Consider the following 55,706-nt stretch of genomic DNA (forward strand, 5'->3'; position numbering starts at 1 on the left):
ACAACACTGAACGCATCCACACCGGCATCGGAGCAATACCCATCAGCCGAGTGTCACCAACGTCATGACCCAGTACAACTAGCCCCGAGCGCCGAGCGCCGGGCGCCGAGCCCGCCGAGCCCCGCCCTGCTGCCCTTGCCCTGCGGCCGAATTCGGGTGTCTAGTGGTGGCATCGGGTGCAGGCGGAGACGACGACGTCGGGAGCGGTCATGACGGGCAAGGGAACACAGGACAGAAGCCGCAGCGGCGTGGATCTGCGCCGGGCGGCCACATCGGCCCAGAGCCCCACGGCCGACCCGGCGCAAATCCGCAATGTCGCCCTCGTCGGCCGCTCCGGCGCCGGCAAGACGATGCTCGCCGAGGCCCTGCTGGCCGCCACCGGCGCCATCACCCGGATGGGCTCGATCGAGGCCGGCACGACCGTGAGCGACTCCGACCCGTCCGAAATCCATCAGCACCGCTCGGTCAGCCTGTCGGTGCTGCCGCTCGCGGTGGGCGACGTCAAGATCAACCTGCTCGACACCCCGGGCTACGCCGACTTCATCGGCGACCTGCGCGCCGGCCTCCGGGCAGCGGATGCGGCGCTGTTCGTCGTCTCCGCCGTCGACGGCATCGACGCGGCCACCACCGCTCTCTGGGCGGAGTGCGAGCGCGTGGGGATGCCGCGCGCCGTGGTGATCAGCCGAGTCGACCATCCGCGGGCCACCTACGAGGCGGTGCTGGCGGCCTGCCGGGAGAACTTCGGCGCGGCGGTGCTGCCGCTGGTAGTGCCGATCCGCACCGATGGGGCCATCACCGGGCTGCTCGGGCTGCTCTCGGGCACCGTGTCCCACTACAGCGCGCACCCGGCCGAGCAGCCCGCCGCACACCCGGCCGAGCAGCCCGCCGCGCACCCGGCCGAGCGCCCGGCCACCGCGGCCGAACTCGCCGACGCGGAATCGGCCCGGGCGGCGCTGATCGAGGGCATCATCGCCGAGAGCGAGGACGAAACCCTGATGGACCGCTACCTCGCCGGCGCGGAGATCGGCGAGGACACCCTCCTCGTCGACCTCGAACTCGCCGTGGTGCGCGGGTCGTTCTACCCCGTGCTGGCCACCTCCGCCGAGACCGGGGTGGGCCTGACCGAACTGCTGGCGGTGCTCACCGGAGCGTTCCCGTCCCCGCTCGAGCGGGCGCTGCCACCGGTGACGCACCTGGACGGCAGCCCGGCCGGCCCGCTGACCTGCGATCCGGCCGGCCCACTGGTGGGCGAGGTGGTGCGCACCACCATCGACTCGTTCCTCGGCCGGGTCTGCCTGGTGCGGTTGTTCTCCGGCACGCTGCGGGAGGACTCGATCGTGCACATCGGCGGGCACGGGCTCACGGACCGCGGCCACCAGGACCACGACACCGACGAACGCCTCACCCACCTGCAAACCGCGCTCGGCGCCACCCTGCGGCCGGTGCCGTTCGGGGTGGCCGGCGACATCTGCGCCCTCACCCGGCTGACGGATGCCGAGACCGGCGACACCGTCTCCGACAAGGAGCATCCGCTGCTCGTTGCGGCCTGGGAGATGCCGGAGCCGCTGATGCCGGTGGCGGTGCAGGGCGAGGCGCACAGCGACGACGACGCGCTGGCCAAGAACCTCGGCAAGATCGTGGCCGTCGACCCGACCCTGCGGGTGGAACGCAACCCGGAAACCCATCAGCTGGTGCTCTGGTGCATGGGGGAGGCGCACGCCGAGGTGGTGCTCGATCGGCTGCGCGCCCAGGGCGTGAAGCTGCAGACCGTGGACGTGATCACCCCGCTGCGCGAGACCTTCGCCCGGCCGGCCGCCGCCCGTGGCCGGTACGTCAAGCAGTCGGGCGGGCACGGCCAGTTCGGCATCTGCGAGATCGAGGTCGACCCGCTCGAACGCGGCGCGGGGTTCGAGTTCGTCAACCGGGTCGTCGGCGGCGTGGTGCCCGGCCACTACATCTCCTCGGTGGAGAAGGGCGTGCGGGCGCAGATGCAGCGGGGCGTCGCCGCCGGATTCCCCGTCGTCGACATCCGGGTCAGCCTGGTCGGCGGCAAGGCGCACAGCGTCGACTCCTCGGATGCGGCGTTCCAGGCCGCCGGCGCACTCGCGCTGCGCGAGGCCGCCGCGGCCAGCCGCATCCAACTGCTCGAACCCGTCTCGATGGTCACCATCACCGTGCCAGACGCCTACGTGGGCCCGGTGATGACCGACCTCTCCACCCGCCGCGGCCATATGACCGGCACCACCTCGATCGGGGATGAGCACACCGAGATCAGCGCCGAGATTCCGGATGCCGAGCTGCTGCGCTACGCCATCGAGCTGCGGGCGCTCACCGCGGGAAGCGGCTCGTTCCGGCGCAGCTACCTGCGGCACGACCCGGTGCCGGCCAACCTGGTGCCGGCCGCGGTGGTCGGGTGACCCGCGCCCGTGGCGCTTCGGCGGCCGCGGGCGCTGTCGCTGTCGCTGTCGCTGCCGCGGGCAGGGGCGCTGGGGGGTGGCACCGAGGGCGCTTTTCGGCGGAGCGCGGGCACTGCGCCGGTTCGCGGGTGGCATGCCACCCGCGACCCGGCGCCTGACCCGCGCATCGCGTGAGAGGCCCGCCGCAGGAGCGGGCGGCGAGGTACAGTGCCCGTACCAACGAGTGCCCGTACCGAAGCCCGAGCGACCCACCCCACCACCATCCACCGAACCACCACCCACCCCACCACCACCCACCGAACACTCACCCACCCCACCGAGGAGCGGCAGCCCATGACCCACGTGACCTGCGACATCGCAGTCTCCACCGACGGCTTCGCGGCCGGCCCGAACCAGACCCTGGAGGATCCGATCGGCGAGGGCGGCCAGCAGCTACACCGCTGGATGCGTGAGACGCCAGACGAGAACGCCGCCGAGATCGCGGCCATCGTGGAGGCCGGCGCGTACATTATGGGCCGCAACATGTTCGGCCCCGGCCGGGGCGAGTGGGACCTCGACTGGACCGGCTGGTGGGGGGAGGATCCGCCGTATCACGCGCCGGTGTTCGTGCTCACGCACTACCCGCGGGCGCCGCTGACCATGCAGGGCGGCACGACCTTCACGTTCGTCACCGACGGCATCGAGTCGGCGTTCGAGCAGGCCAGGGCCGCCGCGGGGGAGAAGACGGTCTCCATCGCCGGCGGCGCCTCGACGGTGCGGCAGTACCTGGCGGCCGGACTGATCGACGAGCTGCGGTTGCACGTCGCGCCCGTGGCCCTGGGTGCCGGTGAGCCGCTGCTGACGGGAATGACCGACCTGAGGCTGGAGCAGGTGAGCTCGGTGGCGAAGGATCTGGTCACCCACGTCACCTACCGAGTGCCGCACTGACCTCTCGACCACGTGCGCCAGATCGTGCTGCCCGACGGCGGGGTCGAGGTGGTCACGACGCTGGAGGTGCTGGCGACCTCGTGACCGTGGGCGACGCGGGGCGCCGGGCGGCGACCTCGGCGCCGGAGCCGGCGGGCATCCGCCACGCCTCGATCGTGGGCACCAGCAGCAGCACCGCCAGCACCGGGAACGCCCACCGGTAGCCGAGCTCGCCCGCCGCCGGGTCGACCAGCGACGCGCCGGCCGTGGTGGCGCGCACGATCAGCGCGGCCACGGCGATGCCGAGTCCCACCGCCACCTGCTGCAGCGTGGAGGCCAGGGTGTTGGCGCCGGAAGTGAGCGGCGCGGGTACGTCGGCGAACTGCACCGAGTTGTAGCCGCTGAACCCGATCGAGCGGAACACCCCGCTGGCGGCCAGCAGTACCGCGATCACGGCGAGCGGCGTGGACGCGTCGATGAACGTGCACAGCACGAACACCACGGCGCCGCCGATATTGCTGCCCACGATCACGGTGCGAAAACCGAACCGGCGAATCAACGGGCTCGTGGCCGGTTTGATCAGCACGTTGCCGAGGAACACCGCCATCACCAGCAGCCCCGCCTGTGACGCGCTCCAGCCGAAGCCGGTCTGGAACAGCAGCACGAACAGGAACGGCGCGGCGCCGATCAGCAACCGGTAGACCCCACCGCCGACGTTGCCCACCCGGAAGGTGGGTATCGCCAGCGCCGACAGGTCGAGCAACGGATGCTTCGCGCGCCGCAGCCGCGACACGGCGGCCAGCCCGGCCACGACCGTCACCACCAGCAGGCCGCCGGCGAGCCACCAGTTCGTGCGGCTCAGCCCCACCTGCTCCATGCCGAGCACCAGCGCGCCGAGAGCGAGGCCCACCAGGGCGAACCCGGCCCAGTCCAGCCGGTGCCGGTGCACGGGGTCGCTGCGCGGCACCACCCGCAGCGCCAGCACGAAGGCGACAACACCGATCGGGATATTGACCAGGAAGATCCACTGCCAACCGACGGTGTCGGCGATCACCCCGCCGAGCACCGGAGCGAGCACCGGGGCCAACAGGGCCGGCCAGGTGAGGTAGGCCATCGCGTCCAGCAGGTCACGCTTGTCGACCGCGCGCAGCACGGCCAACCGGCCCACCGGCACCATCATCGCGCCGCCCACTCCCTGCAGCACCCGCATGGCCACGAGCATCGGCAGTGAGGTGCTCAGCGCGCACAGGGCCGACGCCACGGTGAAGATCACGATCGCCAGCGCGAAGATGCGCCGGGTGCCGAACCGGTCGGCCAGCCATCCGCTGACCGGCACCCCCACGGCCAGGGTGAGCAGGTAGGAGGTCATGGCCAGGTTGATGTCTACCGCGTTGACACCCAGATCGCGGGCCATGGCCGGGGCGGCGGTCTGGATGATGGTGCCGTCGAGCACCTCCATGAAGAAGGTGCCGGCGACGAGAAGGGCGAGGGGCCGGTTGAGGGTCGCCGATCGGGTCATCCAGCTATTCTCTCCTGCCGCCGGGCGCGTGGAGTGCCGCCGGCCGGAGGCGCGGGCGGCCGCGCGGGGGCGAACTGTTCCGCAACGGGCACAGTTGTGCCGGCGGCGGACTACTCGGGCTGCAGGGCCACGACCGCGGTGAGGAGCTCCGCGTAGCTCACGTAGTGGGTGGTGCCAGCCCGGTTGAGCATGGCCGGGATGTAATCCTTGCCGGTGTCGGTGGGTGCCTGGATGGCTCCGGCCATGATGCCGTCGATCCGGGTCCAGCCGTCGTCCAGAAGCTCCTCCTCGCGGTCCACCCACGAGGCGTCATCCTGGGCCGCCTGGGCGTACCAGACTCGCACGTCGCCGCCGCCGCGGTTCCAGAAACAGCCGAAGCCGTCGGTCATGACCGAGGTCATCACGTCATCCAGGGCGAAAACGTCCGGGTTCAGGGTGAAGCCATCCGCCTCCAGTTCGTTGACGGCGTCGTCGGTGAGCACCGTGGCGCAGGTGGCGGATGCGGCATCAACCGCAACCGCTGCGGCGGGCGTGGCCGTCGGCGTGGGGAACTCCGTCGGCAGGGCCGCCGCCGCGGTGGGCGATGGCGCGCTCGGCGTCGGCTGCGGCTCCGAAGCCTCGGCCGTGGCGCACCCGGACAGCACGATCGCCAGGACGGCCAGAACGGGGAGGACGGTTCGCTTCATCTAGCAAGTATGGCGGTGGGTGCCCTGCCGCCGTGCCGCCCGCGACCGGCGCGGCGCGGGGCTCAGTCGGGCCAGGGCGCTGGCCGGCCGAAGTAGTAGCCCTGGCCGTGCAACCAGCCCTGCTCCTGCAATTCCTCGGCCTGGGCCGCGGTCTCGATACCCTCCGCGACGCCGGTGAGGCCCAGGTGCGTCACCAGGCCGGCCAGGCCGGCGGAGAGGGCGCCCGCACCGCGGCCGCCGTCGGCTGCGCCGCTGGAGCCGCCGTCACCGAGGTCGGCGACGAAGCTGGCGTCGAGTTTGAGGCCGGTGACGGGCAGGTCGCGCAGCAGTGAGATCGACGAGAAGCCGGTGCCGAAGTCGTCCACGTGCAGCCCCACGCCCAGGCCGCGCAGGGCATCCAGCCCGCCCACGGTGTGCGGCCCGAGCGACAGCACGGCGGTTTCGGTGACCTCCACGATCAGCCGGCGGGGGTCCACCCCGTGCCGGTGCAGCACGGCGATGAACGTTTCGGCCCAGTCGTCCCTGGCCAGCTCCACCGCAGAGACGTTCACACTGATCGCGCCGGCATGCGGGTTCGCGGCGATGACCGCGCAGGCGTGCTCGAGCACGGCCCGGCCGATACCGGTGATCAACCCGGACTCTTCGGCGATGGCGAGGAAGTCTCCGGGCATCAGCAGACCGCGGCGCGGATGCTGCCACCGCACGAGCGCCTCGTACCCCACGACCCGGTGATCGGCCAGTGCGACAACGGGCTGGTAGTGCGCGACGAAGTCGCCCGCATCCAGAGAGGTGCGGATCTCGTCTTCGATCGTGAGCCGGGTCATCGCTTGGGAATGCATGGTGGCGTCGAAGAACTGCCAGCGTGCCCGGCCTTTCTTCTTGGCGCCGAAGAGCGCGGAGTCGGTGTCACGCAGCAGGCTGGCTGCGGTGGACTCCGGGGTCGACAACGCGATGCCCATCGACACCGTAGGAATGATGCGGTGGCCATGAATGGTGAGCACGGCGGCGAGGGCGCCGGCGATGCCGGTGGCCACCTGCTCGAGCTCGTGTGCGCTAGTCACCTGGGGAACCACGACCACGAATTCATCCCCGCCGAAGCGCCCCACCCGGTGTTCGGGGAGCAACGCGCTCGAGATGCGCCGGGCGATCTCGGCCAGTACCTCGTCGCCGGCAACGTGCCCGAGGGAATCGTTGACGAGCTTGAAATTGTCCAGATCGATGAACAGCACCCCCACCACATCCGCTGAACTGCGCGCCTCGGCAAGGTCGTGCTCCAGGGTGTTCAGAATCCAGGTGCGGTTGTGCATGCCGGTCAGCCGGTCGTTGAACGCCAGGAACAGCAGCTCCTGCCGGGCCTCATGCTCGGCCGTCACGTCTTCGAGCTGCACCAGGAGCCGTTCTGGAGCGTCGATCGAGGAGCTGATCAGAGACGACGACCGCCGGGCCCAAATCGTCTCCCCGTCGGCGCGCAGCAGGCGGGACTCCATCAGCAACGACCCGTCAGCGGTGGGCGTGGCGGTGTGGGGCAGTTCGAGGGGCGTTCGGTCCTCAGGATGCATCAGGTCCCCGAGATGCGTCCCCAGGAGTGACTCCTCGTCGCGCTGCAGCATCCGGCCGAGCGCGGCATTGGCCACCTCGATGTGTCCGCTCGCGTCGCACAGAATCATCCCGGTCGCCGACGACATGAGCACCGCGCGGAACATTTCCTCCGACGCTGTGAGCGCTCGGAGCGCCACCATCTGAGCCTGCACCTCGCGCACCGCCACGGTGCGCCCGATGTACTCTCCGTTGTCGTCGACGAGATCGCGAAGACCGGCGGAGACCCAGCGGTAGTCGCCGTCCTTGTGCAGGAGGCGGAACGGTTCGAGAACGACGGGGCCGTCGCCAGGATTACCTCGGCAGCTCAAGACGTCGGCCAGGTCGTCCGGGTGCACCAGCTCGGTCGACGGATGCAGCACGAGTTCGGCCGAGTTCCAACCGAGGGTGTCTTCGGAAGACGGCGACACCCAGGCGATGCGGTCGTCCGGGGTGACCATCAGCACGATGTCTGAGGCGTTCTCGGCCAACAACCGGTAGCGCTGCTCTGAGTCCAGCACCGCCTGGTCGGCCAGGTGCCGGCTGGTCACGTCACGCAGCAGGATGGAGACGCCGGCGCCGACGGGGGAGACCCGGAAGTCGTACCAGCGGTCGTGCCCCGACCCGTTGGAGTAGCTGTCCTCGAGGTCCTGCCCGACGCCGGTGGAGAGCACCTCGGTGCAGAGGGCGGCGAGTCGGTCCGACAGCCCGATGGGTGTGTGGTCCAGCAGGGGTTTGCCGACGACGAGTTCGCGCGGCAGGCCGAGAAACGTGCAGGCGGCCGGGTTGGCCTCCGTGACGGTGAACTGGCTCACGTCACCCTGCGCATCTCGAGTGGCGACGACGACGATGTACGGGTCGGCCAGGCTGTCGAGAGACGCGCGCAGAATGGCACGTTCGGCATTGGCGGCGGCCTCCGCCTCGACCAGGGCCGCGACGCTGGTGAAGCCGTGCACCCCGCCGCTGATCGAACCGTCGTGGGACAGGATGGGCCCGGAGGACCTGAAAAACCACTGGAAGGTCCCGTCGGCACACAGCACGCGGCACCGGCCGGTGTGCCGTTCGCCGGAGCGGAGCTGCCTGGCAGTCTCCGAGACCAGGTGGAGGTCGTCCGGATGCCAGAATTCCAGCGCTGAGTGCCCGGCCACGTCGTCCATCGACCAGCCCGTCGCGGCCTGCACCGAGGGCGACACCCACCTCACGGCTCCGCCGAGGTCGGTACGCATGACAAAGTCGGTGACGTTGTCGGCCAGGTCGAGGTACCCCGCGAACACCCTGCTGGTGGCCGCTTTGCCCCGCGGACTCTCGGTCAGGTCGTCGAACAGCCCGATCAGGGCGAGTCGGTTGCCGGCCTGGTCGAATAGCCAGTAGGAGTCCAGGCTCACCCAGGCGAGGCGGTCGGGAATGTCCCCGGTGCCCGGCAGGGCCAGGCCGACCAGCATCCCGTCGATCCGACGTCCGGTGCGCAGGGTCTCTGCCGCTGGCTGGCGCTCGGGCGAGATCGGCGCTCCCCACTCGTCAATGGGGCTCCAATGCGGGTCGCCGGGCGGACAGGCGAGCAGCTGCTCCCAGTCGAGGTGCAGCATCTGGCGGGCCGTCTCATTGCCGCCGAGCACGCGGCCGTCTGCGGCGCGTACGACAACCCCGATGCCCGGCGTGCGCGGCGGGAGTTGCGCCTGCAGATCAGCGGGCACGGGGCCGGCCCAGCGGATCTCCGTGCGCGGGTCCGTGTCCTCGGTCTCGTCCGCGGACGAGTCCGGGGCAGTCGTCGCCAATGCCATGCTGTTCCGCCTTCGAGCCAGACGGTCGGGCTGTTAGGCCAATTCTGGCATATGTCAAGTGACGAATGGCACCTATTCAGGGGTTGTGCCGGCCCGCTGGGCCCCGCCACGACTGGGCACGGTGCCCACGTTCGTCGGGCAGAGCAGAATGGCTGCAACCGACGAAGGGAACAGCACGTGGCCAAGACACCCGCTCCGAATTGGACCGACGAATCCAGCAACCAGCTCAAAGTGACCAGGGGGTTCGAGCTCAGCAGCGTCGACCCGTCCTCCACACCGGGTTTCAGCGGTGACAAGGCGGATGCCCAGGCCGCCGGGGCCGCCGCCGCCGAGGCGCTCTCGCATCAGCAGGAGATGCTCTTCGCCAACAGCAGGCAGGGCGACAACCGCAAGGTGTTGCTCATCCTGCAGGGCATGGACACCTCGGGTAAGGGCGGCATCGTGCGCCACGTCGTCGGCGCCGTCGACCCGCAGGGCGTGAGCCACGTGGCCTTCAAGGCGCCCACCAGGGCCGAGCTGCAGCACGACTTCCTCTGGCGTATCCGCCCGCACGCCCCGACGCCGGGCATGATCGGCGTCTTCGACCGGTCGCACTACGAAGATGTGCTGATCGCACGGGTGAAGGAGCTGGCGCCGGCGGCGGAGATCGAGGCGCGCTATGACCAGATCAACGCGTTCGAGCAGCAGCTCGTGGAGGACGACACCACGGTGATCAAGGTGATGCTGCACCTCAGCCCCGGTGAGCAGAAGAAGCGCCTGCTCGAACGGTTGGACCGGCCGGACAAGCACTGGAAGTTCAACCCCGGCGACATCGACGAACGGATGCTCTGGCCCGGCTACCAGTCCGCGTACCAGATCGCCCTCGGGCGCACCTCCACGGCTCTCGCCCCCTGGTACGTCGTGCCGGCCGACCGCAAGTGGTTCGCCCGGCTGGCCGTGCGGGAGCTGCTGCTGCAGGCGCTGGCCGGCATGGTGCTCACCTGGCCGCCCGCCGACTACGACGTGCAGGCTGAACGCGCCCGCCTCGCGGCCACCTGACCCGCCCGCCGCGGAAGTCCTCTTTTAGGGGGACATACAGGAACGAGGTCAACCCATAGCGTTGAGCCAGGTAATTCGTTTTGGGGAGACAAAAATGGGCAGAGTCGCTCGTCAGACAGGGGCACCACCGGGGAAACGTGCCAGGCGCCGCCGATCCGGGTGAGCGGCGCCACCGCGAGAAGCGCCGGTGAGGCGCACTTTCGCGAGCTTTGACGACGGCGTGCCCCACGGCATCCGTTGGATGTACAGCAGGCAAACGCGACGCGAACAGTCGCTCATTTCGTCGGGCACCGGTTTCGGGCCGACCTAACGTGAAGTGACGATTGCCAACACAGCAGAGATGGCCGGTGAGCGCCCACGGCGCCGCAGCGGCCTAGGAATAGGACGATCACAATTGCACAAGCGCACCATTAAAACGGCCTCGGTCGCCACCATCATCCTCAGCAGCATGGTCCTGGCGTCCTGCGCCTCGGCGGAGGCCGGCGGGGACGGGGGCGGCGACGCCGGCGGCACCCTGATCGTCTACACGAACTCCAACGGCGATGGCCGCGGCGAATGGGTCACCGCCCAGGCCGCCGAGGCCGGCATCGACATCGAGATCGTGGGTCTGGGTGGCGCCGACCTGGCCAACCGCATCGTGGCGGAGAAGAACAACCCGGTGGGCGACGTGGTCTTCGGCCTGAACAACATGTTCTTTGAAACCCTCAAGGACGAAGAGGCCGTCACCGCATACGAGCCCGCCTGGGCCGCCGAGGTCGACCAGGAGTCCGGCGACCCGGAAGACGGCGTGTTCTGGCCGCTCGTGGAGCAGGCCATCGTCACGGTCTACGACAGCAACACCGTCACCGACGCCCCCACCGAAATGTCCGACCTGTGGGAGGACGCCGCCTACGACGGTCGGTACGAAGTGAACACCGCCCTCGGTCAGGCCACCCCGCAGCTGGTGCTCGCCGGCCTGCTGGCTCCGTACCTCGACGAAGACGGTGACCTCGGCGTCTCCGACGAAGGCTGGGTGCAGGTGGAAGCGTACTTCGCCCACGGCTCACCCGCCGAAGAAGGCACCGACCTCTATGCCCGCATCACCCGCGGCGACGTCGACTTCGGCGTGCTGCCCTCCAGCGGCATCACCGCCCGCGACGCCGAGTACGGCACCGTCACCGGCGTGATCAGCCCCACGGATGGCGTGCCCTACGTCACCGAACAGGTCGCCATGATCACCGGCACCCCGCGCCAGGACGCCGCGGAGGAGTTCATCGACTGGTTCGGCAGCGCCGAGACCCAGGGGGCGTTCGCGGCCGAGTTCGCCTCGTACCCGGTGAACGAAGAGGCCCGCGCCGAGGCCCTGCCCGAGGTGGTGGAGCTGATCGAATCGCTGCCCAAGCAGGACATCGACTTCGCGCTCACCCGCGAGAACATCGGCGCCTGGGTGGAGAAGACCGAGCTGGAATACCTGCCGTAACCCCGGCTCACGCACACGCACGCCACAGTCGGCACCCGAAGCCGCCGTACCCGCCGCTCACCGCACGAGAAAGCACCATCATGATCAGGTTCGACGACATCGAAGTGACCTTCGGTGAGCACATTGCCATTCCGAAGCTGAACCTCGAGGTCGAGCAGGGGGAGTTCTTCACCCTGCTCGGCCCGTCGGGCTGCGGCAAGACCACGGCGCTGCGCACCCTGGCCGGGTTCATCGAGCCCAGCGCGGGTGAGATCTACATCGACGGCAAGGCGGCCACCCGGCTACCCAGCGAGAAGCGCAGCGTGGGCATGGTGTTCCAGAACTACGCCCTGTTTCCCAGCATGAGCGTGCGGGAGAACATCGGTTTCGGCCTCAAGGTGCGCAAGACGGGTCGCGCCGAGACCGGCCGGCTGGTCGACGAGATCGCCGCGCAGGTCGAGCTCACCCAGGAGCAACTGGCCAAGAACGTGTCCGAACTCTCCGGCGGGCAGCAGCAGCGGGTTGCGATCGCGCGGGCGCTGGTGCTGAAGCCCCGCATCCTGTTGCTGGATGAACCGCTCTCCAACCTCGACGCCAAGCTGCGGGTGCAGTTGCGGGAGCAACTCAAGAACCTGCAACGCGAGCTGGGCATCACCACGGTGTACGTCACCCACGACCAGGAGGAAGCGCTCACCATGAGCGACAGGATCGCCGTGTTCAACCACGGTGTGGTCGAGCAGGTGGGCACCCCAGAGCAGATCTACAACCGGTCGGCCACCGAGTTCGTCGCCACTTTCGTGGGCGCGATGAACCGGCTCACCGGCGAGTTCATGCAGCAGATGCGGCACGCCGGCGCCAGCACCCTGGCCCCGGACAAGAGTTCCTACCTGCGCCTGGAGAAGGTGGCGTTGGCGGAGCCGGCGTTCGGTGCATCCGTTCGTGTGGACGGCGTGGTCGCCGACCGGGTCTACCAGGGCTCGCACAGCACGTACACGATCGACAGCCACGGCAGCCGCATTCGTGCGCTGGTGCCGGAGGGCGGCGCGTTACCGCTGGCGCCGGGCAGTGCGGCGCAGCTGTACATCGACCCGTCCGCGATCCTGCAGTACTAGGGGCGACGGATGCGCACCTCTTCGTGGCGGACGATGTTCCGTTCCCCACTCGTCGTCATCGTGCTCGTCGTGCTGGTCTGGTTCGTGGCCACGTTCCTGGTGATGCCCAACGCCACCCTGCTGATCAGCACCTTCTTTCCCGACGGCCGGATCAGCTTTCGGGCGCTGGAGAAACTGGTCAGCTCCGAACGGGCGCTGAACAGCCTGTGGCACAGCTTCGCCCTGGCCGCCACCCTCGCCGTGACGGTGAACGTGGTGGGCATCTTCATCGTGCTGGTCACCGACTACTTCCAGATCCGCGGCTCCCGGGTGCTCTGGCTCGGCTACGCCACCACCCTGATCTACGGCGGCATCGTGCTCGCCGCCGGGTACAACTTCATCTACGGCCGCTACGGCTTCATCACCAATGCCGTGCGCAACGTGTTCCCCGACATCGACCCGAACTGGTTCTCCGGCTACTTCGCCGTGGTCTTGGTGATGACCCTGGCCACGACCACGAATCACATGCTGTTCCTGGGCTCGTCACTGGCGAAGATCGACTACCAGACCATCGAAGCGGCGCGCAATATGGGGGCGTCGACCTGGCGCATCCTCTGGCGCATCGTTTTGCCGGCACTGCGCCCGATGATCTTCGCCGTCACCGTGCTCACCTTCCTCACCGGCCTGGGCGCGCTGACCGCTCCGCTGGTGCTCGGCGGCACCGACTTCCAGACCATCGCCCCGATGATCCTCACCTTCTCCAAGAGCAGCGGCTCCCGCGATCTGGCGGCCCTGCTGGCGATCATCCTGGGCCTGGCCACGATCGTGCTGCTGGCGATGATGAACCGGGTGGAAAAGAGCGGCACCTACTTCTCGGTGGCCAAGGTGGCGACGCCGCTGCAGAAGCAACGCATCCGCAACCCGCTCGCCAACGCGATCGTGCACGTGGTCGCCTACGTTCTGTTCGTGGTCTACGCGCTGCCGGTGCTGCTGATCGTACTGTTCTCGTTCCTCGAGGCCACCGCGATCAGTACCGGCACGATCACCTGGGATGCGTTCACCCTGGCCAACTACGCCACCGTGTTCGGCACCCCGTCGGTGCTGAAACCGTTTGTGGTGAGCGTGGTCTACAGCGCGCTGGCATCACTGATCGTCGTGCTCGGCATGTTGTTTGTGGCCCGGGTGTTCCAGAAGCACCGCAACCCGGTCACGTCGCTGCTGGAATACCTGCTGCACATCCCGTGGATCCTGCCGACGATCCTGATCGCGCTGGCGCTGGTGATGACCTTCGACCGGCCCAACCCGCTCATCGGCGGGCAGGTGCTCACCGGCACCACCGTGCTACTGCTGGTGGCGTACGTGATCATCAAGATCCCGTTCACCCTGCGGCTGCTCAAGGCCGCATTCGCGTCGGTGCCCGAATCGCTCGAGGATGCCGCACGCATCCTGGGCGCAGGCCCGCTGTTCACCCTGCGCACCGTGCTGGTGCCGCTGGTGCTGCCCACCGCGGCGGCGATCACCGCGTTGAACTTCAACAGCCTGCTGGATGACTACGACACCGCGGTCTTCCTCTACCACCCGCTGTACGAACCGCTGGGTCTGGCGATCCGGGCCAGCACCGAGGGGGAGAACAACCTCGACGCCATGTCGATCACGTTCGTATACACGGTGCTGCTGATGATCATCATGGGCTTCACGATGTGGCTGGTCTACGGCCGCGGGGGAGCGCAGGGGCGGCGGCGCGGGCTGCGGCGCGGCGGGCGACGTGGTTCGGCGGGGCCGGTTGCGGCGGTGCCGGTCGTTGCGGTGCCGGTTGCGGCCGCCGCTGCCGCTCCGGTGCCGCCCGAGCGCGCCACTCCGGCGCCCTGACCGGCGCTCTGCGCGCATAGCTCCTGCAATTCGCGAGGTGCGCGGGCGGCCGGGGGATGCGTCAGGTGGCGTCGGGGGTGAGCCGCGCGGCATCCTGCAGCAGGGCGCGGAACTCGTCGAGGTCGAGCGCGTTGATCGACGCGAAGGTGAGCGCGGCGGAGCCGACCTTCACCGCTCCGAGTCGGCCCGTGTAGCGCTGCACAAGGTAACCGCCGTCGTCGGCGGCGTTGACGTACACGCTGATGTGCTTCTTCTGCCTGGCCAGGCCCACGGCGAACCACTCCACGGTGGGCTTGCCCGGCCGGGCCTGCACGGTGTGGCCGTAGCCGATGATCGACTGCTCGGTGCCGCCCCAGAACACGCCCTCCCAGAGTTCCCGGGCCTTGCCGGCGAAGACCTCGGCGATGATGGCGTCGAGTGCCCGGATCGAGTCGGCAGCGGGGCCGTCCAGGGCCGCCAGAAACTCGTCGACGTTGCGACCGGTCAGCTCCATGGTGATCTCCTTCGATGGGTGCGATCTCGATCGTAGCCGCGAGCGGGCCGACCGGGGCGGATGCGCCGGTGACAGGCCCAGAGACCCGGCGCGCGTCGGGCGGGTGCGTTAGCCTTTTATCTCACGCGTACTGGGGGGATCACGCTGTGACGAGCGGTGCAGACCGCTCTCGGCTCCCTGGGGTGCACAACCGACAGGAGTCCGATGTTCCAGCCCCGCACCATCAGCCGCACCAGCCGCCTCCGTCTCCCCGCCGGCCGCGCTGCCGCCCGAACCGCCGTCGGCGTCGCCGCCGCGGCGTTGCTCCTGGCCGGCTGTTCGTCGGCACCGGCGTCGGCACCCCAGACGGATGCCGCGTCGCCAACGCCCACCGCAACGGCCGAGGCCTCAGCAGCCCCCGAGGCCACCGCCACCGAGGCGCCGGCCGACGGATCCCCGCAGAGCGAAGCCGAGGCAACCGCGGCCGCCACGGCGGCGATCACCGACTTCTACCAGACCATGAGCGCCGTGCAGGCGACCGGCGGAGCCGACCTGGCCCCGCTGAGCACCGTGGCGACCTGCCCCACCCTCGACACCGTCACCTCGGACACGACCTGGCTGGCCGACGGCGGGTACACCGTGAGCGGCGCGATGACCTTCAGCCCGAGCGCCGTGACCGTCAGCGCCCGCACCGCCGACGACGGCACGGTGTACCCCTTCGGCAGCGTGCTCGCCACCGGCTGCCAGGACTCCACCGACTACGTGGTCTCCCAGGGCGGCAGTGCGATCACGCTGGGCGTTGAACCCCGCACGGTGTTCGATCTGACCGTGGTCTTCGAACCGACCGCCCAGGCCTGGCTGGTGGAGAACATCAGCGAGAACACGGCCAGCTGCTAGCGGCCACGGGTGCGTCGACGGACCGGCCGGGTCAGCGCGTCAGCTGACCCACGGGGCGGGGCGGCCGAAGAGGTAGCCCTGGCCGTGCAACCAGCCCTGCGCGCGGAGCGCCTCGGCCTGCTCCCTGGTTTCGACGCCCTCGGCGACGCCGGTGAGGCCGAGATGCGCCACCAGGCCGGCCAGGCCCGCCGCGAGCGCCTCGCCAGCGTCGCCCACGGCGCGACCGCCGCCGAGACCGCCGACGAAACTGGCGTCGAGCTTGAGCCCGGTGACGGGCAGGTCGCGCAGCACCGCGATGGAGGAGAAACCGGTGCCGAAGTCGTCCACGTGCAGACCGATGCCCCGGTCCCGCAACGCCATCACGCTGCCCACGGTGTGCGGCCGCAGTGACATCACCGCGGTCTCGGTGACTTCCACGACCAGGCGGGCGGGGTCGACCCCGTGCCGGTCGACGGTGGCCAGGAACTCCTCGGCCCACTCGTCGTGAGCCAGCTCAACGGCCGACACGTTCACGCTGATCGTGCCGACGGCATCCGGATGCGCCGCCAACACCGCGCAGACCCGCTCGAGCATGGCCCGGCCGATGCCGACAATCAGACCGGACTCCTCTGCGATGGCCAGGAACTCCCGCGGCGACAGCAGCCCCCGACGCGGATGCTGCCAACGCACGAGTGCCTCGTGAGCCACCACTGCGTGCGTGGCCAGGGCTACGACCGGCTGGTAGTGCACCACAAAATCCCCGGCCAGCAGCGAGGTGCGGATCTCGTCTTCGATGGTGAGCCGGGTCATGGCCTGGGCGTGCATGGTGGCGTCGAAGAACTGCCAGCGGGCCCGGCCGCTGCGCTTGGCGCGAAACAGTGCGGAGTCGGTGTCGCGCAGCAGGCTGGCCGCGGTGGAATCCGGCATCGACAGGGCAATGCCGATCGAGACCGTGGGCATGATGCGGTGCCCCTCGATGGTGAGTTCGGTGCCCAGAACGGTGGCGATGTGCTCGGCCACCCGTTCCACCTCGGTGGGGTCGTGCACATCGGGCACCACCACCACGAACTCGTCACCGCCGAAGCGGCCGACCCGGTCTTGCGGCCGCATCGCGGTCATCATCCGGCTGGCGATCTCGGCCAGAACCTCGTCGCCGGCCGCGTGACCGAGCGAATCGTTGACGAGTTTGAAGTTGTCCAGGTCGATGAACAGCACACCGACGACACCCTGCGCGGTGTGCGCGTGCGCGAGATCCGACTCGAGGGCGTTGAGGATCCAGGCCCGGTTGTGCAGGCCGGTCAGCTTGTCGGTGAACGCGTGGAACCGCAGCTCCTCGCGGGCGTCGTGCTCGGCGGTGACGTCTTCGAGCTGCACCACGAGACGCTCCGGCCGGCCGGCCGCATCCCGGATCACGGACGCCGACCGGCGTGCCCAGATCAGCGCCCCGTCGGCGCGAACCAGACGCATCTCCACCACCTGCGGTACGCCCGTGCCCGCGAGCGTCGCCGTGCGTGCCTCCTGCAGGGCGGCCAGGTCGTCGGGGTGCACCAGGTCGTCGGTGCGGTGGGCGAGCAGCCAGGCTTCATCCCGTTGCAGCAGCCGAGACAGGGCCTGATTGGCCACCTGGATGCGTCCGGTCAGGTCGCAGAGGATCATGCCCGCCGAGGACGAGGTCAGCACCGCCCGGAACATCTGCTCCGATGCCTCGAGCGCGCGGCGGGCGACGGTCTCTTCGTGCACGTCCCGCAGGGAGACGATTCGGCCGATCAGGCTGCCGTCGGCCTCGCGCATCTCCCGGATGGACGCCGAGATCCAGCGGTGCTCGCCGCTCTTGCGCTGCACCTGGAAGGGGGCGAGTTGCAGCATGCCGTCGGTGAAGGCATCCCGGGTGTTCAGCACCTCCGGAATGTCCTCGGGGTGGATCAGGTAGGTCGAGAGCTGGCCGACCAGGGCGGCCGGGCTCCAGCCGAGCAGCTCCAACGACGAGGGGGACACCCAGGCGATGCGGTCGTCCGGGTCGATCATCAGCACCACATCCGAGGCGTTCTCGGCCAGCAGACGGTAGCGCTCCTCTGAGTCCTGCACCGCCCGGTTGGCCAGGCGCTGCTCGGTCACCTCGCGCAGCAGCACGGCGACGCCGTCACCCACGGGAGAGACACGCACGTCGTACCAGCGGTCCTGCTCGGCGGTGCGGGACAGGAACCCCTCGAGGCCCTGCGGCGAGCCGCTGTCGAGCACGACCGTGCACAGCTGGGCCAGTTGTTCGGCGACCTCGGGGGCGAGCGGGTGCAGCAGCGAGCTGCCGAGCAGGTCGGTGCGGGGCATCCGTTGGAACTCGCAAGCGGCGGGATTGGCCTCGGTGACCACCAGGTCGAGCACGGTCCCTGCGTCGTCGCGCCGCACCGCGACCACCACGTACGGGTCGGCCAGGCTGTCGACGGATGCCCGCAGGATCGCCCGCTCCGCCTCTGCGGCTTGCTCGGCGTCGACGAGGGCGTCGATGCTGGTGAAACCGTGCACGCCGCCGGTGACGGTGCCGTCGCGGGCGAGGATGGGGCCGGAGGAGACGACGAACCAGCGGTAGCTGCCGTCGGCGCAGAGCAGCCGACAACGGCCCTGGTCGCGTTCACCGGCCAGGAGCCGCCGCATCTGCTCCCGGGCGGGCACGGCGTCGTCCGGGTGCTGAAACTCGGGGTAACCGCGTCCGATCACGGCGGCGATCGGCCAGCCGGTGGCGGCGGTGACGGACGGGGACGCCCACTCGATCACGTTGTGTTCCTGGGTTCTCAGGACGAAGTCGGTGACGTTGTCGCCGAGGTCGCGGTAGCTCGCGAACACCCGATCGGTGGCCGCCCGCCCGCGCGGTGTCTCGGTCACCTCGCTGAACAGCAGGATGTCGGCCAGCGCTGTCCCCTGCGCGGTCACCGCCTGCGTCCAGCGGATGCTGAGCCAGCCCAGGCGTTCGGGCCCGTCGTCGCCGGGCAGCGCGAGGCCCACGATGTGGTGGCCGAGGCCCAGGCCGCCGTGCATGGTGAGGTAGCCCGGTTGCTGATCCAGATTGATCGGCACCCCCTGCTCGTCAATGGGGCGCCAATGCGCATCCTGTCGGCTGCTGCTCAGCAGCTGCTCCCAGGTGAGATGCAGCAGGCCGGCCGCGGTGTGGTTGGCGCCGAGCACCCGTCCGTCCGGTGCGCGCACGACCGCGCCGCTGCCGGCGGGCACCGGGGGTAGCTGTTCGCGCAATCCGGCGGGGATGGCGCCCGGCCAGCGCAGCTCGTCCTCCGCGGGGGAAGCGGTGCTCGTCGGGGCGTTGGGCGTGTGGTCGAGGGCCGCGGGGCTGGGCGCTGCGGGGCCGTGCAGTTGGGTGCCGTCGACGGTGGATCCCCGAGCCATCGTGCCCCTGCCTGCGAGCCGGGTGGGTCGCGAATCTGTGATCAGTAGTCAGATCGTAGCGGATGCGCACGTCGCCACCCCCCGGCGGTGGTGCGGGCACCTCGGCCCCGGTCGCCGATCCTGCCGGGCGACGTTCTCGCTGCGCGGGTCAGGCGCCGTTTCGCGGGTGGTGTGCCGGTGCATGGGGGTGCGTTTTTGGGCTGCGCGGGTCAGGCGCCGCTTCGCGGGTGGCATGCCACCCGCGAAACGGCGCACTACCCGCGCTCGGCCCGCGGGGCGAGGTGGCGCTCCCGTCACGGGGCCTCGTGGTGTCTCTGCACCGGCGGACCGTGCGGCATCCGGCAGTGAGATCGGTGCGATCGGCATGATCGGTGCAAGCGACATGTGCTGGGCTGCGCGATCGTCACCTGCGGGGCCCAGCAGCCCGACGAGGTCGATCACGGTATCTTCGGTGAATGTCGCCTACTCCCGAGCCCGAGAACGTCACCGACCTGGCCGCGTTCCGCGCGCAGCACGCCGACCGGATGCCCTCGGACGGCGCGGATCCCGAGCCCGGCGTCGAGGCGGATCCCGAATCCGGTGCCAATGGTGGCCCCGGCGCGGTCCCCGACTACGGCGCGGTCCCCGACTACGGTGCCGGCACCGGTCCTGGTTCCGGTTTCGTGCCGCCGTGGCCCGAGCCGGGCACCAAACCGTTGCCGCTGCATCCGGTCACTACCGTGCCCAGCCTGCTGCGGGTGCGCGTCGACCTGGTGGAGTCGACCCCGCCGATCTGGCGCACTCTTGAGATCCCCGCGCACCTCACCCTCGACGTGCTGCACGGCGCGCTGCAGGTGGCCTTCGATTTCACCGACAGCCACCTGCACCGCTTTGCGCTCACGGCAGACCCGTTCGCCCATGAGTTCGTCGGCATCCTCACCCCCTTCGACGTGACGGAGGGAGACGACGGGGTGCTCGAGAGCGAGCTGCGCCTCGATCAGTTGCTCGCCAGCCCCGGCGACACCCTCCTCTATACCTACGACTTCGGCGACAACTGGAACCTCCTGCTCACCCTCGAGGGCGTCGACGCAGTCGCCCCGACCGAGTCGACGGATGGCGCGTCGACAGTTCGCTGCATCGCCGGCGCCCGACGCGGTCTGATCGATGACGTGGGCGGGGTGCATGGCTGGGAGGAGTTGCTGACGCTCGCCCGGAGTGGCACCGTGCCGTACTACACGGAACAGGGCCGACTGCTGAAGGCGCTGGGACTGCTCGACCTTGTCGACGAGGTCGATCTCGACGGCATCAACCGCGGTCTGCGCCGCCTCGCCGGTGCACCGGCGGCGCTGGCCTGGCTGCGTGCCCAGCCGATCGGCGCGGCGGGTCCATCGGCGCTGGTCACACTGATGGCCCGGCAGAGTGTGCTCGTGCAGCAGGAACTGGCCGGGTACCTGGCGGCCGCGGAGGTGACGCAGCCCATTGACCTCGGTGAGGCGGAGGCGGCGACCGCTGTGATCCGCGGGTATCTGGGCCTGGTGGGTGAGGGCATCCGTTTCACCGAGGCAGGCTATCTGCAACCGGCCGCGGTGAGACGCATCATGGTCGCCCTCGACGTCGACCGCCGGTGGCGAGGTCCGGCCAACCGGGAGTCGCAGACTTATCCGGTGCTGAATCTGCGGGAGGCCATGACGCTGCTCGGGCTGACCCGCAAGTTCAAAGGGGAGCTGCGCCTCACGCCCAAGGGCCGCGCCCTGCAGAACGACCCGGTGGGTCTACTGACGTACCTGGCCACGCGATTGCCGGTAGAAAAAACCCCGGCCGGCACCGATATAGCGCTGCTTCTGCTGTTGCTCGTTGCCGCCGGTGAGGCCGAGAGCATGGACGCGGTGCGGGACCGGATCGACCTGCTCAGCTCGATGATCGGCTGGCAGTACGACGATGGCGGCGGGCGGTACGGCAACCGGGTCGCGATCCAGGATGCGTTCGACACCATGCAGGTGCTCGACTGGGCAGGGTTGGGCCAGCTGATGCCACCGCGTGGGCAGGAGTCGCTCGGGTTGGCCTCTCCGCGTGCGCGTCTGTTGGCGCGCGCCGCCCTGACCAGCTGGGCCTAGGGGCCGCTCGGGGTGCGCGGGTCAGGCGCCGCTTCGCGGGTGTTGCGGGGTTGCCCGGGGATGCGTTTTCGGGGGTGCGCGGGTCAGGCGCCGCTTCGCGGGTGGCGTGCCACCCGCGAAGCCGCGCACTACCCGCGCTCGGCCCGGCGCCTAGCCGGGTCAGACCACCAGGCTCATCAACCAGGGCAGAACCACGAACACCAGCACCGGCCAGAGCAGCTCGATGAGCCTGACGATCAGCACCACCACGAGTCCGAGCACCAGCGCGTAGCCCAGCACGGCGATGACCATCTGCAGGGCGGTGTAGGCCACGGGCTCGCGCCGCACCTCGTGCACGTCGTCGAAGATCTCCAGCCCGTCGACCTCGGTCGGGTTCTGCTCTGTCGTGATCATGTCTACCCCCGGGGCGAAGACTACCGGTGCGCGGTCTGGTGGCTGGGGCTCTCACCGTACTCCGCGGGCGGGCACGGATCTACGGGCTGGCGCACATCTGTGCCCGAGCGCGCCTGGCCCTTCGGGTGGCGCGCACCCGGGCGTACCGTGGTGAGCAGCACACTGGGCAGCCGGGTGGCCGGCCCGTGGAGGAGCGCAGATGGCCGTCAAGGACGAGTTCACCGCCGACGAATGGCAGGCCGTCGGCGCGGCACCGTTCCTCGTGGGCCTGTACCTGGTGGGTGCCTCGCCGAGCGGTCCGATGGCTGTCGTGACCGAGATGCTCGCCGCAGAGAAGGCGGTGACCTTCGAGGCCACGCAACCCGACGGGCTGCCCATCGTGCGCGAGATCGAGGCCGACCTGGAGGCTCAGGTCCTCACCCGCGACCTCGGCCTGACCGACGGCGCCGACGATTCCCAGGCCCGCCTGCTCGGCGAGTTGGCGCTGGCGCTGGCGCTGGTGGAGTCCAGGGCGCCGGCGATGGACTCGGCCTTCCGCGCCTGGCTGTACCGGGTGGCCGAGCACGTCGCCCGGGCGGCCCCCGAGGCCGGATCAGCCCACGGCCGGCTCATCAACGAGGCCGAAGCCGAGGCGCTGAGCACACTGGCCGGGCTGCTCGGCGTGCCCCGCTAGCGGGGGAGCGGCCGGTTAGACCGTGCCGAGCTCGGCGAGCTTGGCGCGCACGTCGGCGTCGCTGGGCTCCACCATGTGGGTGTTGTCGGTGAACACGATCACGGGAATCTGAGTGCGGCCGCTGATGGCCAGGGCCCGGTCGGCGCCGTCGGCCACTGACTCGAGGTCCACGTAGTCGTACTCCACGCCGAGGCCGTCGAGCAGCTTCTTCGAGCGGCGGCAGTCGCGGCACCATTCGGCGCCGAACATGGTGAGGCGGGCGTCGGCGGTCGGGGCGGCGGATGCGGCGGGAGCGGTCATCCGTTGAGTTTAGGCGTGCGCCGCCTTGGAGAGCGCTGAACGCCTAGGCAGCGAGGATGAGCGAGACCTCCCCGATACAACGGATGCGCGTGCGCCTGCGCCTGGCATGTCCCGGTTGACCCAGCGGGCAACGGTGTGGGGCGAGGCAGCTCTTGAGGTCGTCTTCTTCTGGCGGTAGAGGTCAGGATCGAGTCACCCGCCAGGGGGTGAAATAACCCCCTGACCGGGGCCGATCTGTGCTTGACTACGCAGACTGTCTGTCAGCCGAAGGAGCCCTGCGTGAGACGTCGAACCTGCGTCGTGCTCGGCCTCGTCGTGAGCAGTGCCCTCTGCGTGGCCGCCACGATCTACCTGATCTCGGTGGGCGCCCGCCTCGACACCCAGACGACTCCGCTGAGCCCGGCCCAGACCTACCTCAGCGGCGGCAGCCTGATCCTCGGTGTCGTCGGCCTCGCCGTCTTCCTCGGCCTGGCCTTGCGGCGTGCGGATCCGCGCTCGGCGACAGGGTCGGCGAACCGGTCGGACGGGTCGGCGGACCGGACGGAGCGGGCGGACCGGTCGGTCCGGCAGCCCGGCTAGGTCCGGGCGGCGAGTTCCGGCTCGCCGGTGGCGGCGGCATCCGCCCCGCCGGTGCGCACCCGGGTGGCGAGCACGGGCGCGAACAGCACCACGAGCAGGCCCGCCAGCGGCACCACGAGCAGGCCGTAGCGCAGCTCGGTGAGGTCGGCGATGAAACCGACGATGGGCGGCGACACCAGAAAGCCCAACCGCAGTAGCCAGGAGACGATCGTGAGGCCGGTGCCGGTGCGGAAACCGGGCAGTTCGTCTGCGGCGTGCATCGCCGCGGGGATGAGCGTGGCCACGCCGAAGCCGGCCAGGCCGAAGCCCACGATGATGCCGGCGACGGAGGGGAAGGCCAGCGCGGTGCCCATACCAACGAAGACGATCGCGCCGCCGGTGCGCGCCACCGCGCGCTGGCCGAACCTGTCGACGAGGCCGTCACCGAGCATCCGCCCGATGAACTGCATGCCCTGCAACGCGATGAAACCGAAGCCGGCGAGCAGGGCGGATGTGCCGAGCGAGTTGGTGAGGAGGATCGCCGACCAGGTGGCGCCGGCGTCTTCGACCAGCGCGCCGGATGCGGCGATGACGACGAGCGCGCCGAGCACCAGCCACTTGCCCAGGCGGCCGAACGCGCGGGTCGGGGCCGGTGTGGCGACCGGGCCCGTCACGGTCGGCTTCGGGGGCTCGGCCGGTTCGAGGGGTTCGGCGCCGGGCAGCAGCGACTTGTAGGCCACCAGGGCGAACATGCTGAAGGTGACCGCGGACACGATGAGGTGCGTGCCGCGGGGCACCTCGAGCTGGGCGGCGGCGGCGCCGAGCAGCCCACCGGTGACCGCGCCGATGCTCCACACCGCGTGGAAGGAGTTGAGGATGCTGCGCTGGTAGAGCCGCTGCACGCGCAGGCCGTGCGAGTTCTGGGCGACGTCGGTGATGGAGTCCATCGCGCCGGCGAGGAAGATGCCGGCCGCAAGGGCGGCCCAGCCCGGGGCGATACCGGCCAGGATCAGCCCGACCGCGGTGAGCATGGTGGAGATCACGGCCACCCGGGACGACCGGAACCGGCGGATGAGCATGCCGGCGGCGAGCCCGGCGATGAGCGCGCCCAGCGGGAAGGCCGCGACGGCGAGGCCGAACTCGGCGTTGCTGAGGCCGAGGTCGGCCTTGATCGCGGGATACCGGGGGATCAGGTTGGCGAAGAGGGCGCCGTTGGTGAAGAACAGCACGGCCACGGCGGTGCGGGCGCGGCGCACGGCCACATCGGGGCGGGTGCTGGGGCGAACTGGAGGCGTCATTGCGTCGATGGTCTTTCCTGAGGCGGGGTGGTGGCGCGGTGCAACCGGCGTGCGGGCAGGCGTAACTGGTGCGAGCCCTGGCGCCTCGTCAAGCTTGGCACGGATGCGCGGAGCCGCGTGGCGCAGGCATCCGCCGGCCGCGGTGGGTGTGCGTCGGTGGCCCGGGCCCAGGCCCGGGCCCGGGCGCGGTCTCGCGGCACGTGATATGTCTCGCGGCACGTGATTAATCACGTGCCGGGAGGACTAACTCGTGCCGCGAGCACTAACTCGTGCCGCGAGCCGGTTGCCCCCGACGGGTTCTGCGCCCTTCCCGGGTGCCGCGCGGCTGCCTATGCTGGCACGGTCGTGCACGGGCACCCGCCACCAGACGGATGCCTCCGTACCGAGGAGAGGAGCCCCATGACGTACCAACGTAAGTCCGATCCGCGTGACGGGGCTCCCGGCACCCCGGGCGCCCGCGCCACTCCTGGCACCCCCGGCGCCCCAGCGGCAACCCGCTCCCGCGCGACCGTCTCCCGCAGCGAGCCGCTCGCCACGGGAGCGGCCGAGCAACCTCCGCTCGCGCTCGCACCGGCGCTGCTCGGCCTGGCCGGATGCGTGCTGCGCACCGGGCGCCTGCTGCTGCAGCGGCGCATCCACCTGCCCCGGCAGAACACGGGCAGGCAGGTCGAGTTCGCGAATGGCACCCGGGCGGTGGTCTACCGGGAGACCGTGGTGGAGCGCCCCGACGCCCGCGACCCGGCCGTGCTCGTGGTCGGGTTCCGCCTGCGGCTGCTGCGCGGGCGGGCACACCGGTGGTTTCGGGTGGAGAGCATCCTCAACACCCCGCTGTTCGTCGGGTTTCCCGGCTACGTGTCGAAACTGTGGCTGACCCACGATGAAAACGGCCTCTACCGGGGCATCTACCAGTGGGACGGCGCCGAGGCGGCCGAGACCTACGCCCGCACCCTGTGGCGGGTGCTCGCGCTGGGCAGCGTGCCGGGGTCGATCCACTACCAGGTGCTGCCAGGGGCGCACCGGGACGAGTTCCTGCTCGACGTGCCGGCAGCACAACCTGGGTCCGGCGCATCCGCCCCGCCGGCGTGGTGGTTGCCGGCCCGGCCGATCGCGGCGAAGCACCGGGTGCGCGAACCGGTATGAACGACATCGACGTGCTCGTGGTGGGCGCGGGCACCACGGGCCTCACCCTCGCGCTGCAGGCCCACGACCATGGCGCCCTGGTGCGCATCGTCGAGCGGAGGCCTGAGCCATTCCGCGCATCCAGGGCCATGGTCATGCATCCGCGCACCCTCGAATTGCTGCGGCCGCTTGGCGTGACGGATGCCCTGCTCGAGCGCGGCGACACGTCACCGGCCGCACGGCTGCACCTGCGCTCGCGGGTCGTGCCGGTGGAGATCGACCGGCTCGACCTGCCCGGCACCGCGTTCCCGCACCTGCTGCTGATTCGGCAGGCCGACGTAGAGGCCGTGCTCACCGCGGCGCTCGCCGAGCGCGGGGTGGGGGTGGACCGCGGCGCCGAGCTGGTGCGGGTGGCGCGCCTGCGGCACGGCGGGGCGCGGGCCGTCCTGCGGCACCGAAACGGTGAGCCGGACGAGAACGTGCTCTGCCGCTACCTGGTCGGCTGCGACGGGGCGGCCAGCCGGGTGCGCACCTCGGTGGGCGGTTGGCTCGGCGGCGACTACGCCCAGGAGGTGGTGCTCGCCGACCTCGAGATCGGCCCCCCGTCGTCGCCTGCCCCACCCGCCACCCTCGAGCCCGGCGTCGCGCATGTCGTCGTCGGTCGGCGCGGACTGGTCTTCCTGTTCAATATCGGGGAGCGCGCCACCTGGCGGATGCTCGCCACCCGCCGGGCGGGCGCCGACCGGCAGCCGTTCGGCGAACCCGGCCCGCCGGTGCCCGTGACCGAGCTACAGCGGCTCCTCGACGAGAGCGGCCTCCCCGCGCGCATCGAGCACCTCGCCTGGTCCGCGCAGGTGCGCCTGCAGCACCGCATCGCGAGCCGGTTCGGCCGCGGGCCGCTGTTCCTGGCCGGCGATGCCGCGCACGTGCACTCCCCGGCTGGCGCGCAGGGCATGAACGCGGGCATCCACGACGCGGTGAACCTCGGCTGGAAGCTGGGGTTCGCGTCCGTCGCGGCGAGACGGTCAGGGGCGCACCTCGAGGCGCGGATCGAGCGTGCGCCCGGCCAGCGCCGGCCGCAGCAGCCGGGGTCGGCGCTGCTGGAGTCCTACGCCCAGGAACGCCGCCCCGCGGATCTGGCCGTGTTGCGCCTGACCCACCTGTTGTATTGGGCGGAGGCCAGTCTGCATCCGCTCGCCCAGCTCGGCCGGGCCGTGCTCGTGCCCCTCGCGGCGCCTCTGGTGCCCTGGCTTCTTCGGCGACGTCGCCTCACCGCCGCCGGGGTGCGCACCCTCGCCCAGTTTCGGTTGCGCTATGCGCGCAGCGTGCTGTCGGTGGATGTGCGGGCATCGCTCACCCCGGTGCGCGGCGCGCTCGCTCGGCACGGTCTGCGGCCGGGCTCCAGGGTGGCCGACACCCTGGTGCGGTGCGAGGGCCGCCGGGTGCGCGCTCACGAACTGATGGCCACACCGGGTGTGCACATCTTTCTGCAGGCGGATGCCCGGCAGCTGCCCGACCGGCTGCGGGCGCCGCTCGTGCACGTGCACCGGCTCGACGACCGGCCGGGCACCGGCATGCTCGTCGTGCGTCCCGACGGCTACGCGGCCGTGCGGGCGCCGGTGCTCGACGAGTATCGGCTGGCGGCCTGGCTGGGCCTCGTCGGACTGGTCGACGGCTAATCGACCTGGCCGAATGGATCATGCGCCGGGCCGGGATGCGCGGGGCCGCGGCGGGGCGGGCCGGTCGGCTCCAGCCGGAAGATCGGGTGGTCGGCCGGATCGGGCAGCTCGGCCAGGAAGAAGTCAGCCCGGCGGCCGAGGCGTTCGATGTACGCGGTCACGACGAGCTGGTGCTCGGCGCCGCGCAGCTCGGTGGCGAGGTGTGGTTGGCGGTGCCAGCGCACGCGCACCTCGCAGCGCCCGGCGACGCGCAGGTTGCGCACCCACTGCGTTTCTCCGCGCCCGGCTATGACATAGGTGTCGCCCTCGAACTCGAACGGGGCGACGGGGGTGCTGATCTCCCGTCCGCTGATCCGCCCCCGCACGATGAGGGTGGGAACGCCGATGGTGCGGGCAATCGGGTTGACCACGTGCTGCAAGAGGAATCCGGGCGGCAGATAGTCGTTCCGTCCGACTGAGGTGGTGCTCATGGCGTCGCTCCTTCCCGTTGTGCAGTCGACAGCGGGCGCACCCGCTGCTGTTCGTCAGACACGGTACTGCCGACGCCCCGCCTCCGAAAGGTGCCCGGCTCAGCGGGCTCGGCCGTGCTCGGCTGACCCGGCGCGGCTCAGCGGGACCCGGCCGGACCCGGCGCGGCGCAGCGGGACCCGGCCGGTGCGAGCCAGGCGCGAACGACCCCGAGGGCCGCGTCGCGCATCGCCGCGAGCTGGGCGGCGTCGGTGACGAGCAGGCTCGCCCGAATGTCGGAGTGCCAGGTGAGCAGGCCGTGCGGGTCGGCAGTGAACGCGGATGCGGCATCCGTGTTCTCGGGCGCGGTCGCGCCCCGGTGCAGCACCAGCCGCACTCCCTGCCTGCCCTGCGCGCTGATCGTGGCCTGATCAACCCCGTCGAGAACGTAGCTGGGGGAGTTCCACTTGATGTGCTCCTGCGCCGCCGGGTTGGCCTCGCGCACCAGGGCGCGCAGGGCCTCCACGAGGTCGCGGCGCTCGTCGGGCTGCGCAGCCAGGAACTCGTCGACCGTGCGGTACTGGGTCACCATGTCCAGAGCGTAGCCCGCGGCCTCGCCGACCGGAGACACATTTGACGGTGAAACACGCACCAGGTAGACAGGAGTAAAGGCCGGGTCGCCCGCATGATTCACCCGTCGGCCCGTTCGCAATCGTAGGAGGACTCGTGTCCGATACGTTCAGCATCATCCTCGGTGCCGCCCTGGTGGTCGCCGCGATCGCCATCTCGGTGTTTCTGTACCTGATCTCACGGCAGCCCCGAACCGCGCCGCTGTCGGAGCAGGGCCGGGCCGAGCAGGAGGCCCGTCGGCAGCTCGACGAGGCCCAGGGCGCCAAGATCCGTCACACCGGCCGGGGCGCCGGGCTCTAGCCCCACCCCCACCAATCCAACGCCCCGAGGCCCGTGGGGCATAACTCCTGCAATTTTCGGGGTGGCTCGTCGGCGGCCGCGGAATTCCGCGGGTGGTGCATCCGCCCAGGCGCGAATTGCAGGAGTTATGCACCGTGAGCCGAGGTGAGCGTTGCTGAGTTGGGCTGGGCACGGGCACGGATGTCGGTGGCTCCGGTTAGCGTCGTGTCACCTACTCATTCACCCTCGTGCCGAGAAAACGGAGCAGATCATGAGGGTATTGGTGGCGACATCGGCAACCCAGGGCACGCGGGCAAGCGACGCGACCGGATGCGTGGACGGGGAGCTCGTGTGGCTTCGAGATGTCTGCCCGGTGAGCCGGCGGCGTCCGGACGGACCCTGCCCCTGCGGGCGATCCTTCGCGGGGATGAGCTCGAACAATGACACGACCACGGCTCTCGTGCGGGAAATCGTGGGATTCACCCGCACCGAGTACGAGGCGGCGCTGGTCGGCAGTTTCGAGGCCCAGCAGTGGTGTCCGTGCTGCACCAGCCGACCGGTCGCAGACGTCATCGACGAGCTCATCGCCCTGGCCGGCGTGTTCCCCGCCTGGGCCGTCATCGAACGCCGCGTCGACAAGCTGAATCTGAGGGGGTCACTAGGCTCGGAGGCGTGACTCGTCTTCTGAAGGTCCTGTCCGCTCTCGTCGTTTCTGCCGGGCTGATGCTCGGCGGCCCAGGGGCGGCGAATGCCAGCCTGTCCGGCCCGGGCGCGGGTCCGGGCGCGGCGGCCGGAGGTGAGCACGCCGGGATCCCGGCGGCGCCGGCCGCGGCGGCGACCCTGACCGGCAGCGTGCGCGCGGCCGTGGCCGCGGACACCTCGGACTTCACCTTCTCGCTGTACGCGGGGGAGTACTTCCTTGACCGCGACGACGCCGGGCACTCCACCCTGCGCACCGTTGAGACCTTCGTGGCGGAGTTCCCCGACTTCGACCAGAACCGGGGCATCATCCGGGCGATCCCCAACGACTACGACGGTGTGCCGCTGCGCACGGCGGTCGAGTCCGTGACGGATGCCCAGGGCGCGCCGGTGTACTTCGACACCGAGATCACCGACGGTTTCACCGAACTCGCCCTCGGCACCGACGAGTTCGTGCGCGGCAGCCAGACCTACGTGATCACCTACACGCAGCAGAACGTGGTGCGGGCCTTCGAGGACACCGCGAACGACGAGTTCTACTGGGACACCAACGGCACCGGTTTCGACCAACCGTTCGGCACTGTCGCGGCCAGGGTGCACGTCGACCCCAGCATCGCGCCTTTCCTCAGCGGCAGCAGCGCCTGCTACACCGGGGCGCAGGGCGAGAGCGGCGACTGCCGGATCGTGCAGGAGACCGACCCCGACGCGCCGGCGCCCGACGCTGCCGGGGCGGAGGGGCAAATGTTCACCGCCGAGGCCGCCGACCTCGGCCCTGGCGAGAACCTCACCGTGGCGATCGGCTTCGCGGCCGGCACCTTCGTGCAGGTGCCCGCCGAGGAACAGCCCGGCTCCACCTCCCTGCTGGGCCAGGTCGGGGTTGTCGGATTCCCCGTCGTGCTGCTCTGCGTGGCCCTGATCGGAGCGGTCTACCTGCTCGCCCGCCGCTTCATCGGGCCTCGCGAACCGAAAGGCCGTGGCACGATCATCGCCCAATACAGCCTGCCGAAGGGCCACAACCTGCTCGAGGCCGCCGACCTCATCAACCGGCCCCGGTCGGCCATGGCCGCGCAGATCGTGAGCTTCGCCGTGCGCGGCAACATACGCATCCTTGACTACCCGGTCACCGACGGCGGCGGCGACTTCACCCTGCAACTGCTTCGCACCGACGGCGTCGACGACCAGGAGCTCGCCGTGCTCGCCACGCTCTTCCCCGGCCTGACCATCGGCGGCGTCTGCGAACTCGGCGTCACCAACGACGCTCTCGCCGGGGCGCTCGCCGCCGCGACAGCGGATGCCCGCACCCGCAACATCGCCCGCAGCTGGCGTGCCCGGCCACCACTCACCCGCGCCAGGCGCTGGCTGCTGGCCGGCCTCGGCGCCCTCGCCGTGGTGATTGTGGCGGTGCTCCTTCTCGGCAACCTGCCGCCACAGTGGTGGTTTCCGCTGGTGGCCGTCGTCAGTGCCGCCGCCCTCGTCGCGGCCATGGCGGCTCGCCGCCCGCTGCTGCTCAGCGCGGCCGGGGTGGAACGGCGGGACTACCTCGCCGGCATGAAGGTGTACCTCGACCTGGCCGAGGCCGACAGATTCCGCATGCTGCAGAGCCCGGACGGTGCGCTGCGGGTCACGGTGCCGGAGGCGGTCCAGGCAGACACCCGGCCAGATACGGCCGGTCGGCCCGGCGCATCCGCCCCCGACACCGTGGAACTGGTGAAGCTCTACGAAAAGCTGCTGCCCTATGCGGTGCTCTGGGGCGTCGAAAAGGAGTGGGCGGCCGAGCTCGCGGTGTACTACGAACAGACCACGTCGGCGCCGGACTGGTTCCTGTCGCAGAACGCGTTCAGCGGCATCTACCTGGCCTCGGCGCTCAACGGGATCGTCAACTCGGTGCACACGACCGAAACACCCACACCCGCACCGTCGTCCTGGTCGGGCAGCGGCGGCGGTAGCTTCTCCGGCGGATCCTTCGGTGGTGGGTTCTCCGGCGGTGGCGGTGGCGGCGGCGGTGGCGGCGGCCGCTAGAGCGGCTTGACCATCTCGATCTCCATGGCGCTGGAGTCCAGGACGTACTGCACCCGGTGGCCGGTCTCGGTGAAACCCCGGCGCAGGTAGGCGGCGCGGGCGCGGGAGTTGTCCTCGTGCACGTGCAGGGTCAGCCGGTCGCCCTCGCCGCGGGCCCAGTCCTGGATCGCGGCCAGCAGGGCATCGAACACTCCGGCCTCGCGGCCGCGGTGGTCGGGGGTCACGTAGACACCCACCAGCAGCGCTCCGGTGGCGGGGTCCGGCACGTATCCGCCCATGGTGCCCACCCAGCGACCCGCCGGGTCGATCGCAACCAGGGCGATACCGTGCTCGGCAGTGCCCCGGGCCGCGCGCATCCGCCACTCGCTGTCGGAGTGGCCGAGCGCATCCTGCAGGGTCTCGCCGAACGCGATCGGGGTGTCCCGCAGCATCTCGAGGCGCAGCGCGCGCACTTCTTGCCAATCGTCCACCTGCGTGGCGCGGATGCGGAACCCCTCTGTAACCATTCGCCGAGCTTACCCAGTCGGCCGGTGGGACTTCGCGGGGGCTCTTGCGGCATCCCCAGTTCTGTGGTTCATTAGTTAGGTAACTAACCGGGGAGGTGTCGCACGTGATGGATGAAGGTCGCCCGATCTTCCAGCAAATCGCCGAAAGAGTCGAGAACGACATACTTTCCGGAGCGCTCGTCGAAGAGGGCCAAGTTCCCTCCACAAATGAGTTCGCGATGTTCTATCGAATCAACCCGGCCACCGCCGGCAAAGGCGTCAATCTCCTCGTCGAGCAGGGCATCCTCTACAAGCGCCGTGGGATCGGCATGTTCGTGGCCACCGGCGCCAGGGAGCGCATAACGGCGCGCCGGCGCGAACTGTTCGTACTGGAGTACGTCGCGCCGATGCTCGCCGAGGCCGCCAGCTTGGGCATCGAGCCCGACCAGCTCGGCCAGCTCATCACCGATCAACTCACCGCCGGCCGACTCAGCGAAAAGGAGACACGATGAACAGCCAGAACCCGGTCATCCAGGTGGATGGCCTCAGCCGCACCTACCGGGATGTCCCGGCTCTCACCGACGTGACATTCAGCCTGCAGCCGGGCATCATCTGCGGGCTGCTCGGGCGCAACGGCGCCGGCAAGACCACTCTGATGCGGATGCTGACCGGCCAGGAGTTCCCGAGCGCCGGTAGCACGCGAGTCTTCGGCGAGAATCCCGTGGAGAACAGCAGGGTCCTGCAGAAGATGTGCTTCGTCTCGGAGGGTCAGCGCTACCCGGACGGCTACCAGGCCCGGCACGTGTTGGCCGGCGCACCCTGGTTCTTCGCCGACTGGGATGCCGCCTTCGCCGACGACCTCGTGGAAAAGTTCCGGCTGCCGCTCAGGCGCGACGTGCGAAAGCTGTCCCGCGGCCAACAGTCCGCGCTCGGCGTCATCCTGGGCCTGGCCAGCCGGGCACCGGTGACCATCTTCGACGAGCCCTACCTCGGCCTGGATGCCGTGGCCCGGCACACCTTCTACGACACCCTGCTGGCCGACTACGCCGAGCGGCCCCGCACCATCCTGTTGTCCACCCACCTGATCGACGAGGTGAGCAACCTGCTCGAGCACGTCCTGGTGCTCGATGAGGGGCGCCTGCTGCTCGACCAGAGCGCCGAGAGTCTCCGCGGCAGCGCCTCCGCCGTGGCCGGTCGGGCCGGCGACGTCGACAGCTTCGCCGAGGGCCGTCAGGTACTGCACCGGGACACCCTCGGTGGGCTTGCCACCGTCACCATCTCGGGTCGCCTGAGTGCGGCCGACCACCGTGCCGCCGCCGCGGCGGGCCTCGAGATCGCACCGGTGTCGTTCCAGCAACTGATCGTCGACCTGACCACCCCGTCCTCGCCGCGCACCGCCGCGGCATCCGTCGTCTACGAGTGAGGAGCCCATCATGACTGCCATCAGCACTTCCCCCTCGGTGCCTCGCGTGGAAATCCGGCACCGCGTTGTCAAGGTAATGCGGCTGCACTTGGTCAACCGCCTGACCTACATCGGCATCCCCTGGATCATCACCGGCGTCGCCTTGGTGGTCTCGATAGTCATCGCGCTGCTGATCTCCGCGTCGACGCCCGAAGCCGACCGCCAGCAGGCCCTGGAGGGCATGAGCTACAGCTGGGCGGTGCTCTCACCGCTCTGGTACCTCGCCGTCGTGGGGGTGCAGGCCGTGAGCGCCGTCTTCCCGTTCGCGATGGGGTTCAGCATCACCCGCCGGGAGTATGCCCTGGGCACGCTCCTCACCTACCTGGTGATCGCGGCTGTCAACGCCACCGGCTGGGCGGTCCTCACCGAGATCGAGCGGGCCGTCAACGCGTCCGGTGTCGTCTTCCATCACTTCACGGCGCTCTGGCTCGGAGAGGCCGGGGTGGGCACGGTGTGGCTCTCGCTGTTCAGCCTGCAGGTCCTGATCTTCGCTGTCACCTCGGCGTTCGGTGCCGTCTACGCCCGTTGGCGGGCGATGGGGATGCTCGTGCTCTGGGTGGCCGTCGCGTTGGCGGTTCTGGGCATCCTGGCGGTTGCCGTGCTCACCGGCGCTGCCCCGCCGATCCTCGACTGGCTGTTCGGCCTGCCCAGCGCCGGCTTCTTCGCGGCGCTGCTGATCCCCGCTGCCGTGGCTTTCGCCCTCGGCTGGGGAGCCCTGCGCCGGGCCCCACTCCGCGGATAGCCGCTCCGGCCGCGCTGCCTGCCGACCCCGTGAGGGTGGTGCATAACTCCTGCAATTCGCATCAGTTGCGCCCCGATTGACCGGAATCACGCGGCCGCGCGGCCGCCGCACCACATCGAGCAGGAGTTATGCCACCCCGTGGGTGCCGCTGCGGGTGCTGACCGGGCGGGTACTCGGGTAGCGGAACGAGAGCAGATCGGGCAGGTCGAGCACCGAAGGGACCCGACGGCTCTCCGGCACGCCGTCGCGCGGGTCGGCGGCCACGAGCACGGCCTCCATGCCGTGCGCCCGCGGGCCGTCGAAGTCGGCGTCCCAGGTGTCGCCGACGAAGATCACCCGGGCCGGGTCCGCATCCGCCCGGTCGAGGGCCGCCTGGTAGATCGCCGAGTGCGGCTTGCGAAAGCCCACCTCGAGCGACGTCACGACGTGCGAGATGAGATCGGTGGCGCCCATGGCCGCCAACTGGCGGGGCACGACGGATGCGCTGTGCGTGTTCGAGACGATCGTCAGGGTGAAGGTCTGGCCCAGTTCCTTCAGGGTCTCAGCCATGCCGGGAATCAGCACCACGCCGCGCTCCCAGTCCGCCATATTGCTCGTGGCGCCCTCGGCGATCTCGGTGGCATCGGGTTCGCGGCCGAGCAGTTGCACGATGGCCCGGCGCGAGAGCTGCTCCATGGTGAATTCGCGGTGGTCGGTGTCGGACTCCGTGTTGAGCTGGTGGAAGGCATCCAGCCAGGCATTCGCGGTGTCCTGCTCGGTGCCGCGTGCGCCGAAGGCGCGCATGCTCGCGTGCGTGTCGGCGTAGCCCTGACCGGCGCGGGAGTCCGCGTAGTTGACCAGGGTGCCGAAGAAGTCGAGGAACAGATGACGCATGAGCACAGCTTGCCAGTACCCGGGGCCTGCGCCGGGTAACGACCCGACCCGGGCATCCGCCGCCGCCGCCCGCCCGTTACCCGCCCTCGAAAACCCGTTGCGCGGGTCACGCGCCGCTTCACGGGTGGCGTGCCGCCCGCGAACCGGCGCCTGACCCGCGTATCGCGTGGCGCGGGTGCGGCGCCCCCGCGGCGGCACTGCCGCCCGGTTGGCGTCCCGCCCGCGCAGCGGCGCCTCACCCGCGCAGCGGCGCCTCACCCGCGCAGTTGGGGGCGGTGGCCCGCGCAACGTCGGGCGGCGCACCAGAACGGCGGATGAGAGCGGGAATCGGAGGAGCCGGAATACTTGAGCGGGGCCGAACGCTGCACGAACTATGAAACACATCGGGTTCCTCTCCTTCGGCCACTACCAGGCCGTGCCGGGCTCGCTCGTGCGCGCCGCGCAGGACGCGCTGCTGCAGACCGTGGAACTCGCCGTCGCCGCCGAGGAACTCGGTGCCGACAGCGCCTCCGTGCGCGTGCACCACTTCGCCAGGCAGCTCGCCTCGCCGTTCCCGCTCCTGGCGGCGATGGCCGCGCGCACCAGCCGCATCGAGCTCGGCACCGGCGTGATCGACATGCGCTACGAGAACCCGCTCTACATGGCCGAAGAGGCCGCGATCACCGACCTGATCAGCAACGGACGCCTGCAGCTCGGCCTCAGCCGCGGCTCACCCGAAACCGCGCTGCGGGGCGCCGAGGCGTTCGGCAACGTGCCCGCGCCCGGCAGCAGCGACGCGGATGACGCCCGCGAGCGCACCGAACGCTTCCGCCAGGCCATCCGCGGGGTCGGCATGGCCGCCGCGAACCCGCAGCTCACCGGACACAGCAACCTGCTCGCCATCGAGCCGCAGTCACCCGGACTCTCCGAGCGCATCTGGTGGGGCTCCGGCACCCGCGCCACCGCGAAGTGGACCGGCGAGCAGGGCATGAACCTGATGAGCTCGACCCTGCTCACCGAAGACACCGGTGCCGACTTCGGCGACCTGCAGGCCGAGCAGATCGACATCTTCCGCGCCGCCTGGGCCGAGGCGGGCCACCCGGGTACGCCGCGCGTGGCGGTGAGCCGCAGCATCCTGCCGCTGGTCACCGACGAGGACCGCCGCTATTTCGGTCTGCGCGCCCAAGCCGACAACCGCGATCAGGTCGGTCACCTCGACGGCGGTCTGGCCCGGTTCGGCAAGAGCTATATCGGCGAACCCGACAAGCTCATCGAGCAGCTGGCGCAGGATGCCGCGGTGCAGTCCGCCGACACCGTGCACATCACGGTGCCCAACCAGCTCGGTGTGGACTACAACGCCAGGCTGCTCGACTCGGTGCTGCGCTTCGTTGCGCCCGGCCTGGGCTGGCGCTAGCCGCCAACGGCTGCACGGCACCGTCCGTCCTGGCGCCCGCCACCGCAGGTGGGAGGTGTCTATGCGCCTGCTGTGCGCGGGCAGTGACGCGGCCGTGAGAGCGCGATCATTTCGCGGCGAAAATCACCCTAGAACGGGGGCTTCGTGGTCGTGACAACCTTGCCATTTGGTGCCGGGACGCTGCTAGGTTCGAAAGTACGAGCAGTTTGGGGACTGAGCAGTGATCGCAACGTACGCATCATCACGTCGCTTCCCCCGGACTCCCGCGGGCAGCGCGCTCAGCCTGTCGCCGCGACCGCACGGCCTGGGATGGATGCGAGTGCACCTGCCGATGACGCCGGTCAGCCGACTCGACCGCGGTGGGTGCCTGCCATGACCGGCGCAGCCGCAGACCTCGTCTTCCCCCTCCCTGCCGGAGCCGCCCTCCCCGCCGGGCCGGCAACCGACGCCCTCGCAGCGGACAGCACCGACACCCCCACATCAGGCAGCACCACCACTCCCGGCACCCAGCCGGACGACCCCGACCGGGCCGAAGGTTTCGTCTACCGCACCGACCTGCCCAGTCCCGCCGCCCCGTCAGAGCTGCACCCGGCCGCCGAGCACCCGGCCGTCGAGCGTAAGGCCGCCGGCACCGCGGCGACCGGCCCCATGATCGAAGCGCTGATCCTCACCAGCGCCCAGGCCAACCGCAACGGCAGGCAGGTCTTCGGCGCCGACCAGGCCGAGAAGGCCATCGAGCTGCCCGGCGCCACGGCCGACCAGCAGGCCAGGGCCAGACAGCTCCTCGCCGGCCACGCACTGCGCATGGGCGAATTCGAGGCCTCGGTGCGCCACGGACTGTTAGCCCTGGAGCACTTCACCGCCACCGGCGACAGGCTCGCCGAGTCGAACGTGCACTGCACTCTGGCGCTGGCGTTCCACGAGACGGCACTCGAGGAACCCGCGCTCAGCCACGTCGAACGGTCCGAACCGCTCTGCGCCGTGATGCTCGACATGGACCATTTCAAGGAGGTCAACGACCAGCACGGGCACGCCGCCGGTGACCTGGCCTTGGCGAGTATGGCCGGCATCCTGGCTACGGTCACCAGATCCACCGACCTCGCGGTGCGCGTGGGCGGCGAGGAGTTCCTGCTCGTGCTCGGCAACACCGACCCCGCTCAGGCTGTGCAGATCTGCGAGCGGCTGCTCGACGAGGTGCGGGACCACCCGTGGAACACCCTGGGCGAGGGGCTGAGCTGCACGGCCAGCGTGGGGGTGGCGCTTCTCGCCGTCGGGGAGAGCGTGTCCCGCTGGCTCGGCCGCGCCGACGCCGCCCTGTACGAGGCCAAGGCCGCCGGCCGCAACCGAGTGCAGCTGGCCGTGGCGCGCACCACAGCCGGTCACTGACCCGGTCGCCGGGAGCCTCAGGGCACGAGCACGATCTTGCCCACGTGGGCGGATGCCTCCAGCCGGCGATGCGCTGCCGCGGCGTCTGTGAACGCGAACCGGCTGTCGATCACCGGGCGCAATTCGCCGCTGATCAGCCACGGCCACACCCGGCTGCCCAGGTCGGCCATGATGGCGGCCTTCTCGGCGGCGGGGCGGGAGCGCAGTGTGGTTCCCCAGTACCGGCCGCGCTTGACCATCAGCTGGAACGGGTTGAACACGGCGTCCTCGCCGCCCTGATTGCCGATCACCATGATCGTGCCGTTGGTGGCCAGCGCGGCCACGTTGCGGGCGGCGTATGAGCCGCCCATGATGTCGAGGATCACGTCGGCGCCGCGGCCGTCGGTGGCGGCGAGCACCTCGGCCACGAAGTCCTGCTTGTGGTAATCCACCAGGATGTCGGCGCCCAGTTCGCTGCACGCGGCGAGCTTCTGGGGTGATCCGGCCGTCACCGCCACCCGGGCACCGGCCAGGCGGGCCAGCTGGATCGCGGTGGTGCCGATGCCGCTGCCGCCGCCGTGCACCAGCAGGGTCTGCCCTGCGGTGAGACCGGCGCTCATGAACACGTTGGACCACACCGTCGCCAGCGCCTCCGGCAGCGCGGCAGCGTCCACGAGGTCGACGTTGTCCGGCACGGGCAGGGCCAGGTCCTGGTGCACCACGGCCTCGGTGGCGTACCCGCCCCCGGCCAGGAGGGCGCAGACCCGGTCACCCACGGCGAACCGGGTCACGGCGAGTCCGATCTCGGTGACGATGCCGGAGACCTCCAGGCCGGGCCAGGCCGGCGCCCCCGCCGGCGACGGGTACAGGCCCAGGCGCTGCTGCACATCCGCCCGGTTCACGCCCGCGGCGGCCACCTCGATACGGATGTCGCCGGCCCCGACGACGAGGTCGGGAACGGTGCTGAGGGTGAGGGCGTCTGGGCCCCCGGGGGTGTCGACCAGGAGTGCACGCATGCCGCCATCCTACGAGCGCGGGCGGGGAGCCGGCCCGGAGCGCGTCGGAGAAGCTAGCCGGCCAGCCAGTCCAGGGTCTGCCCGTGTGCCCCGCACCTGGCGACGGGCCGGCCGTCGAGGGAGACCGTGTAGTCGCCCGGCACGGGTGCCTGCGGCAGCTGGGCGTCCACCCTGGGCAGCACACCGGCGCCGTCCAGCGAGATCCAGCGGCCGAGTGCGGTGACCGAGTCGGCGAAGGCCTCGCGGTCGGCCGGGGCCAGGTAGACCAGCACCGCGGGGCTCACGATCACCAACGGCACCCCCTCTGGCGCCCGGGCCACCAGGGCCTCCAGACCACCGGCGGCATCGCCGCGCACGAGGTGCGGCGGATCTCGGCGCACGATGTCCAGTGCGGCATCCAACCGCCGGCGCCGCTCGGTCTGCTCTGGCCAGACCAGCGTCTGCAGCCAGCGCACATCCGCGGGGTCGCGCACGTCCAGCGGGTTCAGGTCGATACCGGCCCGCCAGAGCACCTCGGGCGGATGCGCCGGCAGCGGGACCGGCCCTGTCGTGTCGGCCTGCAGCAACACCGGGCTGGGGCCGTCGGCCGGGTCCACCCGCTGGCCGGAGTAGTCGTAGCTGTACCGGTCGGGATACAGGCAGAGTCCCGCGCTGGCGCCCACCTCGATCAGGGCCACGCGCGGGCCGATCGCGGCCAGGATCGGCATGATCGCGGTGAGACGGCGCGGTTCGTTGGTCTGGGTGGCGCGCACGAGCGCCTCGGCGGCCACGGCCGGCCAGTGCTCGATCAGCCACTCCCGCACGACCGGATAGGCCGCCAACGGTGCGCCGAGCAGCCGTGCGCTGGCGAAGATCAGATTGGGTTGCCGCTTGGGTCGGGGGAGCGTGATGATCAACCTGAGCACCTCGGCGTCGGTCTCGATGCCGCCGGCCCAGTCGGCGTAGAGCTCGGACTGGCCGGGGGTTTCCAGCCGGCGGAAGCGACGGTACCAGTCGGCGGTCTTCTCCAGATCGAGCGCGCGCTGCTCGGCGGAGCCGCGCCCTTCACCCGACACGGTCAGGCGCCGGTGCGGATGCGCTCCAGCAGCAACGCGAACAGCAGGCTGGAGCGCTGCTCGTCGTTGATGATGTCGATGAGCTCGATCACCGCGGCGCGGTCCTCCTCCGGGGCGTTCACCACGTCGACCTCGTTGATGCTCTCGATGGCGGCGATCAGCCGGGTGGCGCTGGTGTCTTCCCCGGTCGGCACGGCGGAATCGGGCTGAGGAGTCTGTTCTGAACTGGACATCGTTCCACGCTACAACAGGCATCCGGCGCGGGAGAATCGGCCACTGGGGCCGCCCACCTGGATGCATGCGTTCACATGGGATTGCCAGCGAAAAATGAGGCTTTGTGCATAAACGTTGGGCAGGCTGGGCGACTTGCCCGCGCGGAACCGCACGCGTGGGCCCCCACCGATCAGTGAGCTCGCCGCCGAGTGCCGCCCTCACCCGACCTGGAAGCGTATGCGCCCCCACACCTCACAGAACACCCCGTCCACCACGCCCGTCACCGACACCACCCGCAGGGGCCGCCGCTCCCGCCGGCCCAGCCGTCGTCTCACCGCCATCGCCGGTGGCCTCGTGCTCGCCGGCGTGCTGGCCGGCACCGGTTTCACCGTGCAGAGCGCCGTCGCCGAACAGGAGCAGCAGGCCCAGCAGGCCAGTGCCGAACGAGAGGCCGCGAAGGCCGCCGTGCTCAACCAGGCGCACTTCGAGGCATCCGTGGCGTTGCTCGACGCCGACATCGCGCTCACCGCCGCGGCCAACAAGGTGGATGCGTCGGCCCTCTCGGCCACGTCCAGCTCCCTGGCCGGCTATAACTCGATGCCCCTCGCCGAGGTGAACGAGCTCACCAGCCAGGCCACCGAGCAGGCCGCGGCCGTGCAGGCCGCCGCCGCCGAAGCCGACCGGGTGGCCGTGGCCGCCGCCGAGGCGCAGGCCGCCGCCGAGGCCGTGGCCGCCGCAGAAGCGCAGGCCGCCGCGGAGGCCCAGGCCGCCGCCAACACCCCCGCCGGAGCGAAGGCCACTGCCGCGAGCCTGGCCGCATCCCGGTACGGCTGGGGCGAGAGCCAGTTCTCTTGCCTGGTGCAGCTGTGGCAGAAGGAATCCGAGTGGAAGTACGACGCCTACAACAACAACGGCGGCGCCACCGGTATCCCGCAGGCGCTGCCGGGCAGCAAGATGGCCTCGGCCGGTTCGGACTGGGCCACCAACGCCGGCACCCAGATCGCGTGGGGACTCGAGTACATCAACGCGTCCTACGGCAGCCCGTGCTCGGCCTGGTCGCACTCGCAGGCCGTGAACTGGTACTAACCGCGCGCCACGTCGCCAGTCAGGTCCAGTAGTTGTTCTGGTACAGCCAGATCACCACACCGAGCTCCAGCACCAGTAAGGCGTAGCCCACCCACAGTGCCGCGTACGCGAACGAGCGCCCGCTGGCCTGGCCGCGGGCGATGCGCACGAGCGTGAGGTGCGCGAGCACCACCCCGATCAGCGGCAGAATCAGTGCCGTCACGAAACTGAGCACGGCCAGCGCCCCCGTCGCATCCGGGTTCGGGTCAACGGCGGCAGCAGCCGAATTCTGGCGGATGCCCAGCCGCAACAGGAAGACCAGCGCGATCGCCCCGGCCACGACGGCGACGATGGTGATCGGGTATGTGCCCATTCGGTAGGTCCTTCCTCGGTGCGTTCACACAGCGTGCGTCACCGGGCCGTGAGCTGGCCCAGCACCGTGCCGTCGGCCGACTGCAGGGTCATCACGTCCGCCCGTACGCGGCCCTGCGCGGCCTGGTTCAACCACTGGTCCACCCCCTCGCAGGCCATCAGCGTCATGGCGCCGGCTGTGAAACGGATGGCCTCATCGTCGGCCTGCTCCCAGGTGCCGGTGAGCACATTGCAGCCGTCATTGCCGGAGTAGCTGCCGTCGGCCTGGATGGACAGGAACGGGGCGGTGGGGGTGTCGGACTCGACCCAGTAGCCGATCGGGCGGCCCTGCGGCCCCACGGTGCTGTCGGTGGAGCGCACCAGCGTCGTCTCCGTCGAATCGAACGAGCTGTGGATGACCAGGGTGTCACCGTCCACCTCGACCGAGGAGGCACGGGTCACCGCCAACGGCAGTTGGGCGCCGTCGCAGGCCATCATCGTCTGTGGACCGGAGGTGGTGGTGAGGGTGCCGTCGGCGGCGAGCTCCCAGGTGCCCTGCACCCGGTTGCATCCGTCAGAGGCGCTCCAGGTGTTGTCCTGCACGAACGACACGTACGGCTGTTCGGGGCTGTCGAAGGTCTGGTCGATCACCCAGGTGCCCACCAGTGCTCCCGGCTGCGCCGTGCCGGTGGGCGAGGCGGCATTGGGGGTGACGATGGTGCATCCGGCCAGAAGAACCGCGGCCGTCGCGACCAGCAGCATCCGGACGGGGGAGGGAGCGGACATAACTGTCACCTTTCACGACCTGGTGGTTCTGCCGAGGGTCTCAGACGCCGGCGATCTCATTCCACCCCTGTCGCACCGGCGTGGCAACCCCGAACGCATCCGGCGGCCCCATCGTCACCCGACCGGTGTACGTTCACCTCGAGTGCACCCGCCGCCCCTGCGGGCGGCTGACCCGCGAGGGAGAACGCATGCTGGATTTCGCCACCGGTGCCTGGCTCCTCGTGGCGCTGCACGCCCTGTTCGTGCTCATCGCCACCGTCTACGTGTCGGCGAACCGGCGGCCGTCCGCGGCGATCGCCTGGGTGCTGGCGATCATCTTCATCCCCTACCTGGGGGTGCTGATCTTCCTCATCGTGGGGGTGGGGCGCCTGCCCCGTGCCCGCCGGGAGAAGCAGCGCGAGGTGAACGAGATGATCCTGGCCCGCACGGGCGGCCTCGATCAGGTGAGCCACCGCGACGAGTGGCCGGCCTGGCTCACCTCGGCGGTGCGGTTGAACCAGAACCTCGGCGCGCTGCCCATGGTGGGCGGCAACGGGGTGGAGATGCTGCCGGACTACGACGAGTCGATCGCGCGGATGGCGGCAGCCGTGGACGAGGCCACCGACTTCGTGCACGTGCAGTTCTACATCCTGGTGCTCGATGCGAGCACCCAACCGTTCTTCGATGCCCTGGCCCGGGCTGTGCAGCGCGGCGTGCAGGTCAAGGTGCTCTCCGACTACCTGGCCTGCCTGATGCTGCCCCGCCGCACGGAGACTCTCGCGGCGCTCGCCGAAATGGGCGCAGAGTGGCACGCGCTGCTGCCGCTGCGGTTCTGGAAGGGACAGTGGCGCCGCCCTGACATGCGCAATCACCGCAAACTGCTCGTCGTCGACGGCCGGCTGGGCTTCACCGGGTCGCAGAACATGATCGACGCCAGCTATCTCAAGCCGGGCAACCTCAAGCGCGGGTTGCGCTGGCACGAGCTGATGATGCGGCTCGAGGGCCCCGCCGTGCGGGAGCTGAACGCGGTGTTTCTGGCCGACTGGTTCAGCGAGACCGATCAGCTGCTGCCCTTCGACACGTCGCCGATCGTGCTCGACCCGGCGCCGAATCTGCTCGACGCCCAGGTGCTGCCCAGCGGTCCGAGCTTCGACAACGACAACAATCTCAAGCTGTACGCCATGCTCATCCACAAGGCCGAGCGCCGGGTGAGCATCACCAGCCCGTACTTCGTGCCGGAGGAGTCGACCATGCTGGCCATCGTCACCGCGGCCTCACGCGGGGTGGAAGTGGAGCTGTTCGCCTCGCTGATCGGTGACCAGGCGCTGGTCTACCACGCGCAGCGGTCGTATTACGAGGAGCTGCTGCGGGCCGGGGTGGCGATCTACCTCTACGCCGAGCCGACCGTTCTGCACGCGAAGCACTTCACCATCGACGACGACGTGTCGGTGGTGGGGTCGAGCAATATGGACATCCGCTCGTTCAGCCTGAATATGGAGGTGTCGGTGCTCGTGCACGGCGCCGAGTTCGTGCAGCGGATGCGCGTGGTGCAAGACGGCTACCGGGCCAACAGTCGGCGGGTCGAGCTGGCCGAGTGGCAGGGCCGGCCCGCCGGCGCCAAGGTGTACGACAACCTGGCCCGGCTGACCTCATCGTTGCAGTAGGGATGCCGAATGGTCGCGGTTCGAGGGAGGCGTCGGGATGGGTGAGTGGGGGCAGCTGCTGCCGCTGGCGCTGACCATTGCGCTCAGTCCACTGCCGCTGGCCGCGCTGCTGTTGATGTTGTTGGCGCCCGGCGGGTTCCGGGCCGCGGCGGGGTTCAGCATCGGCTGGTTCGTGGGGGTGCTGATCGCCGCCACCCTGCTCGCGTTGCTCTCGTCGCTGCTGCCGCACGACCGGGGTGCCGGCTCTGGGGTGTTGCAGGGGGTGGTGCCGTTGCTGCTCGGCGCGGCCCTGATCGTGCTGGGCATCGTGCGGTGGCACGACCGGCCACAGCCAGGGGTGGAGGTGCCGCTGCCGCGCTGGCTGACCGCGCTGGACCGGCTCACCCCGGCGCGGGCGACCATCATCGGGGTCGGCTACGCGGCGTTCCGGCCGAAGAACCTGGTGATGGCCGCCGCCGCCGGGGTGGTGATCCTGGGCGCGCACGCCGACCCCACCGCGATCGTGTTCTCGGTGGCGGTATTCACCGCGCTGGCGTCGATCACCATGCTCGGGCCCGTGTTCGCCTACGCGTTCGGGGGAGAGGCCGTGCGGGGGCGGCTGGTGCGGCTGCGGGAGTGGCTGGTGCGCAATATGCCCACCATCACGGTCATCACCGTGCTGGTGCTGGGCGTCTTCCTGGTGCTCGCCGGCCTTGGCGCGCTGCTGGCCCCGCTCGTGCTCTGAGCCGCGCGGAGTGGGCTTAGCCGCCTGGCTTAGCTCGCCGTGGCCAGGTCCCAGGTCTCCTCGAGAGCAGCGGCGGGCATCGGCCGGCCGAGCAGGTAGCCCTGCGCGAAGTCGCAGCCCAGTCGGCGCAGGTGGTCGAACTGCTCGGCGGTCTCCACGCCCTCGGCGACACAGGTCATGCCGAACTCGTGCGCCAGGCCGATGACGGCCGCGACGAGCGCCGCATCCCGTTTGTCGGTGGTGAGGCCGGCGACGAACGACCGGTCGACCTTCAGTTGCTTGGCCGGCAGGTGACGGAGGCGGGCGAGTGAGGAGTAGCCGGTACCGAAGTCATCGATGGACAGCGAGATACCGGCTGCGGCGAGGGCGTCGACGGTCGCGACCATGAGGGCCTCGTCGGCGATCAGCGCCGTTTCGGTCATTTCCAGCGTGAGTTCTGCGGGTGTGATGCCGTGCGCGGCCACGGCACCCTTGATCGTGGCCACCAGGCTGGAATCGGTGATCTGCGCCGGTGACAGGTTGACCGAGACGTAGAAACCGGGGGGCACGCTGCGGCTGGCCTTCCAGGAGCTGAGCTGGCGCAGGGCCTCGTTGAGCACCCAGACGCCCAGTTCGTGGATGAATCCGCTCTCTTCGGCCACTGGAATGAACACATCCGGCGGAATCAACCCGTGATCGGGACGGTTCCACCTGACCCGTGCCTCAACGCCGTGCAACGAGCCGTCGCGGATGCAGCTGATGGGTTGGAAATGCAGCACGAACTGGTCCCGCTCGAGCGCGACGCTGAGAGCTCGTTCCAGGTCGTGCCAGTGCATGGCTTGAATGCTGCCGGTGCTGTCGAAATGGGCGGCCTGGTTGCGGCCGTTGGTCTTGGCTCGTTGGGTGGCGGAGAGAGCCTGACGCACGGCATCCAGCGGTGTCATATCGCGGTTGACGGTGGTGATGCCAACGGACACCGTGATGCGCAGCTCGTGCCCGCCGAGGGTGACCGACTTCTGGAATGCGGTCACGATGCGTTCGGCGATGATGCGCCCGCTGCGCGCGCCCACCCCTTCGCAGAGGATGAGGAACTCATCAGCGCCCAGCCGGGCGACGATGTCATTGTCTCGCGTGGCCCCGTTGATCTGTTGCGCCGCGTACAGCAGGAACCTGTCGCCGGCGTCGTGGCCCAGGCCTTCGTTGACGAGACTGAACCTGTCGAGGTTCACCACCAACAGCACGCCCAGGTCGTTGGGCCCATCGCCGGATCGGGCGCTGTCCATCCGCGCCATGACCTGGCTGCGGGTGGGCAACTCGGTCAGGGCAGCGGGCACGTCAGGCGAGCCTTGACGGCCGGCTGCAGCCTTTTCGGTGAGGTGCTCCGCGGGTGCGGACGCAGTAAATACGCTGCGTGGGTGAATCAATGCCTCGTGCACAGCTAACCAGCTTTTACGGGATGGAATTACCTTAAAAATACCCCCCGTTCGGGGCTATTCTCCGGTTCAAAATTACGCTATGCTGCGGAATTGCACTAAAGGCGCGCCCCTGCTCCCGAACGCCGGGCCGATACGCTGGGAAAAAACATCCGGAGACACCCATGGCCACACCCCAGCACGACAGCAGGCTCGCCACCCGCCGCACCGCCGACGGGCAGTTCATCGAACGGCTCGCGCGCCCGGCGCTGGCCATCGAGCTCGGTCTCGAACCGCATCCGGAGGGTGGCTGGTACCGGCGCACCTGGACATCACCGGTGCCGGTGACGCTCACGGATGCCGACGGCTCCGAGCGGGTGCGCCCGGCGGCCACGCTCATCCACTTTCTGCTGCCGGCGGGGGAGTCCTCGGCCTGGCACCGGGTGGCGTCCAGCGAGATCTGGATCTGGAACGGCCAGGGTGCCGTGCAGCTCGAGCTCGGCGGCGACGGCGATGAGCCCGACACCGATGAGACGCCGGTGCTGGGCGGCCAGCTGCTGCGCGGCGAACGCACCCAGGTGCTGATCGGCCCGAACGTCTGGCAGCGCACCGTGCCCAGCGACGAGGATGCCCTGGCGAGCTGCCTGGTGTCACCCGGGTTCGACTTCGCCGATTTCTCGATGGAGTAACGCCCGCGGCTGGGCCGCCGAGTCATCCGTTCGTCGTGTGGCCCGCGCTCGCAGCACCCGCACCACGACGGCGTCGACGACCACGCCCAGCAGCAGCGCCACCGCCACCGCCAGCAGTGCGCCGAGCACGGGGTTATGCCGCACCCAGGCGCCGGCGACGGCGCCGATCAGCACCGAATAGCTCGCCCAGCAGAACCCGCCGAGCACGGCCAGCGGCACGAACCGGCGGAGCGGAAACCTCGTCACACCGGCCGTCATGTTCACGACGACCCGGCCGACCGGGATGTACCTGGCGGTGAGCAACAGCGACGCCGGCCGCGCGAGCAGGCCGGCGCGTGCCCGGTCGCTCACTCGCACCACCCCGGGGCGGCGCTGCCAGCCGAACCGGGCCGGGCCGATCCGCCGGCCGATCAGGTAGGCGATGCTGTCGCCCAGAACGGCACCGAGAGTGACCACGCCGATCAGCCACACCGGATGCGGCGCCCCAACGGAGACGGCCAGGGCGCCGAGCGCCACGACCACGGTCTCGCTCGGCAGGGGCGGGAAGAAGCCGTCGATGACGACGAACGCGAACACGATCGGGTAGACCCAGGCCGACCCGGCCAGGGCCAGAACAAGGTCGTTGAGGGCATCGAAAGGGGGCATGCCCTCAGGCTAGAAAAGCGGCACTGCCGGCCGCGTCACCCGGGCGGACGATCCCGCGAGCCGATGGGATGACCTTGCCCGGCGCATCCGGCGGGCCCACGGTATGGGGCCCGAGCCCCCGATTGGGCGCGGTTCGGGCCCGAATTGGCCCGGATGCCCCCCGTTTGTGTCACCGCGGCGCCCGAAATGACCGTAACTTAGATAGGTAGGCACGCGCCCGTCGAACCCGACGCCAGCGAGCCCGCGCACACGAGAGGTTGAGTTGTGAACGAGGAATGCATCCACGGACTGGACGGGGAGCTGTGCGCCCTGTGTTTCCCACCCGCCGCCCCCGTCGCATCGACCGTACCCGTTGCCCGCGCACCGCGCGCCAGCCGCGCCCGCACCGCTGAGGCGCCCACCGCCCTGCGCACCGTCGCCGCCCCCATCACCACCGGCTCCGCCAAGACCAAGCGCCACGACGACAACGTCGGCGAGCAGCGCATCTACCACCTCACCCACATCCGCAACCTGCCGGGCATCCTCGCCGCCGACCGGCTGCTGGCCGACACCAGTGAGGACTGGGAGACGCGCCCCGTCATCGACATCTCGTCGCCCGCCAACCGCGAGGCCCGCCGCCAGACCCCGGTCGCCGGCGAAGACAGCCCCGCCGTCGCCGACCACGTGCCCTTCTTCCTCTCGCCCAACGCACTCGTCTGGGAGAACATCCGCGCGCAGTCGCTCGACCCGCGCCTGTCCGAGGCGGCGCACGACGCGGCCGCGTTCGACTTCGTCATCCTGGTCTCCACGGTCAAGAAGGTGCTCGACGCGCAGGCCGCCGATGCCGATGCCACCCCGTTCGCCGTGACCGATGGCGACGCCGCGTTCACCACCACCCGGTTCGGTTCCACACCGGATGCGGCCGACACCCTGCTGCGCACCCTGCGCGGCAACCTCGACTCCGACTCGATCCTCAAGGCCGAGCTGCTCGTGCCGGGCGAGTTCCCGTTCGGCCTGATCACGCTCATCGGTGTCGCCAACGACCGGGTGCGCGACGCGGTCAAGCCGATCCTCGCGGCCGCCAGCCACAAGCCCAAGGTCGCCGTCTACCCGCCGTGGTTCCACCCCACCGACCAGGACTAACCCGGCCGGGCGGCCCCGACCGCCGGCCATCCTCGCGGCCCAACCCTCGCTGCCCAACCCTCGCGGCACTAGTTGGTCCCGCCGGCACGTGTACGTCCTAGTGCCGCCGGGACGAAGTAGTGCCGCGGGCGGATGAAGTAGTGCCGTCGGGATGAGCGCGGGCCGCGACGGCTGCCGCGGGATCCGACGGTCCCCCCCAACTCGGCGGCGGCGCTGCAGGAGAAGCGGCCGGCGAAGCTGCTAGACGACGCCCAGCGGCAGGTGCTCGCCGGCGGGCAGCTCCACGCGCAGCTCGTCGCCGGGTGACACCGTGCCGCTGACCAGCACGATGCCCATGAGGCCGGCCTTGCGCGTGATCTCGCCGGAGGCATCCGTGCTCTTGAGCACCTTCTTCAGGCCCGGCTGAAACTTGTCGATCATCGAGCACGGGTCACGGATGCCGGTCACCTCGACGACGGCTTCGGCGCCGAGGTGCAGGCGGGTGCCGAGCGGCAGTGCCAGCAGGTCGAGGCCGGCGGTGGTGATGTTCTCACCGAGCTGCCCCGCGGTGACCGCGAATCCGGCCGCGGCCAGCTCGTCGAAGAGCTCGGAGCGCACCAGGTGCACCTGGGTGAGGTTCGCCCGGGTGGGGTCGGTGCGGATCAGGTAGCGGTGCTGGGTGGTGGCACCGGCGTGCGTGTCGCCCTCGATGCCGTAACCCGCCACCAGGCGGATGTCGGTGACAACGGGCTTGCTGAACCGGTGCTTATCGTCCCGGCTCACGGCCACGACCGAACCCGTCTGCTGCTCACTCATGCCGCCATCCTGCCAGATCCCACCCCGGGCCGCAGCAGCCCCCCGTTGTGGTGCATAACTCCTGCAATTTCTGCCCGGCCGGAACAGCTGCCCCGGAATTCCGGGCAACTCGACGGATGCGACGGCCCCGGCCGAAAAATAGCAGGAGTTATGCCTCACGCCCCGGGCGGATCGGGTCGCCGGGGGCGCGGCGCCGGGGGCGCGGCGCCGGGGGCGCGGCGCCGGGGGCGCGGCGTCGGGGTCGCGGACGGGGACGCCGGGGCCAGGGCGGGGCCGAGGGCGCGGGCGCTGGGGGAGGCCGATGCTTAGTCGGTGGGCGTGACGGTGATGCTGCCGTTGGTGGTCTGCGCCGTGATCGACCGCCTGGAGGTGCTGTCCGTGGGCACAGAGTCGGTGTCCACGGTGCCGTTGGTGGTTTGCGCTGTGACCAGGTAGCTCACCCCGGATACCGGCACCCTGATCGTCACCGACCCATTGGTGCTGCCGGCGACGACAGCGTCCGGCGCATCGGCGAAGCTCAACTCGACCGACCCGTTGGTGGTGGCCGCCTGCACGGTCTTGGAGGTGGCATCGGCCACCGTGATGTCGCCGTTGGTGCTGCGAACCTCGACCCGGCCGACGGTGCCGGCGGTGTCGATCGCGCCGTTGGTCGTGCTCAGCGTGACCCGCCCGGTGAGACCGGATGCGCCGATTCGGCCGTTCTCGCCGACCACCGTGACGGGCAGCGCACGGGGCAGCTGCACGGTGACGTCGATCGCGCAGCGGGAGAACAACGCGGCCCGGCAGCCACCGCGCACCTCGGTGACCCCGCCGTCGGTGCGCACCGTGAGGGTGGGTTCGTTGCCGAAGAAGCTGCCCGTCATGCGCACGTGCACCTGATCATCCGTGCTGGGCTCGAGGGTGAGTTCCGCGTTGGGAATCTGCACGTTCAGGCTGGTGCCCGCCGGTTCCGTGGCGCTCTGGTCGACGGGCCCGCTGCGCCCGGACAGGGCGAAGACGAACGCCCCGATCAGCAGCAACAGGCCCAGCGTGGGCACGAGGATGTAGAGCAGGGTGCGCCAGATCGGCGCTGGCGTAGCGTTCATGGGCTCCCCGGCTGCCGGAGCCCAGGCGCGCCCGGCGGCGTGCCGGGTCGGGCGGGCACCCGATACCGGGGACCGTAGCAGGGTTGCCGGCGCCTCGATATGGCGGGCGCCGGCCGGTCAGTTCTTGGTGATGTCCCGCTCACGGTAGCGCAGCAGACGGGCGCGCACCGAGAGGATGCCGCCGATCACGAGGACGACGACGGCCACCGGCAGCAGGAACGACAGGTACTGATTGGCGGTGACGGCGTTGACGATCAGGAGCAGCACGGTCAGGCCGCTGCACGCGAAAGCGGCGATCGTGTAGGTGGTGAACGTCCAGTTTTTCACGGGGGCAGGCATCCAATCGGTGTCGCTCGGTGCGGTACAGCCGGGCTGATTACACGGTAGCAGCGTCACCGGATGCGGCATTCGGTGCGAAGCGAACGTAGGCTTGTCATCTAGTCACCGATTCTGAAGATAGGTCTGACGTGAAGGTCATCAGCTACAACCTGCGCAAGAACAGTGCCAGTGGAGAACTCATCGCACTGGCCGAAAAGTACGATCCCGACCTGCTGTGCCTCCAGGAATGCGACACCCTCGAGCTCCCCGCCGAGGTCGGTTTGCTGCATCTCGCGGACTCCACCACCCGTAACCGGCTGGGCCTGGCCGTGTACTACCGGCGCGACCGGTTCACCGCGCAGAAGACGCAGGCGTTCGCGCTGAAGAAGTCGCTGCACGACATGGTGCTCACGCCCGCGCACGAACGCCTGCTCGGCACCCGGCTGCACGACATCGTCGCCGAGCGCGAGCTGGTGGTGGCGTCGTTCCACGCCGCGCCGCTCACCGCGCGCAACTCGTTGCGGCGCAACCAGATCCGCTCCGCGCACGAGGAACTGGCCGTGCTCGGCCCGAACCTGCCCACCCTGATGGTGGGCGACTACAACTACCCGATCTTCAAGAAGCACCTCAGCAACGAGGTGCGGGAGAGCGGCTACGACCTCACCCTGAGCGACAGCCGCACCTACACGCGCTACAAGTTCTTCCGCGGCCACTTCGACCTGGCCACCTCGGTGGGCCTCACCATCGACAACGTCGAAACCCTGCCGCGCGGCACCAGCGACCACATGCCCATCCTGGTCACGTCGTCGTACAGCACCGCTGCGATTCCGGCAGACGGCGGGCCGCAGACCGTGGCCCTGCCCGAGGGCGAGTTCTCGATCTAGCCGCGTACCGCAAGCAGGTTGGCGCGCTCCGGGTGCTTGTCGAACCACTTCGCCACGTACCAGCAGTCCGGCGACACGGCCAGGCCGCCGGATGCCTCCACGTCGTCCATCGCGAAGGTCACGACCTGCCCGGCCAGGCCCTGCCCGCGGCGGCGACGGTCGGTGAAAGTGTGGTTGAACGACACGGTGTCGCCCCGCACGCGGTAGTCGGCCAGGGCGGCGAGCTCGCCGTCGATGTAGAGGGCGTAGCGGGAGGCATCCGGTTCGTGCACGAGAACTGTGGTCACCCCATCAGCGTAGACCGCGGTCCCGGTCGACGTCAGTGGTCTCGGGTAGCCTGACCACATCCCAGCAGGTGGAGGCACCCGTGTTCTTGCTCGATTCAACCGTGATCTTCAGCGCCAGCGACCTCGGCGCCGCCGCCGGCTGCGAGTGGGCGCTGATGCGAAAGCTCGACGGCAAGCTCGGCCGCATCGACACCGTGCCAGACGACGGCGACGCCATGCTGCGGCGGGCCGGTGCCCTCGGCGACGCACACGAACTGCGCTACCTCGAGGCGCTCAAGCGCACCCGCCAGGTCACCGAATTCCCGCGCCCGGCCATGCAGAACCTGCCAGAGGCCGCCGCAATCACCGCCGACGCCTTCCGGGCCGGCGATGACGTGCTCTTCCAGGCCACCTTCTTCGACGGCCGCTTCGTCGGGTTCGCCGACTTCATCATGCGCACCAACCCGGGCACGGCGGAGGCCGCCGCCTACGAGGTGTACGACACCAAGCTGGCCCGCTCCGCCAAGATCGGCGCCCTGCTGCAGGTGGCCGCGTACAGCGATCAGCTGCACCGGCTCGGCATCCCCACCGGTGAGAACGTGCACCTGCTGCTCGGCGACGGTCGCACCAGCACCCATCGGCTCGGCGACATCCTGCCGGTGTTCCGCAAGCGCCGCGCCCGGCTGGAACGCCTGATCGACGAGCGGGTCGCCGACCCGGAGCCCACCCCGTGGGGCGACGCGCGCTACACCGCCTGCGGGCGTTGCGCCGCGTGCGCCGTGGAGGTGGAGGCGCACCGCGACGTGCTGCTCGTCGCCGGCATGCGGCTCACCCAGCGCCGGCACCTGCTCGAGGCGGGCCTGACCACCATCGAGGCCCTGGCCGCCAGCACCGGCCAGGTCGACGGTCTGATCGACGCCACTGCCGAGGCCCTGCGCGCGCAGGCCCGGCTGCAGCTGCAGAGCCGTCAGCTCGCCACCGGCCAGCCCGGCCACGTCGACGCCCCAGCCTTCGAGGTCTACAACCCGGTCGCGCTCGGCGCCCTGCCAGAGCCGGATGCCGGCGACATCTTCTTCGACTTCGAGGGCGACCCGCTCTACAGCGAGACCGCCGCAGGCGAGAAAACCGTGGAGTGGGGCCTGGACTACCTCTTCGGCCTGATCGAGAACGACGGCACCTTCCGCGCCTTCTGGGCGCACGACTACGCCGAGGAACGTCAGGCGCTGATCGACTTCCTGGCCTACGTGGCCGAGCGTCGGGCCCGGCATCCGCAGCTGCACATCTACCACTACGCCGCCTACGAGCGCACGCACCTGCTCGCCCTCGCCGCCCGGCACGGCGTTGGCGAAGACGCCGTCGATGACCTGCTGCGCGACAACGTGCTCGTGGACCTCTACCCGGTGGTGAAGAAGAGCCTGCGGGTGGGGTCGCACAGCTACTCGATCAAGAAGCTCGAACCGCTCTACATGGGCGACGACCACCGTGAGGGCGTCGACAACGCCGCCGACTCCATCACCGAGTACGCCGACTCCCGCGACCTGCTGCGGGCCGGGCAGACGGATGCCGCCCAGGCCAAGCTCGACGCCATCGCCGACTACAACGAGTACGACTGTCTCTCCACCCTGCGATTGCGCGACTGGCTGCTCGCCCGCGCCGACGAGGCCGGTGTGCCGCGCGCGGCCTCCCGTGACCTCGAGCTGGCCATTCCGGTGCGCGAGCCCAGCCCGGTCTACCTGGCGCTGGCCGCGCAGGTGGCGGATGCCGCGCTGGCGGACCGCACCCCCGATCAGACCGCCATCGCCCTGGCCTCGGCCGCGATCGACTACCACCGCCGCGAGGGCAAGAAGTTCTGGCAGGAACACTTCGACCGGCTGCGCAACCCGGTGGACGAGTGGTCGGCCACCCGCGACGCCCTCATCATCGAACACGTCACCGTTGCCCGCGACTGGAGCCTGGTGGGCAGGGACCGCAACCAGTCCAGGGTGCTCCGCATCGAGGGGGAGCCCGCCCCCGGCAGCTCGCTCAAGCTCGGCGGTCGGCCCTTCCTGCTCTACGACGCGCCATACCCGCCGCTCGCGCCCACGGGCGAACCCGGCTCGCGGGTGGCGCACGAACGCACCGAGATCACCGGCCTGGTCGATGAGGCCACCGGCGAGGAGGTGCTCTACGTCACCGAAAAGCTGGGCAAGGGCATCGACCCCTACGACCACCTGCCGATGGCGCTCACCCCGGCCACCCCGCCGCCGCCCGGCACCCAGGTGCCCGCCATCGCCGAGTGGGGCCAGCGGGTTCTGGACGCCCTGCCGGCGATGCTGCCGGATGCCGCGTTGGACATTCTGCGTCGCGTGCCGCCCAACCGCAACGGCAGCCCGCACGTGCTGGCGCGACCAGACGGCACCGACATCACCACGGCCATCCGGGACACCCTGCTCAGCATCGACCGGTCGTACCTGGCGGTGCAGGGCCCGCCAGGCACCGGCAAGACCTACACCGGCTCCCGGGTGATCGCCGAGCTCGTGCGTGACCACGGCTGGAAGATCGGCGTGGTCGCCCAGTCGCACGCGACCGTGGAGAACATGCTCGGCGCCGTGCTCAAGGCCGGTCTCGCGGCCGGGCACGTGGGCAAGAAGGCCAAGGCGGGCCAGGAGGCCGCTGAGACGGCGTGGACATCGCTGCCGCCGAACCGGTTCGCGGAGTTCACCGGCCAGGCCGGCGGATTCGTGCTCGGCGGCACCGCCTGGGACTTCAGCAACGCCGGTCGCATCGAACCGGGCTCGCTCGACCTGCTCGTCATCGACGAGGCCGGCCAGTTCTCCCTGGCCAGCACCATCGCCTCCGCGGTGGCCGCCCGCCGGTTGCTGCTGCTGGGCGACCCGCAGCAGCTGCCGCAGGTGAGCCAGGGCTCGCATCCCGAACCGGTGGACGTCTCGGCGCTCGGCTGGCTCACCGACGGGCACGACGTGCTCCCGGCCGAGTTCGGCTACTTCCTGGCCAAGAGTTGGCGGATGCATCCGGCCGTCTGCGCGCCCGTCTCCAGGCTCTCCTACGAGGGCAAACTCGAATCCCAGGCCGCCGACCGGCACCTGCACGGCATCGCACCCGGCCTGCACCCGGTGCCCGTGCAGCATCGGTACAACTCCACCTCCTCGCCAGAAGAGGCCGCGGCCGTCACCGACCTGGTCGGTTCGCTGCTCGGCCGGGGATGGACGGTCGACGGCACCACGACCCCGCTAGACCAGCGAGACCTGATCGTGGTGGCGCCGTACAACGCGCAGGTGGAGGTCATCCGCCAGCACCTCGCCCTGCAGGGCTGGCACGAGGTGTCGGTGGGCACCGTCGACAAGTTCCAGGGCCGCGAGGCCGCCGTGGCCATCGTGTCGCTCGCCGCCTCCAGCGCCGACGAGGTGCCTCGCGGGCTGGAGTTCCTGTTGCTGGCCAACCGGTTGAACGTGGCCATCTCCCGGGCGCAGTGGGCGGCGTACCTGCTCTACTCGCCCGCGCTCACCGATGCCCTGCCGCACAACGCGGGCACGCTGGCGCAGCTGAGCGCGTTCATCACCCTTGTGGAGGGGTGAATTCAGCGGTCGAGTTCGGCGGCGAACCGCTCCGGCAGCACCACGTTCTCGCCAGCACGGGCGAAGAACGGTGCCACCTCCATCGGGGTGTATCCGGCGATACCGCAGCCGATCTCGGTCACCAGAAAACGCAACTCAGGATGGTCGGCGGCGAAATCGACGAATCCGGCCACCTCCCGACGCAGAATGCCCAGCCCGCTCATGCTGTTGATCGCGTAGGACTGGCCGTGCAGCCCGTGACCCTGGCCCCAGACCGCGCCGAACCGCTCGTGCGCCAGCGCGGCGGCGCCGGCGGCGTGCACCCCGGCCGCATTGGATCCGAAGACGAACACCTCACCGGGCTCCAGCCGCGTGATCCGCATGGCTCAGGCGCCCTCTGGGGCCCTCGGGTTGAGCCGGTTGGTGGGGTCCAGCTTCATCAACAGCTGGTTGGAGATGGCGTCGAGCTGGGCCACCTGCTCGTCGGTGAGCGGGTCGATCACGTTCTCCCGCACCGTGCGCACGTGCCCGGGCGC

The 55,706-nt window shown here is 70.2% G+C and carries 52 protein-coding genes and 1 pseudogene (1 of these 53 running past the window's edge); 27 read left to right on the forward strand and 26 right to left on the reverse strand.

Going from position 1 to position 55,706, the window contains the following annotated elements; genetic code table 11:
• Positions 1 to 209 precede the first annotated feature (209 nt).
• Positions 210 to 2,417: an elongation factor G-like protein EF-G2 gene (locus K2F54_RS15830; RefSeq protein WP_220606822.1), complete on the forward strand. Its 2,208-nt coding sequence runs from the start codon at positions 210 to 212 to the stop codon at positions 2,415 to 2,417.
• A 333-nt stretch (positions 2,418 to 2,750) separates the two neighbouring features.
• Positions 2,751 to 3,344: a dihydrofolate reductase family protein gene (locus K2F54_RS15835; RefSeq protein WP_220606870.1), complete on the forward strand. Its 594-nt coding sequence runs from the start codon at positions 2,751 to 2,753 to the stop codon at positions 3,342 to 3,344.
• Positions 3,345 to 3,396: 52 nt separating this feature from the next.
• On the opposite strand, the gene K2F54_RS19650 is transcribed toward K2F54_RS15835, so the two are convergent.
• The 4 genes and pseudogenes from K2F54_RS19650 to K2F54_RS15850 all read right to left on the reverse strand — a co-directional run bounded on the left by K2F54_RS19650 (position 3,397) and on the right by K2F54_RS15850 (position 8,884).
• Positions 3,397 to 4,017: an MFS transporter gene (locus tag K2F54_RS19650; RefSeq protein WP_374107304.1), complete on the reverse strand. Its 621-nt coding sequence runs from the start codon at positions 4,015 to 4,017 to the stop codon at positions 3,397 to 3,399.
• Positions 4,018 to 4,869: pseudogene (locus K2F54_RS19655) on the reverse strand (MFS transporter); the annotation flags it as partial.
• A gap of 83 nt (positions 4,870 to 4,952) precedes the next feature.
• Entirely contained in the window at positions 4,953 to 5,528 is a 576-nt protein-coding gene (locus K2F54_RS19660) for a hypothetical protein (RefSeq protein WP_220606824.1), read from the reverse strand.
• Positions 5,529 to 5,590: 62 nt separating this feature from the next.
• On the reverse strand, positions 5,591 to 8,884 hold the full coding sequence (locus K2F54_RS15850; protein ID WP_220606825.1) for a sensor domain-containing protein: 3,294 nt from the start codon (positions 8,882 to 8,884) through the stop codon (positions 5,591 to 5,593).
• Between the two features lie 177 nt (positions 8,885 to 9,061).
• Here K2F54_RS15850 and K2F54_RS15855 point away from each other — a divergent pair, with 177 nt between their 5' ends.
• From K2F54_RS15855 to K2F54_RS15870, 4 genes are all read left to right on the forward strand, one after another.
• The gene (locus K2F54_RS15855) at positions 9,062 to 9,922 is read left to right on the forward strand and encodes a PPK2 family polyphosphate kinase (protein WP_308287703.1); all 861 of its coding nucleotides are present in this window, start codon (positions 9,062 to 9,064) and stop codon (positions 9,920 to 9,922) included.
• 394 nt (positions 9,923 to 10,316) lie between these two features.
• A complete protein-coding gene (locus tag K2F54_RS15860) occupies positions 10,317 to 11,381 on the forward strand; it encodes an extracellular solute-binding protein (RefSeq protein ID WP_255577198.1) in 1,065 nt (354 codons plus the stop codon).
• A gap of 80 nt (positions 11,382 to 11,461) precedes the next feature.
• Positions 11,462 to 12,472, forward strand: a complete 1,011-nt coding sequence (locus K2F54_RS15865) for an ABC transporter ATP-binding protein (RefSeq protein ID WP_220606827.1) — start codon at positions 11,462 to 11,464, stop codon at positions 12,470 to 12,472.
• A 9-nt stretch (positions 12,473 to 12,481) separates the two neighbouring features.
• Positions 12,482 to 14,320 (forward strand): ABC transporter permease, encoded by a 1,839-nt coding sequence (locus K2F54_RS15870; RefSeq protein WP_220606828.1) that lies wholly within the window; start codon positions 12,482 to 12,484, stop codon positions 14,318 to 14,320.
• A gap of 61 nt (positions 14,321 to 14,381) precedes the next feature.
• Here the strand turns inward: K2F54_RS15870 and K2F54_RS15875 are convergent, their stop codons facing one another.
• Positions 14,382 to 14,813 carry a DUF1801 domain-containing protein gene (locus tag K2F54_RS15875; protein WP_220606829.1) on the reverse strand — a complete coding sequence of 144 codons (432 nt, stop codon included), beginning with the start codon at positions 14,811 to 14,813 and terminating at the stop codon, positions 14,382 to 14,384.
• 204 nt (positions 14,814 to 15,017) lie between these two features.
• Between K2F54_RS15875 and K2F54_RS15880 the strand changes: the two genes are divergently transcribed.
• Positions 15,018 to 15,689, forward strand: coding sequence for a hypothetical protein (locus K2F54_RS15880; RefSeq protein WP_220606830.1), 672 nt, complete (start codon positions 15,018 to 15,020; stop codon positions 15,687 to 15,689).
• A 39-nt stretch (positions 15,690 to 15,728) separates the two neighbouring features.
• Here K2F54_RS15880 and K2F54_RS15885 read toward each other — a convergent pair whose 3' ends face one another.
• Positions 15,729 to 19,061: an EAL domain-containing protein gene (locus K2F54_RS15885; RefSeq protein WP_220606831.1), complete on the reverse strand. Its 3,333-nt coding sequence runs from the start codon at positions 19,059 to 19,061 to the stop codon at positions 15,729 to 15,731.
• A gap of 455 nt (positions 19,062 to 19,516) precedes the next feature.
• Here K2F54_RS15885 and K2F54_RS15890 point away from each other — a divergent pair, with 455 nt between their 5' ends.
• Positions 19,517 to 21,154, forward strand: a complete 1,638-nt coding sequence (locus tag K2F54_RS15890; RefSeq protein ID WP_220606832.1) for a plasmid pRiA4b ORF-3 family protein — start codon at positions 19,517 to 19,519, stop codon at positions 21,152 to 21,154.
• A 159-nt stretch (positions 21,155 to 21,313) separates the two neighbouring features.
• Here K2F54_RS15890 and K2F54_RS15895 read toward each other — a convergent pair whose 3' ends face one another.
• Complete coding sequence (locus K2F54_RS15895) at positions 21,314 to 21,547, reverse strand: hypothetical protein (protein ID WP_220606833.1); 234 nt, start codon at positions 21,545 to 21,547, stop codon at positions 21,314 to 21,316.
• Positions 21,548 to 21,746: 199 nt separating this feature from the next.
• Here K2F54_RS15895 and K2F54_RS15900 point away from each other — a divergent pair, with 199 nt between their 5' ends.
• Positions 21,747 to 22,220, forward strand: coding sequence for a hypothetical protein (locus K2F54_RS15900; RefSeq protein ID WP_220606834.1), 474 nt, complete (start codon positions 21,747 to 21,749; stop codon positions 22,218 to 22,220).
• A gap of 15 nt (positions 22,221 to 22,235) precedes the next feature.
• On the opposite strand, the gene K2F54_RS15905 is transcribed toward K2F54_RS15900, so the two are convergent.
• Positions 22,236 to 22,520 carry a glutaredoxin family protein gene (locus K2F54_RS15905; RefSeq protein WP_220606835.1) on the reverse strand — a complete coding sequence of 95 codons (285 nt, stop codon included), beginning with the start codon at positions 22,518 to 22,520 and terminating at the stop codon, positions 22,236 to 22,238.
• A 279-nt stretch (positions 22,521 to 22,799) separates the two neighbouring features.
• Here K2F54_RS15905 and K2F54_RS15910 point away from each other — a divergent pair, with 279 nt between their 5' ends.
• Positions 22,800 to 23,099 carry a hypothetical protein gene (locus K2F54_RS15910; protein ID WP_220606836.1) on the forward strand — a complete coding sequence of 100 codons (300 nt, stop codon included), beginning with the start codon at positions 22,800 to 22,802 and terminating at the stop codon, positions 23,097 to 23,099.
• Here K2F54_RS15910 and K2F54_RS15915 read toward each other — a convergent pair.
• Entirely contained in the window at positions 23,096 to 24,376 is a 1,281-nt protein-coding gene (locus tag K2F54_RS15915) for an MFS transporter (RefSeq protein ID WP_220606837.1), read from the reverse strand. The genes K2F54_RS15910 and K2F54_RS15915 overlap by 4 nt on opposite strands.
• 399 nt (positions 24,377 to 24,775) lie before the next feature.
• Here K2F54_RS15915 and K2F54_RS15920 point away from each other — a divergent pair, with 399 nt between their 5' ends.
• Both K2F54_RS15920 and K2F54_RS15925 read left to right on the forward strand, forming a co-directional pair.
• Entirely contained in the window at positions 24,776 to 25,516 is a 741-nt protein-coding gene (locus K2F54_RS15920; RefSeq protein WP_220606838.1) for a hypothetical protein, read from the forward strand.
• On the forward strand, positions 25,513 to 27,174 hold the full coding sequence (locus tag K2F54_RS15925; protein WP_220606839.1) for an FAD-dependent monooxygenase: 1,662 nt from the start codon (positions 25,513 to 25,515) through the stop codon (positions 27,172 to 27,174). The genes K2F54_RS15920 and K2F54_RS15925 overlap by 4 nt, the downstream gene beginning before the upstream one ends.
• Here K2F54_RS15925 and K2F54_RS15930 read toward each other — a convergent pair.
• Both K2F54_RS15930 and K2F54_RS15935 read right to left on the reverse strand, forming a co-directional pair.
• On the reverse strand, positions 27,171 to 27,644 hold the full coding sequence (locus K2F54_RS15930; protein WP_220606840.1) for a nitroreductase/quinone reductase family protein: 474 nt from the start codon (positions 27,642 to 27,644) through the stop codon (positions 27,171 to 27,173). The two genes, K2F54_RS15925 and K2F54_RS15930, sit on opposite strands and share 4 nt — an antisense overlap.
• 137 nt (positions 27,645 to 27,781) lie before the next feature.
• Complete coding sequence (locus K2F54_RS15935; protein WP_220606841.1) at positions 27,782 to 28,213, reverse strand: DUF1801 domain-containing protein; 432 nt, start codon at positions 28,211 to 28,213, stop codon at positions 27,782 to 27,784.
• 134 nt (positions 28,214 to 28,347) lie between these two features.
• On the opposite strand from K2F54_RS15935, the gene K2F54_RS15940 reads away from it, so the two are divergent.
• From K2F54_RS15940 to K2F54_RS15950, 3 genes are all read left to right on the forward strand, one after another.
• Positions 28,348 to 28,551, forward strand: a complete 204-nt coding sequence (locus K2F54_RS15940) for a hypothetical protein (RefSeq protein ID WP_220606842.1) — start codon at positions 28,348 to 28,350, stop codon at positions 28,549 to 28,551.
• Between the two features lie 250 nt (positions 28,552 to 28,801).
• Positions 28,802 to 29,206, forward strand: a complete 405-nt coding sequence (locus K2F54_RS19745) for a DUF7715 family protein (protein WP_431193897.1) — start codon at positions 28,802 to 28,804, stop codon at positions 29,204 to 29,206.
• Positions 29,203 to 31,248, forward strand: a complete 2,046-nt coding sequence (locus K2F54_RS15950; RefSeq protein WP_220606844.1) for a DUF2207 family protein — start codon at positions 29,203 to 29,205, stop codon at positions 31,246 to 31,248. Before K2F54_RS19745 ends, K2F54_RS15950 begins: the two co-directional genes overlap by 4 nt.
• Here K2F54_RS15950 and K2F54_RS15955 read toward each other — a convergent pair.
• Complete coding sequence (locus K2F54_RS15955; protein WP_220606845.1) at positions 31,245 to 31,754, reverse strand: GNAT family N-acetyltransferase; 510 nt, start codon at positions 31,752 to 31,754, stop codon at positions 31,245 to 31,247. The genes K2F54_RS15950 and K2F54_RS15955 overlap by 4 nt on opposite strands.
• Positions 31,755 to 31,861: 107 nt before the next feature.
• On the opposite strand from K2F54_RS15955, the gene K2F54_RS15960 reads away from it, so the two are divergent.
• Genes K2F54_RS15960 through K2F54_RS15970 form a run of 3 tightly spaced genes read left to right on the forward strand, consistent with a single transcriptional unit; the run spans position 31,862 to position 33,937 of the window.
• The gene (locus tag K2F54_RS15960; protein WP_220606872.1) at positions 31,862 to 32,245 is read left to right on the forward strand and encodes a GntR family transcriptional regulator; all 384 of its coding nucleotides are present in this window, start codon (positions 31,862 to 31,864) and stop codon (positions 32,243 to 32,245) included.
• Entirely contained in the window at positions 32,242 to 33,156 is a 915-nt protein-coding gene (locus tag K2F54_RS15965) for an ABC transporter ATP-binding protein (RefSeq protein WP_220606846.1), read from the forward strand. The genes K2F54_RS15960 and K2F54_RS15965 overlap by 4 nt, the downstream gene beginning before the upstream one ends.
• A 10-nt stretch (positions 33,157 to 33,166) precedes the next feature.
• Positions 33,167 to 33,937, forward strand: coding sequence for a hypothetical protein (locus K2F54_RS15970; protein WP_220606847.1), 771 nt, complete (start codon positions 33,167 to 33,169; stop codon positions 33,935 to 33,937).
• Between the two features lie 126 nt (positions 33,938 to 34,063).
• On the opposite strand, the gene K2F54_RS15975 is transcribed toward K2F54_RS15970, so the two are convergent.
• Positions 34,064 to 34,810 carry an HAD family hydrolase gene (locus K2F54_RS15975; RefSeq protein ID WP_220606848.1) on the reverse strand — a complete coding sequence of 249 codons (747 nt, stop codon included), beginning with the start codon at positions 34,808 to 34,810 and terminating at the stop codon, positions 34,064 to 34,066.
• 373 nt (positions 34,811 to 35,183) lie between these two features.
• Here K2F54_RS15975 and K2F54_RS15980 point away from each other — a divergent pair, with 373 nt between their 5' ends.
• Together K2F54_RS15980 and K2F54_RS15985 are read left to right on the forward strand one after the other, a co-directional pair.
• Positions 35,184 to 36,203: an LLM class flavin-dependent oxidoreductase gene (locus tag K2F54_RS15980; protein WP_220606849.1), complete on the forward strand. Its 1,020-nt coding sequence runs from the start codon at positions 35,184 to 35,186 to the stop codon at positions 36,201 to 36,203.
• A gap of 372 nt (positions 36,204 to 36,575) precedes the next feature.
• Positions 36,576 to 37,589 carry a GGDEF domain-containing protein gene (locus K2F54_RS15985; protein WP_220606850.1) on the forward strand — a complete coding sequence of 338 codons (1,014 nt, stop codon included), beginning with the start codon at positions 36,576 to 36,578 and terminating at the stop codon, positions 37,587 to 37,589.
• 17 nt (positions 37,590 to 37,606) lie between these two features.
• Here the strand turns inward: K2F54_RS15985 and K2F54_RS15990 are convergent, their stop codons facing one another.
• Genes K2F54_RS15990 through K2F54_RS19365 form a run of 3 tightly spaced genes read right to left on the reverse strand, consistent with a single transcriptional unit; the run spans position 37,607 to position 39,872 of the window.
• Entirely contained in the window at positions 37,607 to 38,584 is a 978-nt protein-coding gene (locus tag K2F54_RS15990; RefSeq protein ID WP_220606851.1) for an NAD(P)H-quinone oxidoreductase, read from the reverse strand.
• 53 nt (positions 38,585 to 38,637) lie between these two features.
• Positions 38,638 to 39,639, reverse strand: a complete 1,002-nt coding sequence (locus K2F54_RS15995) for a DUF2332 domain-containing protein (RefSeq protein ID WP_308287704.1) — start codon at positions 39,637 to 39,639, stop codon at positions 38,638 to 38,640.
• Between the two features lie 2 nt (positions 39,640 to 39,641).
• Positions 39,642 to 39,872, reverse strand: coding sequence for a hypothetical protein (locus tag K2F54_RS19365; RefSeq protein ID WP_255577199.1), 231 nt, complete (start codon positions 39,870 to 39,872; stop codon positions 39,642 to 39,644).
• A gap of 217 nt (positions 39,873 to 40,089) precedes the next feature.
• On the opposite strand from K2F54_RS19365, the gene K2F54_RS16000 reads away from it, so the two are divergent.
• Positions 40,090 to 40,938 carry an aggregation-promoting factor C-terminal-like domain-containing protein gene (locus tag K2F54_RS16000; protein ID WP_255577200.1) on the forward strand — a complete coding sequence of 283 codons (849 nt, stop codon included), beginning with the start codon at positions 40,090 to 40,092 and terminating at the stop codon, positions 40,936 to 40,938.
• A 19-nt stretch (positions 40,939 to 40,957) separates the two neighbouring features.
• Here the strand turns inward: K2F54_RS16000 and K2F54_RS16005 are convergent, their stop codons facing one another.
• Positions 40,958 to 41,290 (reverse strand): DUF4190 domain-containing protein, encoded by a 333-nt coding sequence (locus K2F54_RS16005; protein ID WP_220606853.1) that lies wholly within the window; start codon positions 41,288 to 41,290, stop codon positions 40,958 to 40,960.
• A 38-nt stretch (positions 41,291 to 41,328) separates the two neighbouring features.
• Positions 41,329 to 42,054: an META domain-containing protein gene (locus K2F54_RS19370; RefSeq protein WP_255577201.1), complete on the reverse strand. Its 726-nt coding sequence runs from the start codon at positions 42,052 to 42,054 to the stop codon at positions 41,329 to 41,331.
• Between the two features lie 188 nt (positions 42,055 to 42,242).
• On the opposite strand from K2F54_RS19370, the gene cls reads away from it, so the two are divergent.
• Entirely contained in the window at positions 42,243 to 43,697 is a 1,455-nt protein-coding gene (gene cls, locus K2F54_RS16015; RefSeq protein ID WP_220606854.1) for a cardiolipin synthase, read from the forward strand.
• A gap of 37 nt (positions 43,698 to 43,734) precedes the next feature.
• On the forward strand, positions 43,735 to 44,421 hold the full coding sequence (locus K2F54_RS16020) for a GAP family protein (protein WP_220606855.1): 687 nt from the start codon (positions 43,735 to 43,737) through the stop codon (positions 44,419 to 44,421).
• Between the two features lie 29 nt (positions 44,422 to 44,450).
• Here K2F54_RS16020 and K2F54_RS16025 read toward each other — a convergent pair whose 3' ends face one another.
• Positions 44,451 to 45,734 (reverse strand): putative bifunctional diguanylate cyclase/phosphodiesterase, encoded by a 1,284-nt coding sequence (locus K2F54_RS16025; protein WP_220606856.1) that lies wholly within the window; start codon positions 45,732 to 45,734, stop codon positions 44,451 to 44,453.
• A gap of 263 nt (positions 45,735 to 45,997) precedes the next feature.
• Here K2F54_RS16025 and K2F54_RS16030 point away from each other — a divergent pair, with 263 nt between their 5' ends.
• Positions 45,998 to 46,501 carry a cupin domain-containing protein gene (locus K2F54_RS16030; protein WP_220606857.1) on the forward strand — a complete coding sequence of 168 codons (504 nt, stop codon included), beginning with the start codon at positions 45,998 to 46,000 and terminating at the stop codon, positions 46,499 to 46,501.
• Here the strand turns inward: K2F54_RS16030 and K2F54_RS16035 are convergent.
• On the reverse strand, positions 46,463 to 47,146 hold the full coding sequence (locus K2F54_RS16035) for a DedA family protein (RefSeq protein ID WP_220606858.1): 684 nt from the start codon (positions 47,144 to 47,146) through the stop codon (positions 46,463 to 46,465). The two genes, K2F54_RS16030 and K2F54_RS16035, sit on opposite strands and share 39 nt — an antisense overlap.
• A gap of 264 nt (positions 47,147 to 47,410) precedes the next feature.
• On the opposite strand from K2F54_RS16035, the gene K2F54_RS16040 reads away from it, so the two are divergent.
• Positions 47,411 to 48,268, forward strand: a complete 858-nt coding sequence (locus K2F54_RS16040; protein WP_220606859.1) for a DUF4433 domain-containing protein — start codon at positions 47,411 to 47,413, stop codon at positions 48,266 to 48,268.
• Between the two features lie 240 nt (positions 48,269 to 48,508).
• On the opposite strand, the gene K2F54_RS16045 is transcribed toward K2F54_RS16040, so the two are convergent.
• From K2F54_RS16045 to K2F54_RS16055, 3 genes are all read right to left on the reverse strand, one after another.
• Positions 48,509 to 49,063: an MOSC domain-containing protein gene (locus K2F54_RS16045; protein ID WP_220606860.1), complete on the reverse strand. Its 555-nt coding sequence runs from the start codon at positions 49,061 to 49,063 to the stop codon at positions 48,509 to 48,511.
• Between the two features lie 305 nt (positions 49,064 to 49,368).
• Positions 49,369 to 50,148, reverse strand: a complete 780-nt coding sequence (locus K2F54_RS16050) for a DUF4097 family beta strand repeat-containing protein (protein ID WP_220606861.1) — start codon at positions 50,146 to 50,148, stop codon at positions 49,369 to 49,371.
• A 117-nt stretch (positions 50,149 to 50,265) separates the two neighbouring features.
• Positions 50,266 to 50,487 carry a hypothetical protein gene (locus K2F54_RS16055; protein WP_220606862.1) on the reverse strand — a complete coding sequence of 74 codons (222 nt, stop codon included), beginning with the start codon at positions 50,485 to 50,487 and terminating at the stop codon, positions 50,266 to 50,268.
• Positions 50,488 to 50,615: 128 nt separating this feature from the next.
• Here K2F54_RS16055 and K2F54_RS16060 point away from each other — a divergent pair, with 128 nt between their 5' ends.
• A complete protein-coding gene (locus tag K2F54_RS16060; protein WP_220606863.1) occupies positions 50,616 to 51,350 on the forward strand; it encodes an endonuclease/exonuclease/phosphatase family protein in 735 nt (244 codons plus the stop codon).
• Here the strand turns inward: K2F54_RS16060 and K2F54_RS16065 are convergent.
• Entirely contained in the window at positions 51,347 to 51,637 is a 291-nt protein-coding gene (locus tag K2F54_RS16065; protein WP_308287705.1) for a GNAT family N-acetyltransferase, read from the reverse strand. The genes K2F54_RS16060 and K2F54_RS16065 overlap by 4 nt on opposite strands.
• Positions 51,638 to 51,717: 80 nt before the next feature.
• Here K2F54_RS16065 and K2F54_RS16070 point away from each other — a divergent pair, with 80 nt between their 5' ends.
• The gene (locus K2F54_RS16070) at positions 51,718 to 55,191 is read left to right on the forward strand and encodes a TM0106 family RecB-like putative nuclease (RefSeq protein ID WP_308287706.1); all 3,474 of its coding nucleotides are present in this window, start codon (positions 51,718 to 51,720) and stop codon (positions 55,189 to 55,191) included.
• Between the two features lie 2 nt (positions 55,192 to 55,193).
• Here the strand turns inward: K2F54_RS16070 and K2F54_RS16075 are convergent, their stop codons facing one another.
• A complete protein-coding gene (locus K2F54_RS16075; RefSeq protein WP_220606864.1) occupies positions 55,194 to 55,553 on the reverse strand; it encodes an A1S_2505 family phage non-structural protein in 360 nt (119 codons plus the stop codon).
• A 3-nt stretch (positions 55,554 to 55,556) separates the two neighbouring features.
• Positions 55,557 to 55,706: the end of a MarR family winged helix-turn-helix transcriptional regulator gene (locus tag K2F54_RS16080; protein ID WP_220606865.1), read on the reverse strand. 357 nt of this gene lie beyond the right edge of the window; the window shows 150 of its 507 coding nt (coding positions 358-507); the start codon falls outside the window, past its right edge; it ends in the stop codon at positions 55,557 to 55,559.

The sequence above is a fragment of the Cryobacterium inferilacus genome, from assembly GCF_019599185.1.
In the GTDB taxonomy this organism is placed as follows: Bacteria; Actinomycetota; Actinomycetes; order Actinomycetales; family Microbacteriaceae; genus Cryobacterium; species Cryobacterium inferilacus.

Bases quoted from the DNA above. Each gene is read 5' to 3' on its own strand.
- cls (WP_220606854.1), top strand. From the start codon at position 42,243: ATGCTGGATTTCGCCACCGGTGCCTGGCTCCTCGTGGCGCTGCACGCC.
- K2F54_RS19370 (WP_255577201.1), bottom strand. From the start codon at position 42,054: ATGTCCGCTCCCTCCCCCGTCCGGATGCTGCTGGTCGCGACGGCCGCG.
- K2F54_RS15930 (WP_220606840.1), bottom strand. From the start codon at position 27,644: ATGAGCACCACCTCAGTCGGACGGAACGACTATCTGCCGCCCGGATTC.
- K2F54_RS16035 (WP_220606858.1), bottom strand. From the start codon at position 47,146: ATGCCCCCTTTCGATGCCCTCAACGACCTTGTTCTGGCCCTGGCCGGG.
- K2F54_RS16020 (WP_220606855.1), top strand. From the start codon at position 43,735: ATGGGTGAGTGGGGGCAGCTGCTGCCGCTGGCGCTGACCATTGCGCTC.
- K2F54_RS16000 (WP_255577200.1), top strand. From the start codon at position 40,090: ATGCGCCCCCACACCTCACAGAACACCCCGTCCACCACGCCCGTCACC.
- K2F54_RS16005 (WP_220606853.1), bottom strand. From the start codon at position 41,290: ATGGGCACATACCCGATCACCATCGTCGCCGTCGTGGCCGGGGCGATC.
- K2F54_RS15880 (WP_220606830.1), top strand. From the start codon at position 15,018: ATGTTCCAGCCCCGCACCATCAGCCGCACCAGCCGCCTCCGTCTCCCC.
- K2F54_RS15980 (WP_220606849.1), top strand. From the start codon at position 35,184: ATGAAACACATCGGGTTCCTCTCCTTCGGCCACTACCAGGCCGTGCCG.
- K2F54_RS15975 (WP_220606848.1), bottom strand. From the start codon at position 34,810: ATGCGTCATCTGTTCCTCGACTTCTTCGGCACCCTGGTCAACTACGCG.
- K2F54_RS15875 (WP_220606829.1), bottom strand. From the start codon at position 14,813: ATGGAGCTGACCGGTCGCAACGTCGACGAGTTTCTGGCGGCCCTGGAC.
- K2F54_RS15905 (WP_220606835.1), bottom strand. From the start codon at position 22,520: ATGACCGCTCCCGCCGCATCCGCCGCCCCGACCGCCGACGCCCGCCTC.
- K2F54_RS15885 (WP_220606831.1), bottom strand. From the start codon at position 19,061: ATGGCTCGGGGATCCACCGTCGACGGCACCCAACTGCACGGCCCCGCA.
- K2F54_RS16030 (WP_220606857.1), top strand. From the start codon at position 45,998: ATGGCCACACCCCAGCACGACAGCAGGCTCGCCACCCGCCGCACCGCC.
- K2F54_RS15955 (WP_220606845.1), bottom strand. From the start codon at position 31,754: ATGGTTACAGAGGGGTTCCGCATCCGCGCCACGCAGGTGGACGATTGG.
- K2F54_RS15920 (WP_220606838.1), top strand. From the start codon at position 24,776: ATGACGTACCAACGTAAGTCCGATCCGCGTGACGGGGCTCCCGGCACC.
- K2F54_RS16050 (WP_220606861.1), bottom strand. From the start codon at position 50,148: ATGAACGCTACGCCAGCGCCGATCTGGCGCACCCTGCTCTACATCCTC.
- K2F54_RS15830 (WP_220606822.1), top strand. From the start codon at position 210: ATGACGGGCAAGGGAACACAGGACAGAAGCCGCAGCGGCGTGGATCTG.
- K2F54_RS15850 (WP_220606825.1), bottom strand. From the start codon at position 8,884: ATGGCATTGGCGACGACTGCCCCGGACTCGTCCGCGGACGAGACCGAG.
- K2F54_RS15935 (WP_220606841.1), bottom strand. From the start codon at position 28,213: ATGGTGACCCAGTACCGCACGGTCGACGAGTTCCTGGCTGCGCAGCCC.
- K2F54_RS15895 (WP_220606833.1), bottom strand. From the start codon at position 21,547: ATGATCACGACAGAGCAGAACCCGACCGAGGTCGACGGGCTGGAGATC.
- K2F54_RS19365 (WP_255577199.1), bottom strand. From the start codon at position 39,872: ATGTCCAGTTCAGAACAGACTCCTCAGCCCGATTCCGCCGTGCCGACC.
- K2F54_RS15970 (WP_220606847.1), top strand. From the start codon at position 33,167: ATGACTGCCATCAGCACTTCCCCCTCGGTGCCTCGCGTGGAAATCCGG.
- K2F54_RS15915 (WP_220606837.1), bottom strand. From the start codon at position 24,376: ATGACGCCTCCAGTTCGCCCCAGCACCCGCCCCGATGTGGCCGTGCGC.
- K2F54_RS19745 (WP_431193897.1), top strand. From the start codon at position 28,802: ATGAGGGTATTGGTGGCGACATCGGCAACCCAGGGCACGCGGGCAAGC.
- K2F54_RS15890 (WP_220606832.1), top strand. From the start codon at position 19,517: ATGTCGCCTACTCCCGAGCCCGAGAACGTCACCGACCTGGCCGCGTTC.
- K2F54_RS15835 (WP_220606870.1), top strand. From the start codon at position 2,751: ATGACCCACGTGACCTGCGACATCGCAGTCTCCACCGACGGCTTCGCG.
- K2F54_RS16055 (WP_220606862.1), bottom strand. From the start codon at position 50,487: ATGCCTGCCCCCGTGAAAAACTGGACGTTCACCACCTACACGATCGCC.
- K2F54_RS16075 (WP_220606864.1), bottom strand. From the start codon at position 55,553: ATGCGGATCACGCGGCTGGAGCCCGGTGAGGTGTTCGTCTTCGGATCC.
- K2F54_RS15965 (WP_220606846.1), top strand. From the start codon at position 32,242: ATGAACAGCCAGAACCCGGTCATCCAGGTGGATGGCCTCAGCCGCACC.
- K2F54_RS15960 (WP_220606872.1), top strand. From the start codon at position 31,862: ATGGATGAAGGTCGCCCGATCTTCCAGCAAATCGCCGAAAGAGTCGAG.
- K2F54_RS15870 (WP_220606828.1), top strand. From the start codon at position 12,482: ATGCGCACCTCTTCGTGGCGGACGATGTTCCGTTCCCCACTCGTCGTC.
- K2F54_RS15925 (WP_220606839.1), top strand. From the start codon at position 25,513: ATGAACGACATCGACGTGCTCGTGGTGGGCGCGGGCACCACGGGCCTC.
- K2F54_RS16045 (WP_220606860.1), bottom strand. From the start codon at position 49,063: ATGAGTGAGCAGCAGACGGGTTCGGTCGTGGCCGTGAGCCGGGACGAT.
- K2F54_RS15900 (WP_220606834.1), top strand. From the start codon at position 21,747: ATGGCCGTCAAGGACGAGTTCACCGCCGACGAATGGCAGGCCGTCGGC.
- K2F54_RS15990 (WP_220606851.1), bottom strand. From the start codon at position 38,584: ATGCGTGCACTCCTGGTCGACACCCCCGGGGGCCCAGACGCCCTCACC.
- K2F54_RS19660 (WP_220606824.1), bottom strand. From the start codon at position 5,528: ATGAAGCGAACCGTCCTCCCCGTTCTGGCCGTCCTGGCGATCGTGCTG.
- K2F54_RS15865 (WP_220606827.1), top strand. From the start codon at position 11,462: ATGATCAGGTTCGACGACATCGAAGTGACCTTCGGTGAGCACATTGCC.
- K2F54_RS15985 (WP_220606850.1), top strand. From the start codon at position 36,576: ATGACCGGCGCAGCCGCAGACCTCGTCTTCCCCCTCCCTGCCGGAGCC.